The 56,211-nt window shown below is 72.6% G+C and carries 52 protein-coding genes, 1 tRNA gene and 1 riboswitch (1 of these 54 only partly in view); of the genes, 26 read left to right on the top strand and 27 right to left on the bottom strand.

From position 1 onward, the window contains the following. Positions 1–1,129: the 3' portion of a monocarboxylate uptake permease MctP gene (gene mctP, locus OP86_RS10735; RefSeq protein ID WP_030057962.1), read on the top strand. Its footprint begins 482 nt before the window's first position; the window shows 1,129 of its 1,611 coding nt (coding positions 483–1,611); the start codon falls outside the window, past its left edge; it ends in the stop codon at positions 1,127–1,129. 154 nt (positions 1,130–1,283) lie between these two features. Further along, a complete protein-coding gene (locus OP86_RS10730; protein WP_078588398.1) occupies positions 1,284–2,099 on the top strand; it encodes a histidine phosphatase family protein in 816 nt (271 codons plus the stop codon). A 110-nt stretch (positions 2,100–2,209) separates the two neighbouring features. Here OP86_RS10730 and OP86_RS10725 read toward each other — a convergent pair whose 3' ends face one another. Next, positions 2,210–3,166, bottom strand: a complete 957-nt coding sequence (locus OP86_RS10725) for a helix-turn-helix domain-containing protein (protein ID WP_030057960.1) — start codon at positions 3,164–3,166, stop codon at positions 2,210–2,212. A gap of 174 nt (positions 3,167–3,340) precedes the next feature. On the opposite strand from OP86_RS10725, the gene OP86_RS10720 reads away from it, so the two are divergent. After that, positions 3,341–3,835 (top strand): GNAT family N-acetyltransferase, encoded by a 495-nt coding sequence (locus tag OP86_RS10720; RefSeq protein ID WP_030057959.1) that lies wholly within the window; start codon positions 3,341–3,343, stop codon positions 3,833–3,835. Between the two features lie 43 nt (positions 3,836–3,878). Here the strand turns inward: OP86_RS10720 and OP86_RS10715 are convergent, their stop codons facing one another. From OP86_RS10715 to OP86_RS10705, 3 genes are all read right to left on the bottom strand, one after another. Further along, complete coding sequence (locus OP86_RS10715) at positions 3,879–5,564, bottom strand: ArnT family glycosyltransferase (RefSeq protein ID WP_030254832.1); 1,686 nt, start codon at positions 5,562–5,564, stop codon at positions 3,879–3,881. Positions 5,565–5,715: 151 nt separating this feature from the next. Continuing rightward, positions 5,716–7,083 (bottom strand): LamG domain-containing protein, encoded by a 1,368-nt coding sequence (locus OP86_RS10710; RefSeq protein WP_157849712.1) that lies wholly within the window; start codon positions 7,081–7,083, stop codon positions 5,716–5,718. 202 nt (positions 7,084–7,285) lie between these two features. Further along, positions 7,286–8,509, bottom strand: a complete 1,224-nt coding sequence (locus OP86_RS10705; protein WP_030254828.1) for a ricin-type beta-trefoil lectin domain protein — start codon at positions 8,507–8,509, stop codon at positions 7,286–7,288. 436 nt (positions 8,510–8,945) lie between these two features. Between OP86_RS10705 and OP86_RS10700 the strand changes: the two genes are divergently transcribed. From OP86_RS10700 to OP86_RS10675, 6 genes are all read left to right on the top strand, one after another. Next, entirely contained in the window at positions 8,946–10,364 is a 1,419-nt protein-coding gene (locus OP86_RS10700) for a glycosyltransferase family 2 protein (RefSeq protein ID WP_234434757.1), read from the top strand. Positions 10,365–10,369: 5 nt separating this feature from the next. Further along, complete coding sequence (locus tag OP86_RS10695) at positions 10,370–11,485, top strand: glycoside hydrolase family 26 protein (RefSeq protein WP_033331570.1); 1,116 nt, start codon at positions 10,370–10,372, stop codon at positions 11,483–11,485. Then, positions 11,482–13,191: a glycosyltransferase family 39 protein gene (locus OP86_RS10690; protein ID WP_078588380.1), complete on the top strand. Its 1,710-nt coding sequence runs from the start codon at positions 11,482–11,484 to the stop codon at positions 13,189–13,191. Before OP86_RS10695 ends, OP86_RS10690 begins: the two co-directional genes overlap by 4 nt. 49 nt (positions 13,192–13,240) lie before the next feature. Beyond that, positions 13,241–13,396, top strand: a riboswitch (cobalamin riboswitch). Between the two features lie 193 nt (positions 13,397–13,589). Beyond that, positions 13,590–15,995 (top strand): ribonucleoside-diphosphate reductase subunit alpha, encoded by a 2,406-nt coding sequence (locus tag OP86_RS10685; RefSeq protein WP_051829934.1) that lies wholly within the window; start codon positions 13,590–13,592, stop codon positions 15,993–15,995. Next, positions 15,995–17,011 carry a ribonucleotide-diphosphate reductase subunit beta gene (locus OP86_RS10680; protein WP_051829924.1) on the top strand — a complete coding sequence of 339 codons (1,017 nt, stop codon included), beginning with the start codon at positions 15,995–15,997 and terminating at the stop codon, positions 17,009–17,011. The genes OP86_RS10685 and OP86_RS10680 overlap by 1 nt, the downstream gene beginning before the upstream one ends. A gap of 184 nt (positions 17,012–17,195) precedes the next feature. Continuing rightward, complete coding sequence (locus OP86_RS10675; protein ID WP_030057951.1) at positions 17,196–17,570, top strand: hypothetical protein; 375 nt, start codon at positions 17,196–17,198, stop codon at positions 17,568–17,570. Positions 17,571–17,625: 55 nt separating this feature from the next. On the opposite strand, the gene OP86_RS10670 is transcribed toward OP86_RS10675, so the two are convergent. Together OP86_RS10670 and OP86_RS10665 are read right to left on the bottom strand one after the other, a co-directional pair. Continuing rightward, on the bottom strand, positions 17,626–17,847 hold the full coding sequence (locus OP86_RS10670) for a DUF397 domain-containing protein (RefSeq protein ID WP_030057950.1): 222 nt from the start codon (positions 17,845–17,847) through the stop codon (positions 17,626–17,628). Next, the gene (locus tag OP86_RS10665) at positions 17,840–18,709 is read right to left on the bottom strand and encodes a helix-turn-helix domain-containing protein (protein WP_030057949.1); all 870 of its coding nucleotides are present in this window, start codon (positions 18,707–18,709) and stop codon (positions 17,840–17,842) included. The genes OP86_RS10670 and OP86_RS10665 overlap by 8 nt, the downstream gene beginning before the upstream one ends. 226 nt (positions 18,710–18,935) lie before the next feature. Here OP86_RS10665 and OP86_RS10660 point away from each other — a divergent pair, with 226 nt between their 5' ends. The 4 genes from OP86_RS10660 to OP86_RS10645 are packed head-to-tail and all read left to right on the top strand — an operon-like array spanning position 18,936 to position 20,802. Further along, the gene (locus tag OP86_RS10660; RefSeq protein WP_030057948.1) at positions 18,936–19,367 is read left to right on the top strand and encodes an ATP-binding protein; all 432 of its coding nucleotides are present in this window, start codon (positions 18,936–18,938) and stop codon (positions 19,365–19,367) included. Beyond that, on the top strand, positions 19,364–19,636 hold the full coding sequence (locus OP86_RS10655) for a hypothetical protein (protein ID WP_030057947.1): 273 nt from the start codon (positions 19,364–19,366) through the stop codon (positions 19,634–19,636). Before OP86_RS10660 ends, OP86_RS10655 begins: the two co-directional genes overlap by 4 nt. Before the next feature lie 59 nt (positions 19,637–19,695). Continuing rightward, a complete protein-coding gene (locus OP86_RS10650; RefSeq protein WP_030057946.1) occupies positions 19,696–20,217 on the top strand; it encodes a DUF6879 family protein in 522 nt (173 codons plus the stop codon). A 60-nt stretch (positions 20,218–20,277) separates the two neighbouring features. After that, the gene (locus OP86_RS10645; RefSeq protein WP_033331554.1) at positions 20,278–20,802 is read left to right on the top strand and encodes a hypothetical protein; all 525 of its coding nucleotides are present in this window, start codon (positions 20,278–20,280) and stop codon (positions 20,800–20,802) included. 207 nt (positions 20,803–21,009) lie between these two features. Here OP86_RS10645 and OP86_RS37130 read toward each other — a convergent pair whose 3' ends face one another. Together OP86_RS37130 and OP86_RS10635 are read right to left on the bottom strand one after the other, a co-directional pair. Further along, a complete protein-coding gene (locus OP86_RS37130; RefSeq protein WP_030057944.1) occupies positions 21,010–21,216 on the bottom strand; it encodes a hypothetical protein in 207 nt (68 codons plus the stop codon). 22 nt (positions 21,217–21,238) lie between these two features. Continuing rightward, on the bottom strand, positions 21,239–21,427 hold the full coding sequence (locus OP86_RS10635; RefSeq protein ID WP_030057943.1) for an eL43 family ribosomal protein: 189 nt from the start codon (positions 21,425–21,427) through the stop codon (positions 21,239–21,241). Positions 21,428–21,635: 208 nt separating this feature from the next. On the opposite strand from OP86_RS10635, the gene OP86_RS10630 reads away from it, so the two are divergent. Next, complete coding sequence (locus OP86_RS10630) at positions 21,636–22,910, top strand: helix-turn-helix domain-containing protein (RefSeq protein ID WP_030254816.1); 1,275 nt, start codon at positions 21,636–21,638, stop codon at positions 22,908–22,910. A gap of 243 nt (positions 22,911–23,153) precedes the next feature. Continuing rightward, on the top strand, positions 23,154–23,300 hold the full coding sequence (locus OP86_RS36520) for a hypothetical protein (RefSeq protein WP_157849711.1): 147 nt from the start codon (positions 23,154–23,156) through the stop codon (positions 23,298–23,300). Positions 23,301–23,539: 239 nt separating this feature from the next. On the opposite strand, the gene OP86_RS10625 is transcribed toward OP86_RS36520, so the two are convergent. Continuing rightward, entirely contained in the window at positions 23,540–24,478 is a 939-nt protein-coding gene (locus OP86_RS10625; protein ID WP_030057941.1) for a MerR family transcriptional regulator, read from the bottom strand. 401 nt (positions 24,479–24,879) lie between these two features. Here OP86_RS10625 and OP86_RS10620 point away from each other — a divergent pair, with 401 nt between their 5' ends. Next, positions 24,880–25,938: a ferritin-like domain-containing protein gene (locus OP86_RS10620; RefSeq protein WP_033331553.1), complete on the top strand. Its 1,059-nt coding sequence runs from the start codon at positions 24,880–24,882 to the stop codon at positions 25,936–25,938. A gap of 43 nt (positions 25,939–25,981) precedes the next feature. Here the strand turns inward: OP86_RS10620 and OP86_RS10615 are convergent, their stop codons facing one another. The 9 genes from OP86_RS10615 to OP86_RS10575 form a co-directional block, all read right to left on the bottom strand. Further along, positions 25,982–26,446, bottom strand: coding sequence for a flavodoxin family protein (locus OP86_RS10615; protein WP_030057939.1), 465 nt, complete (start codon positions 26,444–26,446; stop codon positions 25,982–25,984). A 144-nt stretch (positions 26,447–26,590) separates the two neighbouring features. Then, positions 26,591–27,244, bottom strand: coding sequence for a peptide deformylase (def, locus tag OP86_RS10610; protein ID WP_030057938.1), 654 nt, complete (start codon positions 27,242–27,244; stop codon positions 26,591–26,593). Between the two features lie 57 nt (positions 27,245–27,301). Beyond that, on the bottom strand, positions 27,302–28,303 hold the full coding sequence (locus OP86_RS10605) for a tetratricopeptide repeat protein (protein ID WP_030254812.1): 1,002 nt from the start codon (positions 28,301–28,303) through the stop codon (positions 27,302–27,304). A gap of 351 nt (positions 28,304–28,654) precedes the next feature. Further along, complete coding sequence (locus tag OP86_RS10600; RefSeq protein ID WP_030254809.1) at positions 28,655–29,968, bottom strand: HD-GYP domain-containing protein; 1,314 nt, start codon at positions 29,966–29,968, stop codon at positions 28,655–28,657. A gap of 116 nt (positions 29,969–30,084) precedes the next feature. Continuing rightward, a complete protein-coding gene (locus OP86_RS10595) occupies positions 30,085–31,518 on the bottom strand; it encodes an HD-GYP domain-containing protein (protein WP_234434746.1) in 1,434 nt (477 codons plus the stop codon). A 370-nt stretch (positions 31,519–31,888) separates the two neighbouring features. Then, the gene (rsrA, locus tag OP86_RS34270) at positions 31,889–32,302 is read right to left on the bottom strand and encodes a mycothiol system anti-sigma-R factor (protein ID WP_063832340.1); all 414 of its coding nucleotides are present in this window, start codon (positions 32,300–32,302) and stop codon (positions 31,889–31,891) included. Continuing rightward, positions 32,299–33,042, bottom strand: a complete 744-nt coding sequence (locus tag OP86_RS10585; RefSeq protein WP_030057931.1) for a sigma-70 family RNA polymerase sigma factor — start codon at positions 33,040–33,042, stop codon at positions 32,299–32,301. Before OP86_RS10585 ends, rsrA begins: the two co-directional genes overlap by 4 nt. A gap of 359 nt (positions 33,043–33,401) precedes the next feature. Then, entirely contained in the window at positions 33,402–34,037 is a 636-nt protein-coding gene (locus OP86_RS10580; RefSeq protein WP_030254805.1) for an alpha/beta hydrolase family protein, read from the bottom strand. Between the two features lie 28 nt (positions 34,038–34,065). After that, a complete protein-coding gene (locus tag OP86_RS10575) occupies positions 34,066–34,818 on the bottom strand; it encodes an SOS response-associated peptidase (protein WP_030254801.1) in 753 nt (250 codons plus the stop codon). Positions 34,819–34,956: 138 nt separating this feature from the next. Here OP86_RS10575 and OP86_RS10570 point away from each other — a divergent pair, with 138 nt between their 5' ends. The 5 genes from OP86_RS10570 (at position 34,957) to hisN (ending at position 39,547) form a co-directional block, all read left to right on the top strand. After that, complete coding sequence (locus tag OP86_RS10570) at positions 34,957–35,682, top strand: M50 family metallopeptidase (protein WP_030057928.1); 726 nt, start codon at positions 34,957–34,959, stop codon at positions 35,680–35,682. A gap of 131 nt (positions 35,683–35,813) precedes the next feature. Continuing rightward, positions 35,814–37,145 (top strand): 3-phosphoshikimate 1-carboxyvinyltransferase, encoded by a 1,332-nt coding sequence (aroA, locus tag OP86_RS10565; protein WP_030057927.1) that lies wholly within the window; start codon positions 35,814–35,816, stop codon positions 37,143–37,145. A 15-nt stretch (positions 37,146–37,160) separates the two neighbouring features. Next, on the top strand, positions 37,161–38,216 hold the full coding sequence (gene rsgA, locus OP86_RS10560; protein WP_030057926.1) for a ribosome small subunit-dependent GTPase A: 1,056 nt from the start codon (positions 37,161–37,163) through the stop codon (positions 38,214–38,216). 129 nt (positions 38,217–38,345) lie between these two features. Then, positions 38,346–38,669 (top strand): DMT family transporter, encoded by a 324-nt coding sequence (locus OP86_RS10555; protein ID WP_030057925.1) that lies wholly within the window; start codon positions 38,346–38,348, stop codon positions 38,667–38,669. 80 nt (positions 38,670–38,749) lie between these two features. Beyond that, positions 38,750–39,547 (top strand): histidinol-phosphatase, encoded by a 798-nt coding sequence (gene hisN, locus OP86_RS10550; protein ID WP_030254797.1) that lies wholly within the window; start codon positions 38,750–38,752, stop codon positions 39,545–39,547. Positions 39,548–39,750: 203 nt separating this feature from the next. Here hisN and OP86_RS10545 read toward each other — a convergent pair whose 3' ends face one another. Continuing rightward, positions 39,751–41,226, bottom strand: coding sequence for a catalase (locus OP86_RS10545; protein ID WP_030254793.1), 1,476 nt, complete (start codon positions 41,224–41,226; stop codon positions 39,751–39,753). 105 nt (positions 41,227–41,331) lie between these two features. Between OP86_RS10545 and OP86_RS10540 the strand changes: the two genes are divergently transcribed. Then, positions 41,332–41,745, top strand: a complete 414-nt coding sequence (locus OP86_RS10540; RefSeq protein ID WP_030057924.1) for a Fur family transcriptional regulator — start codon at positions 41,332–41,334, stop codon at positions 41,743–41,745. A gap of 49 nt (positions 41,746–41,794) precedes the next feature. Here OP86_RS10540 and OP86_RS10535 read toward each other — a convergent pair whose 3' ends face one another. The 3 genes from OP86_RS10535 to OP86_RS10525 all read right to left on the bottom strand — a co-directional run bounded on the left by OP86_RS10535 (position 41,795) and on the right by OP86_RS10525 (position 47,330). Beyond that, positions 41,795–43,768 (bottom strand): tetratricopeptide repeat protein, encoded by a 1,974-nt coding sequence (locus tag OP86_RS10535; RefSeq protein WP_234434745.1) that lies wholly within the window; start codon positions 43,766–43,768, stop codon positions 41,795–41,797. A gap of 367 nt (positions 43,769–44,135) precedes the next feature. Beyond that, positions 44,136–44,209 (bottom strand) — tRNA-Met (locus OP86_RS10530). Positions 44,210–44,324: 115 nt separating this feature from the next. Further along, the gene (locus OP86_RS10525) at positions 44,325–47,330 is read right to left on the bottom strand and encodes a UPF0182 family membrane protein (RefSeq protein WP_030254786.1); all 3,006 of its coding nucleotides are present in this window, start codon (positions 47,328–47,330) and stop codon (positions 44,325–44,327) included. A 236-nt stretch (positions 47,331–47,566) separates the two neighbouring features. Between OP86_RS10525 and OP86_RS10520 the strand changes: the two genes are divergently transcribed. After that, positions 47,567–48,139: a PPA1309 family protein gene (locus tag OP86_RS10520; protein WP_030057923.1), complete on the top strand. Its 573-nt coding sequence runs from the start codon at positions 47,567–47,569 to the stop codon at positions 48,137–48,139. 39 nt (positions 48,140–48,178) lie between these two features. On the opposite strand, the gene OP86_RS10515 is transcribed toward OP86_RS10520, so the two are convergent. The 4 genes from OP86_RS10515 to OP86_RS10500 all read right to left on the bottom strand — a co-directional run bounded on the left by OP86_RS10515 (position 48,179) and on the right by OP86_RS10500 (position 51,500). Further along, complete coding sequence (locus OP86_RS10515; RefSeq protein ID WP_030057922.1) at positions 48,179–49,291, bottom strand: YlbL family protein; 1,113 nt, start codon at positions 49,289–49,291, stop codon at positions 48,179–48,181. 42 nt (positions 49,292–49,333) lie between these two features. Next, the gene (locus OP86_RS10510; protein ID WP_342447780.1) at positions 49,334–49,507 is read right to left on the bottom strand and encodes a hypothetical protein; all 174 of its coding nucleotides are present in this window, start codon (positions 49,505–49,507) and stop codon (positions 49,334–49,336) included. A gap of 265 nt (positions 49,508–49,772) precedes the next feature. Continuing rightward, positions 49,773–50,213 carry a molybdenum cofactor biosynthesis protein MoaE gene (locus tag OP86_RS10505; RefSeq protein WP_234434744.1) on the bottom strand — a complete coding sequence of 147 codons (441 nt, stop codon included), beginning with the start codon at positions 50,211–50,213 and terminating at the stop codon, positions 49,773–49,775. A gap of 138 nt (positions 50,214–50,351) precedes the next feature. Then, positions 50,352–51,500, bottom strand: a complete 1,149-nt coding sequence (locus tag OP86_RS10500) for an NAD-dependent epimerase/dehydratase family protein (protein ID WP_030254783.1) — start codon at positions 51,498–51,500, stop codon at positions 50,352–50,354. A gap of 198 nt (positions 51,501–51,698) precedes the next feature. Here OP86_RS10500 and OP86_RS10495 point away from each other — a divergent pair, with 198 nt between their 5' ends. After that, on the top strand, positions 51,699–53,219 hold the full coding sequence (locus OP86_RS10495) for a zinc-dependent metalloprotease (RefSeq protein ID WP_030254781.1): 1,521 nt from the start codon (positions 51,699–51,701) through the stop codon (positions 53,217–53,219). Further along, the gene (locus tag OP86_RS10490; RefSeq protein ID WP_030057916.1) at positions 53,216–53,803 is read left to right on the top strand and encodes an NUDIX hydrolase; all 588 of its coding nucleotides are present in this window, start codon (positions 53,216–53,218) and stop codon (positions 53,801–53,803) included. The genes OP86_RS10495 and OP86_RS10490 overlap by 4 nt, the downstream gene beginning before the upstream one ends. A 105-nt stretch (positions 53,804–53,908) precedes the next feature. Here OP86_RS10490 and OP86_RS10485 read toward each other — a convergent pair whose 3' ends face one another. Beyond that, positions 53,909–54,568 (bottom strand): M48 metallopeptidase family protein, encoded by a 660-nt coding sequence (locus OP86_RS10485; RefSeq protein WP_078588377.1) that lies wholly within the window; start codon positions 54,566–54,568, stop codon positions 53,909–53,911. A gap of 324 nt (positions 54,569–54,892) precedes the next feature. Between OP86_RS10485 and OP86_RS10480 the strand changes: the two genes are divergently transcribed. After that, on the top strand, positions 54,893–55,981 hold the full coding sequence (locus OP86_RS10480) for a ThiF family adenylyltransferase (protein ID WP_051829923.1): 1,089 nt from the start codon (positions 54,893–54,895) through the stop codon (positions 55,979–55,981). Positions 55,982–56,211: the final 230 nt, after the last annotated feature.

Below are 56,211 nucleotides of genomic sequence, written 5' to 3'. Positions count from 1 at the left end.
CGGGGAGAACGCCAACTGGTTCGTCAAGGACCTGCCGCTGTTCATCGCCTTCGGCGTGCTGGCCGCCTACACCTACTCCTCCGGCCTGCGCGCCCCGGCGCTGATCGCCTTCGTCAAGGACGCCCTGGTCTACATCGTGATCATCGTCGCGGTGATCTACATCCCGATCCGGCTCGGCGGCTTCGGGCACATCTTCGACTCGGCCGCGCAGCACTTCAAGGAGGCCAAGGCCGGATCGCTGACCGTCCCGGACACCAAGAAGTGGACGTACGCGACGCTGGGCCTCGGCTCGGCGATGGCGCTGTTCATGTACCCGCACTCGGTCACCGGCGTGCTGGCCTCCAAGTCCCGCAACACCGTGCGCCGCAACATGGCGATCATGCCCGCGTACTCGCTGATGCTCGGCCTGCTGGCGCTGCTCGGCTTCATGGCGATCGCGGCGGGCGTGGGCAAGGGCGTCAAGGGCTACAACTCCCAGCTGTCGGTGCCGCAGCTGTTCGCGAGCATGTTCCCGGACTGGTTCACCGGCGTGGCCTTCGCCGCGATCGGCATCGGCGCGCTGGTGCCGGCCGCGATCATGTCGATCGCGGCGGCCAACCTCTTCACCCGCAACGTCTACAAGGAGTGGTTCAAGCCCGCCGCCACCCCCGCCGACGAGACCCGCGTCGCCAAGGCGGTCTCGCTGCTGGTGAAGGTCGGCGCGCTGGTCTTCGTGCTCGGCATGGACAAGCAGGCCGCGATCAACCTCCAGCTGCTGGGCGGCCTGTGGATCCTGCAGACCTTCGTGGCGATCGTCGGCGGCCTGTTCACCCGCTGGTTCCACCACTGGGCGCTGTTCGCCGGCTGGGCGGCCGGCATGATCTACGGCACCTGGAAGGCGTACGGGATCGCCAGCCCCGCCACCAAGCACTTCGGCGGCAACGCGGCCGAGATCCCCGGCATCGGCGAGATCGGCTACATCGGTCTGACCGCCTTCACGCTGAACCTGCTCGTCGCGGTGGCGCTCACCCTGGTGCTGCGGGCGGTCAAGGCGCCCGACGGCCCGGACGAGACCAAGCCCTCCGACTACAGCGCCGACGCCGGCGACGACGAGCTGAAGAACGCGCCGGAGCCCGTAGCGGCGCACTGATTCGCGCCGTACGCGCCCTGTGATCGTGCCGCCTTCTCCGTGAACACTGGAGGAGGCGGCGCGATCATATGTATGAACAGGCGTGCACGCCGGGCACCACCAGACCGGACCGGCAACCGGCCGGAACCTGATCGACCACGGGGAGCTCGCGGCCATGGCAGAACTCGGCACCACCCTCAACGGCCAACACCAGTCCACCCAGAGCCAGCACCAGCAGCACCAGAGCCAGCACCACCACGTCAGCGCCCACCGCCCGGCGGCGGCCACCCGGCTGCCCTCCCTGCTGATCGCGACCCGGCACGGCGAGTCCACCGCCAACGTCGAGTTCCAGCTGGCCGAGGCCACCGGCGCGCTCAGCGTCCCGATCAGCTGCCGCGACGCCGACATCCCGCTGTCGCTGCACGGCCGGCAGCAGGCCCAGGCGCTCGGCCGCTGGTGGGCCGAGCTGCCCAGCGCCGACCGCCCGCGCAGCGTCTGGTGCTCGCCGTACGTGCGCACCGCCGAGACCGCCAGAGTCGCGCTCGCCCAGGCCGCCGGGCTCGGCGCCGTCCCCGTCTCGCTGCCCGTCCGCTACGACGAGCGGCTGCGCGACCGCGAGCTCGGCATCCTGGAGATGCTGCCCAAGGCCGCGATCGAGGCCAAGCACCCGGAGGAGGCGGCCCGGCGGCGCAAGATGGGCGAGCTCTACTACCGCCCGCCCGGCGGCGAGTCCTGGACCGACGTCGCGCTGCGGGTGCGCAGCCTGCTGCGGGACGTCTGCGAGGAGGAGGCCGGCCGGCCCGTCCTGCTGGTCGCGCACGACTGCACGGTGCTGATGCTCCGCTACGCGCTGGACCGGCTCAGCGAGGAGCAGCTCACCGCGCTCGGGCCGGTGCACAACTGCTCCACCAGCCTCTGGCGGGCCCAGGAGGGGCGGCTGCGCCCGGACGGCTGGAACGGCGTCGAGCACCTGGCCTTCGACCAGGACTGACGTCCGACGACCGGTCAGCTCAGGCCCCGGTCGGCTCAGGCTCCGGTCAGTTCAGGCTCCGGTCAGTTCAGGCTCCGGTCAGTTCAGGCTCCGGTCAGCTCAGGCCCCGGTCAGCTCAGGCCCGGGTCGGCGAAGCAGCGCCGGTAGGCCAGCGGCGTGGTGCCCAGCCGGCGGCCGAAGTGGTGCCGCAGGGCGGCCGCGTTGCCGAAGCCGCAGCGGGCGGCGATCGCGTCCACCGACTCGGTGGTGGACTCCAGCAGCCGCTGGGCGAGCAGCACCCGCTGCCCGGTCAGCCAGCGGTGCGGGGTGGTGCCGGTCTCCTGCTGGAAGCGGCGGGCGAAGGTGCGCGGCGACATCAGCGCCCGGGCGGCCAGCTGCTCGACGGTGGCCTCCTCGTCCAGGTGGTGGCGCATCCAGTCGAGCAGCGGGGCCAGCGAGTCGCCGTCGCCCTCGGGCAGCGGCCGGTTCACGAACTGGGCCTGCCCGCCCTCCCGGTGCGGTGCCACCACCATCCGGCGGGCGATCTCCCGGGCCACCTCGGCGCCCTGGACCTTGCGCACCAGGTGCAGGCAGGCATCGATGCCGGCCGCCGTCCCGGCCGAGGTGATCACCGGGTCGTCGTCCACGTACAGCACGTCCTGCTCGACCGTGGTCAGCGGGAAGCGCGCGGCCAGCTCCGCGGTGTGCCGCCAGTGGGTCGCCGCGCGGCGGCCGTCCAGCAGCCCGGCGGCGCCCAGGACGAAGGCGCCGCTGCAGATGGACAGCACCCGGCCGCCGGCCGCCACCACCCCGCGCAGCGCCTCCAGCAGCGGCTCGGGGTAGTCGCGGCGGATCGCCGCCGCGGTGACCACCGCGAGGTCCGCCCCGGCCAGCCGCTCGGGGCCGTACGGGACGTCGACGGCGAAGCCGGCGTGGGTGGCGTGCGGGCCCGGACGGGCGCCGGCGATCGCGAAGTCGTAGCCGGGCAGGCCGTCGGCGGTGCGGTCGAGGCCGAAGACCTCGCAGGCCACCCCCAGTTCGAAGGGGTGGATCTCCTCCAGCACCACCGCGACCACGTTCGCCAGCATGCCGTCGTTCCGAAGCATGCCGTCCAGGATGCCCGCTCCGTCCGCTCCGGCGGAAGAAGCCGGGTGGCAGGATTTCGATGCCATCGGTCGTTCCTGCCACTCGTGGGTGCCGTCCCGCCCGGCCCGTTCGACCCCGGATCTTTCCGCCCCACCCGACTCCGGCACACTGGCCGCATGGACTACCTCATCCGCCAGGCCCTTCCGGAGGACCTCGAAGACGCCGGCCGCATCACCGTCGAGGCCTTCGTCGGCGGCGGCTTCACCTCGCCCGGCAGCAGCTACGTCGAGCACCTGCGCGATGCCGGGCGCCGGGCCCGGGAGGCCGAACTCCTCGTCGCGGTCGATCCGGCCGAGGGGCGGGTCCTCGGCTGCGTGACCTTCGCGGTCGGCGGCACCGAGTGGGCGGACATCGCGACCCCGCGCGAGGGCGAGATCCGCATGCTCGCCACCGCCGAGGCCGCCCGCGGCCGGGGCGTCGGCGAGGCGCTGGTGCGCGCCTCGCTCGCCCGCAGCCGCGAACTCGGCCTGGACGGCATGGCGTTCTCCACCCGCCCGCAGATGACCGCCGCCCACCGGGTCTACGAGCGGGTCGGCTTCCGGCGCACCCCCGAGCGGGACTGGGCCCCGTACCCGGGGATGGACCTGATGGTCTACACGCTGGCGTTCTGAAGGGCCCTGCCGTTCCGCCCGGCCCCTGCGTTCCGAAGGCCCGTCACGGCTTCTTGTCGTACCCGGGCGCCACGTAGACGGTGTACCGGCCGTGCTCCCCGCTCTTCACCACGGTGGCCACCCGGTACCCGGCCGCCTTCAGCGTCGGCTGGATCGCCTTGTCGGTGGCCGCGGTCTGGGTGAAGTCCAGCACCACGACCTTCCACTCGTGCGCCTGGATCCCGGCCTGGATCGCGGGCACGCCGTTCTGCATCTGGCCGGTGCCCGGGTCGCGGCGGAAGACCGCCACCAGGTCGTGCCACTGCTGCCAGTTGCTCTGCTTGCGCAGGTAGTACGCGGGCACGTTGTAGTTCTCGACCAGGTACCGGTCATCGCCCTTGACCACGTACGGCTCCAGCGCGGCGACGAACTCCTCCGAGTTCGACCACTCGCCGTACATCTCCCGGCCCTGCGCCGCGCCCACCCAGGCCAGCGGCCCGACCACCAGGGCCGCGGCCGCCACCCCGGCCACCAGGTGCAGGCGCCCCCTCAGCCACAGCACCGCCCGGGCCAGCACCAGGCCCACCACCACGCAGGAGAACCAGGCGCCGAAGTCGACGTGCTTCTGCAGCGACAGCCAGGTGTGGATGCGGACCTGGTTCACCGGCGCCAGCAGACCGGCCGCCAGCAGCAGCAGCGCCAGCCAGAACTCGGGCCACGCCGCACCGCCGCGCCGGCGCGCCCGCACCAGCTGCGCCACCACCCCGATCAGCGCCACCACCAGCAGCGGGCCGACCCAGCGGGCGGCCTCCGAGGCCACGTACGAGTACGAGTCGTGGCCCGGGGCGCGCTTGAGCGTGGTGTGGTTGAAGCCGTTGACGTAGCGCTCGCCGGCCGCCAGCGCCGCCGCGCCGACCGCCACCACGAAGGTGAGCAGGACCAGCAGCCCGCGCCGCCAGGCCTCCCAGGAGCGCAGCGAGCCCCGCGGCCCGGACAGCACCGCGATGCCCGCGACCACCGGCACCCACAGCAGCGCGGCGTACTTGGTGGCGCCGGCCAGGGCCAGCAGCAGACCGGAGGCGACCAGGCTCGGGTACCCGCCGCCGGTCGTCAGCCGCACCGCGAAGTACCCGGCCCAGGCGAGGATCGCCAGCGCCATCGCGTCGTAGGTGGCCAGGCCGCCCAGGAACTGGGTGGGGCCGAGCGCCACGAAGGCCGCCGCCGCGCAGAACGCCGCCAGCGAGCCGTGCAGCCGCCGGGTCGCCAGGTGGACGGCCACGGTGGCGGAGAGCATGAACGCCAGGCTCAGCGCCCGGGCGCCGTTCAGCCCGCCGACGAAGTCCGCGACGGCCACCACGACCGGGTAGATCAGCGGGGAGCCGGAGAAGAAGGTCTCGTACGTCGACACCGGGGTGCCGTGCCGCAGGTGCGCGATCTCCTGGTAGCCGGCGTAGATGTACGTGCCCTCGTCGATGAAGGCGGTGTTGCTGAGGATCAGGTGGTACGAGAGCGCGCCCTGCACCAGCAGTACGACCAGCAGCGGCAGCCAGTCCGCGCGCAGCGCCGGCCGGGCCGGGTGCGGCACCCGCGGCGGCCCGGGCCGGCGGCGGCGCCGGTCGGCCTGGTAGGGCTGCGCGGGCACCGCGGCCGTGCGGTCGCGTTCGCCGACGCCCACCCCGCCCCGCCGGGCCCCGCCCAGGACGGGCTTACGGGTGGACTCGGGCCGGATCCAGCGGCCGTCCGCGCTCATCAGTACTGCTCCTCATCTGGGACTTCGCGTCCGGACGCGCCCGGGCGGACGCGCGCTCCTGGGCGCGCTTCGGCCGCCGCCCCACACTGCCGGGGGCGGCGGCCGGAGGTTCGGGAGGGCCGGTCCCGGCCCTCGCCTGGCTCGGCCGGGCTCAGCCGCTGAGCCAGGCCGCCGTCGGCGGGACGGACGGCGGCGAGCTCGGGCCCGCCACGATCTTGACGATGTCGGCCTCGGGCAGCACCTGGGTCCAGACCTGGATGTCGGCGACCGCGCCGTGCCAGGGGTCGGCCCACTGCGAGTTGGAGCTCAGCCGCCCCACCTGCAGGGAGTTGGTGCCGCTCGGCTGCACCCCGGCCGACTTCGCCGAGGACTGCGGGGCGCCGTTGACGTACAGGGTGAGCTGGCCCGACGGGTCGTCGTACACGCCGGTCAGCAGCACCCACTGGTTGACCGTCGCATCGCCCTTGGACCAGGCGATCGCCGAACCGCCGCCCGGCACCTGGACCTTGAAGTACCACTGGTCGTGCCCGTTGTTGTTGGCCCGGCCCAGCGACCACGAGTAGTACTGGCCGTCGCCCTGGCTGACCGCGCTGCGGTTGCCGTTGGGCAGGTCGACCAGCACCCGCGCGGAGACGGTGAAGCTCTTGTTCACGTCGAGCAGCGAGGTGGAGGTCGAGGCGAAGGAGTCCTGGCCGCTGGGCAGCTTGAGGACCTGCCCGGAGAACCCGGCCATCGTCCCCGGCTTGGCGTCGGCGCCCAGGTTGAGCGCCGCCGCGCCGGTCTTGGCCGGCAGGGTGCCGACGGTCGGCGGGCTGTCGATGCCCTTGACGGGCGGGGCGCTCGACGACGTCGACGGGCCGGTCGAGACGGGGGCCGTCGGGCTCACCGTGCCGCCGCTCTGGGTCGTCTTCTTGTCGTCCTTGGAGTGCTGGAAGAACCAGAAGCCACCGCCGGCCGCGGCCAGCAGGACCACGGCGGCCGCCGCGCCGATCAGCTTGTTCCGGCGGCCGCGCTTGGCGGCCTTCTCGTTCTGCTCGGCCAGCGCCTCCCAGTCCGGCGTACCGGCCGGAGCAGCCGGGCCGGTCGGGCCGGCCGGCGGCGGGAAGCCGCCCTGCTGCGGCCAGGCCGGCGCGGGCTGCGCGGGCTGGGCCGGCGGCGGGAAGGCCTGCGGGCCGGCCGGCGGCTGCTGGACGGGCTGCGGCACGGGCTGGGGATGGACGGGCTGCGGCACGGGCGGCGGCTGGACGGCCTGCGGCTGCGGCTGCGGCTGCGGGGCCACCGGCCCCGGCTGCACCGGCCCGGGCACCGGCGGCACCGGCTGCGGCGCCGGATACGGCGTCACCTGCTGGGGCTGCGCAGGCACACCGGGCGGCGGCCCGTAGCCGGAGGCGGGGCCGAAGGCTCCGCTCGGGGACTGGGGTGGCACACCGGTGGCCGGAGCGGGCCCCCCGGCCGGTGCCTGCTGCGGTGGCGTGGCGGGCTGGCCCGGCTCGCCACTCGGTACCGGTCGATCGCTCATGGCCGGAATGCTAGGGCATCCGCCCCGGCACGCCCATGGGGGGTGCGCGGACGAAACGTCACCGCTGCCGCCGCCTCCGCCGCGCGGCGCCGCGTCACGCCGCCCGTCGCACAGCTCGTCACACGAACCGTCCCGCGAGCCGTCCCACGAACCGTCGCACGGACCGTCACACGAACCGTCCCGCGAGCCGTCGCACGAACCGTCACGCGACCCCGTTGTACGGCAGCCTCCAGCGCTGCGACACCGCGTCCGCGCACGACCGCAGGGCCACCGCCGTACCGTCCGCGAGGGCGCCGCCCGCGGTGCCCAGGCACAGCCCCGAGTCCTGGTGCCGCAGCCGCTGCCCGGCGACCGGCGTCCAGCGCTGCGCGGAGCCGCCGGTGCACTCGGCCAGCGTGACCGCGCTGCGGTCGGCGGTCGGCGCCAGGCAGGCCGCGCCGCCGCGCAGCGAGCCGTCGTTGCCGACCGTCCAGCCGGTGGAGACGCCCGGGTCGCCGCAGGAGCCGACGGTCACCGGGGTGCCCGCGAGCCCGCCGCCGCCGTGCCGCAAGCAGATCCCGGGCGCGCCCGCCGGGACCTCGCCGGCCGGCAAGCCGATCCGGTTGTGGAAGGCGAAGGACTCGCTGCGCAGGCCGGTGCCGCCGCTCCACACCTCGAAGCCCGCCTGCACCCGGCACAGGTAGGAGCCCTTGGGGACGTAGCCGCGCGCCATCGCGTCGGCGGTGAACAGCCGCAGGTTCAGGCCGCGGGTGGTGTGGGTCGGCGCCGTGCGGACGTAGCTGATCACGCTGTGCGGGCCGGTGATCGGCGCCTGGTAGACGTCGTAGTCGGCGTCCCCGAACTGCTGGGCGCCCGCCACCTTGTCACCGGCCGGGCGCACGCTGTCGGTGGCGTCCAGCCAGACCATCAGTTCGGCGCTGTCGCCCGGCAGGCAGTTGTCCGGGCTGGAGCCGTACCAGAGGTCGAAGGAGAGGTTGAAGGAGCCGCTCACCCGGCCGTTGGCGTCCCAGTCGGCGGTCGCGTCGCCGAGCGCGCTGACCGGCACGGGCAGTCCGCTCGCGCCCGGGGCGGTGGAGACGTTGGGGTAGGCGCCCGGGGCGAGCGGGTTCTTCGGGACGAAGTCGCGGATCCGGGACACCGTGAACCCGGTGTCCCCGACCTGGTCCACGCAGACCGTGCCCGCGGTGTTCCACGGGTTCGGTTCGAGGACCTTCGAGCCACCGTCCATGGCCAGCTTGGGGAACGGCTCCTGCAGCGTCGAACACAGGCCCGGCGCGGCGGCCGTCGTCGCCGTGGCGGCCGGCGGCTGCTCGACCGCCCCGACCTCGCCGCTGCAGCCGGCCAGCATCGCGGCGACCAGACCGAACGCGGCCACCGCCCGCAGACCCCGCGCCGCGCGCCCGGCCGCACCGTCCTCGATGATCATCACTCTTCCCCGAACCGTCTCACCTGCTGGGCGGACACCGTACACAAGTGCTCCACCCGCACCCCCGTTCACATCACGATCGGAGCTCGAAATCGGTTCCGGACGGCCCTCGGACGAGGGGGGGAGGGAACTCGAAGTGATCGGTCCCGTACGATCCTGGCGTCCCCCCCGCTGCCCGGCCGACAACGGCCACCGAGCGGGGATGGTTCAGACTCAACACGGCTTCGGGGGAGTAGAGCACGTGACTGTCACCGAGAGCACGCGACTCGCGGGCAGCGGTCAACCGCCCGTCTCACGACGCCGCAGCCGGCGCGACCCGGCCGCCCGCAACCAGTGGGGCCTGCTCCCCCAGCCGCCGGACAACACCGAGAAGTACCTGTACGCACGCACCAACCTGTGGGTGCTGACCTGCTTCTCCGTCATCAGCTTCGCCTGCATGGTGGCCAGCGAGATCGGGCTGCTGAGCGCGACGCCGTGGTTCTTCGTGTTCATCCCGCCGCTCGCCTTCACCATCGGCTACTACCTGATCTCCCGGTGGGTGCACGGCTTCAACCAGACCTTCGACCTCGCCGCGCACCGCGCCCTCGTCAAGTCCTGGCAGCCGGAGCACTATCCGACCGTCGACATCTTCCTGCCCGTCGCCGGCGAGCCGATCGAGGTGCTGCACAACACCTGGACGCACGTCGCCCGGCTGCGCGACCAGTACCCGGGCGAGGTCACCCCGTACGTCCTCGACGACAGCAACAGCCCGCAACTCGCCCAGATGGCCGTCGACTTCGAGTTCGTCTACGGCACCCGCGACAAGCTCGGCTGGTTCAAGAAGGCCGGCAACCTGCAGTTCGGCTTCCGCAACTCCGACAGCGACTACATCCTCATCCTGGACGCCGACTTCGCGCCCCGGCCGGACCTGCTGAACGAGATGGTCCCCTACCTGGAGGCCGACCCGCGCCTCGGCATCGTCCAGTCCCCGCAGTTCTTCCGCATCCTGGACTCGCAGAACTGGATCGAGCGCGGCGCCGGCGCCGTCCAGGAGCTGTTCTACCGGACGGTCCAGGTCTCCCGGCAGCGCAACGACGGCGCCATCTGCGTCGGCAGCTGCGCGATATACCGGCGCGCCGCGCTGGAGGAGAACGGCGGCACCACGCTGATCGGCCACTCCGAGGACGTGCACACCGGCTTCGACCTGCGCCGCCTCGGCTGGGACCTGCAGTACATACCCGTCGCGCTGGCCACCGGCGTCTGCCCCGACAACGTCGGCGGCTTCTTCAACCAGCAGTACCGCTGGTGCACCGGCTCGATGAGCCTGCTCGGCAGCAAGAAGTTCTGGCAGACCAAACTGCGGCCGGTCACGCGCGCCTGCTACCTGTCCGGGTTCTTCTACTACATCCACACGGCGCTGTTCACCGTCGTCTCGCCGCTCATCCCGATCGTCCTGCTGCTCGCCCGGCCCGACCTGATCCGCTGGCAGAACACCGCACTCGTCCTGCCCGGACTGCTCTACGCGACGGTCGTCTTCCCGCTCTGGCACCGCAACCCCTACCGGCTGGAGGCCTGGGCCGCCCGCATGATGTACGGCTGGGCGCACGTCTTCGCCATCTGGGACATCGTGCGCCGCAACCGGATGGCCTGGCAGCCGACCGGCTCCAGCGGCGCCAAGAAGAACAAGACCCGCCGGTTCTGGCTCGGGGTCATCGTCTGGGGCGGCGGCACGGCCCTGCTCTGGGTACTGCTGAGCATCTGGCGGATGCTCACCATGGGCCCGCTGAACTTCGCCCTCGTCCTCGCCTCCGGCCTCTTCTACGCGACCATCGTGGGCCGGGTCCTCGTCCAGCCGCGCCCCACGGAAGCAGCGTGATCGCCATGACCGCCCACCCCCGACGGGCCGGCCGGCTCCGTCGCCGGCTGGCGCTCCCCCTGCTGACCGCCGGACTGCTGCTCACCACCGCCTGCGGCCCCGAGGACCCGGGCTTCGCGATGCAGGAGGGCCTCGCCGCACCGGCCCCGGCCACCGCGGCCGCCACCCCGGGCGCCGCGGCCCCATCTGCGGGCACCGCGACCCCTTCTGCGGGTGCACCCGCCCCGTCCACGGCCGCCAAGCCCAAGGCCCTGCCGGCCGGCGTCCCGTACGACGTCACGCCGCTGCTCCAGCCGAAGAACAAGTACCTCGGCGCCGCCCTGCCCGGCGTGCCCGCCACCATGGACGCGCTGCCCGCCTACACCGGCACGGTCGGCAAGCAGCCCAACGTCCTGGAGTTCTACGCCCACTGGAAGGGCGGCTTCGACACCGCCGGCGTGCGCCGGATCCACGAGGCCGGCGCACTGCCCTTCATGGCCTGGGAGCCGCACGACCCCTCGCTCGCCGCGATCGCGGCCGGCGACACCGACGACTACGTGCGCGGCGTCGCCAAGGCCGTCGCCAAGCTCAACCTGCCGATCGCCATCAGCATCGCGCACGAGATGAACGGCGACTGGTACCCGTGGGGCCGCCAGGCTGCCAGCCCCCAGGACTTCGTCGCCGCCTGGCGCCACGTCCACGACCTCTTCGACCAGGCCGGCGCGACCAACGTGATCTGGGTCTGGAGCCCCAACATCACCGTCCCCGCGCCCAACACCCGCCTGGCGCCGTACTACCCCGGCGACACCTACGTCGACTGGGCCGGCATGACCGGCTACTTCACCAACGACGGCCCCAAGACCTTCGAGGCCCTGTACGGGCCGACCATGGCCGAGATCCGCACCTTCTGCAAGAAGCCCTTCTTCATCAGCGAGACCGCCGCCGAGCAGGGCAGACACCAACAGGCCTTCGTCGACCAGCTGTTCTCCGGGATGGAGGCGCACGACGACATCGTCGGCTTCATCTGGTTCAACATGATCAAGCGGGCGGACTGGCGGGTCGAGACCGTTCCGGACACCCTCGCCGCCTTCAAGCAGCGGGTGTCCGCCCCCCGCTACGGCTTCGACCTCCGGAACCCATGATGAACAGCGACCTCTCCCCGAAGAACCCCGCCGGCACCCCGAAGAACCCCGCCGGCCCGGCACCGGAACCGGACGTCCCGGCACCCCGCACGGCGGCCGAGGACCCGAAATCGGCCACGGACCCGGCCACGCCCGCACCCGTACCCGTCGACAACCCCGACCGCGTCGAGCTGGCCCCGTACACCATCCCCCAGGTCCCCGCGATCGGCTGGGACCCGGGCACCAGCCCCCGCCGCCGCTGGATCGCCCGCGGCCTGCTCGGCGCCGTCCTGGCCGTCCAGGCCGCACTCTCGCTGCGCCTGCTCGCCGCCGCGCACCCCGACGAGGCCGCCGCCATGGTCGCCGGCCGCCAGCAGCTCGCCCACCTGCTGCACGGCACCCCGGTCACCACCGACCTGGTGGACCGGATCAACGGCTCGCCCTGGCTCTACCCGCCGCTGGCCGGCGCGGCCGCCGACGCCAACGGCATCTGGGGCACCCGGCTGCTCAGCCTCGGCTTCGCGCTGCTCACCACGGTGCTGGTGTACTCGCTGACCCGGCGGCTGTTCAACGAGCGGGTCGCGATCTGCGCGATAGCCGTCTACGCCGTGCTGCAGTCCACCGTCGTGGTCGGCTTCTACGCCGCCCCCGAGGCCCTGGCCGTGCTGCTGGTCGCGCTCGCCGCCTGGGCCGTCGTGTTCACCTCCCGGCGACATCCGGCCCTCGTCCTGACGGCCGCCCCGGCCCTCGCGCTGGCCTGCGCCGTCGCGTACTCCGCCGCCCTCGCCGTCCCCGCGCTGGTCGCCCTCGCGCTGGCCACCGCCCGCCCGGGCGGCAGGCCCGGCCCGGCCGCCCTGCGCGCCCTGCTGCTGGCCGCCGGCACCGTCGTCCTGCTGCTGCCGTACGGCACCCTCGGCGAGGTCGCCGGGTGGTCGCCCTCGCACGGCAACGCCCCCGGCTCGGCCGGCGCCATCCTGCTCTCCACCCTCCAGTGGGGCGGCCTGTTCACGGTCCTCGCGGTGGCCGGCACCATCGCCTACGCCCGCCGCGAGCAGATGACCGAGCACGACGCCCCCGAGAAGGACGCCGCCCCGACCTCCCGGGCCCGGCGCGCCCTGCTCGGCACCGCGCTGACCGCCACCGCCCTGCTCGTCCCGGCCGCCCACCTGTGGACCGGCACCTCCGGCGCGCTGTTCCGCCACCTCGGCTACGGCATGCTGCTCGCCGCCCCGCTCGCCGGGGTCGGCCTGACCCGGCTGGTCGGCGCCCACTTCCGCCACCCCCAGCTCGGCATCCTGGTCTGGGTCGCACTGCTCGCCCTCGGCCTGGAGCAGTCCGCCCTGCGCTACCAGAACGGGCCCGACTCCGGCCGCCTGCTGGCCGTCCTGCGGGTCCACACGGAGCCGCAGGGCCACTACCTCACCGAGGTCGACGGACTCGCCGAGTACTACCTCGGCGCGGTCAGCAAGCCCGAGCAGTGGGTCTCGGCCCGCGCCGGGACGGACTACCGCGACGGCGCCGGCGTGCAGCACCACGGCGACGACGGCAGCACCGCCGCGATCCGCGACGGCTGGTTCACGATGGTCGTCCTCGACAGCACCGCGCCGCGGGCCACCGACCGGGCCCTGAGCGACGCCCTGGCGGGCAGCGGGCACTACCGGCTGGTCGCCCAGTTCACCTCGCCGACCGGCGATTCGAGCACGTACAAGGTCTATCTCAAGCACTGACCGGCCACCGGGCCCGCCCGCACGGCCGACACGACAGGCACAACATATGGTGCCGCCACAGTCCGGCGGCACTACATGTATGCTCAATCCTGCTGTCGACGCAGGGGAACCCGGTGCGAATCCGGGACTGCCCCGCAGCGGTGAGCGGGCGGGCCAAGCAGCCGTACCCGCGAGTCCGAGTACCTGCCGTCAGCGTGCGCCACGGCCCTCCCGCAAGAGGCCGCGCCAGCACCAGCAGTACCCCTCCGGGCCTCGCGGGCGGGCCGGGGAGTAACCGTCGCGCGACGCCGTTTTGCGTTCGTGCCGTGCTCCCCTGCCCCGATCGGCCCGGTGGCCCCGATCACCGCCGCCGATCGCCGCCAGGAGAGAGCGCCTTGACCACCGCTGCCTCAGCCACCCTGCCCGCCCAGGGCTCCGGTACCGCCTTCACCGACCCGACGGTCACCGACCCCGGCGGCGCCCTGCTGCGGCTGCTCACCGACCGCAGCGCCGACCTCCCCGAGGTCGACCCCGGCCACGTCGCCGCTGCCGCGCTGCGCGGCCGCCACGCCGGCTCGGACTTCGCCGAGCTGCGCGGGCTGGCCGTGGACGCCGCCGCGTCGATGATCGCCGAGGACCCCCAGTACTCGAAGCTGGCCGCCCGCCTGCTCGCCCTGGAGATCGTCGACGAGGCGAACAGCCAGGGCTCCACGTCCTTCTCCGCCTCGATCGCCGTCGGCCACACCGAGGGCCTGATCGGCGACACCACCGCGGAGTTCGTCGCCAAGCACGCCGCCGCCCTGGACGCGCTGATCGACACCGCGGGCGACGACCGCTTCGAGTACTTCGGCCTGCGCACCGTGCAGTCCCGCTACCTGCTGCGCCACCCGATCACCCGCAAGGTGATCGAGACCCCGCAGCACTTCCTGCTCCGCGTCGCCTGTGGCCTGGCGGTCGGCGACAACGAGCAGTCCGTGCGCGAGGTGGCCGAGCTGTACGGCCTGATGAGCCGCCTGGAGTACCTGACCTCCTCGCCGACGCTCTTCAACTCCGGCACCCGGCACCCGCAGATGTCGAGCTGCTACCTGCTCGACTCCCCGCTGGACAACCTGGACTCGATCTACAACCGCTACGCGCAGATCGCCCGCCTGTCCAAGCACGCCGGCGGCATCGGCCTGTCCTACTCGCGCATCCGCTCGCGCGGCAGCCTGATCCGCGGCACCAACGGCAAGTCCAACGGCATCGTGCCGTTCCTGCGCACCCTCGACTCCTCCGTCGCCGCCGTCAACCAGGGCGGCCGCCGCAAGGGCGCCGCCTGCGTCTACCTGGAGACCTGGCACGCCGACATCGAGGAGTTCCTGGAGCTCCGCGACAACACCGGCGAAGAGGCCCGCCGCACCCACAACCTCAACCTGGCGCACTGGATCCCGGACGAGTTCATGCGCCGGGTCAACGCCAACGAGGACTGGTCGCTGTTCTCCCCGGCCGACGTGCCCGAGCTGGTCGACCTGTGGGGCGCCGACTTCGACGAGGCCTACCGCAAGGCCGAGCTGGCCGGCAAGGCCGTCCGCACGATCCCCGCGCAGACCCTGTACGCCCGCATGATGCGCACCCTGGCGCAGACCGGCAACGGCTGGATGACCTTCAAGGACGCCTCCAACCGCGCCGCCAACCAGACCGCGCTGCCGGGCCGCACGGTGCACTCCTCCAACCTGTGCACCGAGATCCTGGAGGTCACGGACGACTCCGAGACCGCCGTCTGCAACCTCGGCTCCGTCAACCTCGGCGCGCACGTGGCTCTCGACGCCCGCGCCGATGACCTGATCAACGCCATGGACTGGGAGCGCCTCGACGCCACCGTCCGCACCGCCGTCACCTTCCTCGACCGCGTGGTGGACATCAACTTCTACCCGACCACCGAGGCCGGCACCTCCAACTCCCGCTGGCGCCCGGTCGGCCTCGGCGTGATGGGCCTTCAGGACGTCTTCTTCAAGCTGCGGATCGACTTCGACTCAGCAGACGCCGCCCGCCTCTCCACGCTGATCGCCGAGCGCATCATGCTCACCGCCTACGAGCGCTCCGCCGACCTGGCCGAGCAGCTCGGCCGCCACGAGGCGTACGGCGAGACCCGCGCCGCCCGCGGCGAACTGCACATCGACCACTTCCCGACGGCCGCCCCGCAGTGGGCCGACCGCTGGACGGCGCTGCGCGCCCGCATCGCCGAGACCGGCCTGCGCAACTCGCTGCTGCTCGCGATCGCCCCGACCGCGACCATCGCCTCCATCGCCGGCGTGTACGAGTGCATCGAGCCGCAGGTGTCCAACCTGTTCAAGCGCGAGACGCTGAGCGGCGAGTTCCTGCAGGTCAACCCGTACCTGGTGCGCGAGCTCAAGGAGCTCGGCGTCTGGGACCAGCAGACCCGCGACTCGCTGCGCGACGCCAACGGCTCGGTCCAGGACCTGAACTGGCTGCCCGCCGAGGTCCGCTCGCTGTACCGCACCGCCTGGGAGCTGCCGCAGCGCGCCCTGATCGACCTGGCCGCGGCGCGCATGCCGTACCTCGACCAGAGCCAGTCGCTGAACCTCTTCATGGCGGCGCCGACCATCGGCAAGCTCAGCTCGATGTACGCCTACGCGTGGAAGGTCGGTCTCAAGACCACCTACTACCTGCGCTCCCGCCCGGCCACCCGCATCGCCCAGGCCGCCCCCGGCGCCGCCCGCGCCGCCGCGCCCGTGCCGGTCAACACCCCGACCCTCACCCCGGAGCAGGAAGCCGCCCTCGCCTGCTCCCTGGAGAACCCCGAGTCCTGCGAGGCCTGCCAGTAATGTCCGACGACCGCGAGAAGATGCTGCTCGACCCCGGGTTCGAGCTGACCCTGCGCCCGATGCGCTACCCGTCGTTCTACGACCGGTACCGGGATGCGATCAAGAACACCTGGACGGTCGAGGAGGTGGACCTGCACTCCGACGTCGCCGACCTCGCCAAGCTGAGCGAGGGCGAGCGGCACATGATCGGCCGGCTGGTCGCCTTCTTCGCGACCGGTGACTCGATCGTCGCGAACAACGTCGTGCTGAGCCTCTACAAGCACATCAACTCCCCGGAGGCGCGGCTGTACCTGTCGCGCCAGCTGTTCGAGGAGGCCGTGCACGTCCAGTTCTACCTGACGCTGCTCGACACCTACCTTCCGGACCCGGAGGACCGCAACGCGGCCTTCGCCGCGGTGGAGAACATCCCCTCCATCCACCAGAAGGCCCAGTTCTGCTTCAAGTACATGAACGCGGTCGACCACATCGACTCGCTGCAGAGCAAGGAGGACAGGCGGGCGTTCCTGCTCAACCTGATCTGCTTCGCGGCGTGCGTGGAGGGTCTGTTCTTCTACGGCGCGTTCGCGTACGTGTACTGGTTCCGGTCGCGTGGCCTGCTGCACGGCCTGGCCACCGGTACCAACTGGGTGTTCCGCGACGAGTCCATGCACATGGACTTCGCGTTCTCCGTGGTGGACACCGTCCGCGAGGAGGAGCCCGACCTCTTCGACGACGAGATGGCCAAGCAGGTCACGGAGATGCTGGAGGAGGCCGTCGAGGCCGAGCTCCAGTTCGCCCAGGACCTGTGCGGCGAGGGCCTGCCCGGCATGAACACGGCGTCGATGCGGGAGTACCTGCAGGCTGTCGCCGACCAGCGCCTGGCGCGTCTGGGCCTGCCGATCCGGTACGGCTCGGCCAACCCGTTCGGCTTCATGGAGCTGCAGAACGTGCAGGAGCTGACCAACTTCTTCGAGCGCCGGGTGTCGGCGTACCAGGTCGCGGTCGAGGGCTCGGTGTCCTTCGACGACGAGTTCTAAAGCACCCTCGTTCAGCAAACAGCGGAGCTGCCGTCATGGCAGCTCCGCTGTTTGATACCCGGTGTTCAGGAGTAGCCCAGGCATGTCCAAGCTCCAACAGCGTGTGATCGACGGCCCCTTCGGACCGATACAGATCAGTCATGACCGCTGGCCGTCCGTTGTCGCACGCGTGCACGGAACGGGGATGCCCACCGTCACGGTCGTGCCCGACCGCGACCATGGCGCGATCAACATGGGCGGGCACAACATCCCGACCAGCCGGACCCGCAACCGTACTCGGACGGCTGTCGTGGGCGACCGCACCTACGAGCTGAGGCCCAAAGGCCTACGCCGGGCGGAGTTGTGGCGCAACAGCACCCTCATCGCCCACGCCCGCGGCAGCTTCCGGTCCTATGCCCCCGGCCACACCATCCCCGGCCTCGACGCCCGGATCACCTGGTCCCAAGGCATCGACCCGACGGACGTCGCGATCGGCCAGGCCATGATTCTCGGCTTCGGCGCCGGCGCCCCGGGCGCCGTCCTGCGGACCATCTTCTTCTGGGTCGACAACCTCACCTGATAGAGCGGTGGTGCCCCGCCCGGCCACAGCCCGCGCGGGGCACCACGGTTGGGGCTCAGAGGCCCGGAAACTCCCCACCTTTGACCCCGGTGACGAACGAAGCCCAAGCATCAGCCGGGAAGATCAGCACAGGACCGTCCGGGTCCTTGGAGTCACGCACCGGCACGACACCGATCACGCCGACCGCCATCTCCACACAGTTGCTTTGCGCACCCGAGAACGATGACTTTCGCCAGACGAGGTCAGCAACAGCCGCACCCTCGGGGATGCTACTCATCACTGTATTTTCCTTTCGCGATGCGCTCGATGAGCGCGACTGATTCCTTTCGAGGCAGAGACTCGGCCAGCGCCCGCCGGAACAGGTTGGAGTACTTGAAGACCTCTCCCGGTTCCTCGATGTAGAGCGTGCTGAGGAGGCTGTCCACGTACACGACGTCTGTCTCGGTGCTCTCGGGGAAGCTCAGGATGACGAGCGGGCCAAACAGTGCGGCATGAACATCCGATTCCTCCGGCAACACCTGGATGTTGATGTTGGGCTGATCTGCCACGGTCACCAGGTAGTCGAGTTGCTCACGCATCACCGCTCGCCCACCGATCTGGTGCTTCAGCACGGACTCCGACAACACAACCCAGAGCCGGAGCGGAGACTCTCGCTTCAGCACTGATCGCCGTTCCAGCCGAACCTTCGTCAGCTGCTCAACCTGCTCGACGCTGGCATCCTCTATCTGCGCTCGAACGACAGCCCGGGTGTAGTCCTCCGTCTGCAACAGGCCCGGGACGAGGAAGGTCTCCACGCTGTAGGCATCCGAGGCATCAGCCTCCAACGAGATGTAGTCGGCATAGAGCGGCGACAGCGCGTCCGAATACCTGTCCCACCAGCCGCGCAGACGCCCATCTCGCGCCAGATCCTCCAACCGGCTACGTGCTGCCTGGTCTGTCACACCGTAGAGGTCAAGTAGCAGCCGGAGATCCACGAGCCTGATACCGGACTGCGCAGCCTCGATCCGACTGATCTTGCTCTCAGCGCAGTCCAGTTGCCTGGCGGACTGAGCCATCGTCATCCGCGCAGCAGCCCGCAACTCTTTGAGGGTTCGAGCCAGTCGTCGCTGTCGAACCGTCGGATTCCTGTTCACGGGCACGCGTTGACCTCCCAGCGATATGTGCGTTGCCAGTCTGCCGCCCTCCGCCCACGACAACAATCTTTGATCATTTCCAAAGTCGAGACTTGCACTCCAGAAGGCGCGAGAGGCATGCTACTCAACGTAGTCCGCCACTCGACACAAAGTGATCATGGCGGGCTTTCACCGGGCATCCTCATGCCCTCTTCAGCCGCTCTCACCTGCACATCCCAGAGGTGATCCCGCCATGCCTGAAACCGTCTCCCCCTCCCCCAGCGAGCAGACCTGCTGGCTGCCCCGGCACCACAAGTCCCCCCGAGCCGCCCGCCGGGAGCTCCGCGACTTCCTCCTCCCCCACCCCACCGGCAAACTCCTCCTCCCGACCGGCGAGTTGCTGGTCAGCGAGCTGGTCACCAACGCGATCCAGCACGCCCGGACCCCGCGTGACCGCCTGATCTTCGTCCGCTTCCAGCTCTCCCCGGACGCCACCCTCCGTATCGAGGTGCACGACGCCGACAGCGAGAAGCCCACCCTGCGTGACGCCCCCACCTCCGCCGAGACCGGCCGAGGCCTGCTCCTCGTCCACGAGTTGGCCCACAGCTGGGGGTGCGACCCGCGCGCCGGCGGCATCGGCAAGCTCGTCTGGTGCCACGTCTCCCCCGAGGCGGCCGCCGCGTGAGCATCGTCCAGGCCGAGATCACCGGCATCATGGAGCCGACGCTCTTCCCGAGCCTCGACCACGCCTTGCCCGTCCTCTGGGAGCGCGTCCGCGACCTCCCCGTCCGCGAGGCCCACCGGGACTTCATCCGGATCTGCATCGGCCCGGGCGGCGGCGAGGGCGTCGCCCGCTGCCTCTCCCAGGGCGACAGCTGGAGCTTCACCCTCTACGTCGGCGACATGACCGACTGGACCGCCCACCCGATCACCATCACCACCGGCCACCCCTGAACTCCCCTGCCCCTGCCCGGCATTCACGCCGGGCAGGGGCGGCCTGCTGAGGATTTCCCGTGACCATCTCCCGCGAGGCCTTCGGCACCCTCTTCGACGGCTTCCAGCAGGACGCCTTCCGCCTGGAGACGCTGGACGACTACGGCGCCTCCGCCACCGTCGATGCCTACCGGGCATTCCTGGCCGGGGAGCCCAAGCCCGCCCACCACAACGCCGCCTGGCGGGCGAGGGTCCAGCGGCACACCGCCGCCGGCCACCGGATCTACCGAGTCCACATCCTCGCCCGCCCCCTCACCCCGTACCTCCGGTTCGAGTTGGGCTGGGGGTACCGGACGAACACCACCGCTGGCGAAGAGTTCTTCATCCTCGACATCACGGAGAAGCCGAACCCTCTCGAAGAGATCCCCGACTTCTGGATGTTCGACGAGTCGACAGCCGTTTCGATGACCTACGACGACACCGGAGCGTTCCTCGGGGCACACCAACAACCCGAAATAGAGCAGTTCATCCACCACCGAGACACGGCCCTGCACCATGCCGAGCCCTTCACGGACTGGTGGGAGCGGTACGGCAGCACGTGAACGGCGGGATCGGCATCGAATCCGTTTCCGACTGCCCGCGGCACGTGGCAGCATGCGCCCATGTCGACGAGCGAAGCCCCCGAACCAGCAACCGAGGCCGTACGGGAACTGCGGGAGATCGCCCACTCCTGGGTCGACGGCCGGCATGCCGACCCGGAGCTCCTGATCGAAGCCGCATTGCGCGCCCTGACCGCCGGCGTCTACTCACCGTCGCTCCTGCACCTCGCCGCCTTGAGCCGCCTCGAACACGAGCAGGCCCCGGAGCTGTTCGACCAGGTGATGGAGGAGCTCGGTTTCGGCTTCCACCCGCCCGAAGGCTATTGGGAGGGCCGGCTGGCGCTCGCCCGCTGGTGGGCCACCGAGATCGTCGGCGGGTGGCTCGACCCGTTCGAGGGCGCCTCGCTGATCCTCTTCGAGGTCGCGGAGGCGTACGGGCGGTGTGAGGAGTTGGCCCCCCTCATCGACGCGATGGTGGGGCCCTGGGAGCGCGGCGGGCAGCAGTGGTCCCCGCACGAGATCACCGCAGACCTGACGCAGGCCGCCCAGGAGCTCGTGGTCCGCATCCCACCGCCTGTCCGCCCCTGACACCACGCAGGAAGTGCACAGCGAGACTCTGCCCATCATCGAGGCGCGAGCAGGACCCGGCACTCTGGTCCGCCGTGTCTCCCACAGCCCCGAACGCATCACCGACCACGACCGGGCTGCCACGTGCCCAAAGGTGCCCGCCCCCGCCCGGGCTACCGGGCGGGGGCGGTTCGACGTTCCTGATGTGCGATCGCCCCGCCGGGCCGGTCACCCGAAGGGGAGAACGGCGGTGCTGCGCTGGGACAAGACGCGCGAGTAGTCGACGGCTTCGCCAGTCAGAGCACGGTAGTTGAGCACCGGGTCACCTGCTCTGACCAGGGCGGTCGCGCAGCCCACGCACCACGGTCGGGGCGGGTGCACGTCCAGGTCCTCGATGACCGCCTCAGCAGTGCGGCACTCCGCGCAGATCGGCATGCTGTCGGCTCTCCTCGCTGTCTCAGGCCCAGGTGGAGCCGCACGAGGTGCAGCCCCAACGGCCGTCCATCGTCTGGTACGTGGCGCTCGACCCGCAGACCGGGCACACACCGGCCGCGGCGTCCCGGTCGCTGTCCCGCAGGCTACCGGGCGACGGGCTGGTGTGGTGGTGGATCGTGATGGCGGGCTGATCGAGCAGGGTCGCACTCATGGCGCACTCCTCCGAGTGAGGATCGGTACTGGGATGCGCCCGGCCGGGGCTCCATCAGACAACCCCGTCCAGCCCTGAGCGTGGAAGCCCATGAGGCACCCCCGCACGCCCTGTGCGTGCCCTGCATACCCCGTGCGCGCCCTGCCTGCGCTCGCTACTCGACCAGTACGTTGGCCACTCCGTGTAGTCGAAGGGCAGCACTGTGTCGATGAATCCACGCGACCTCGGGACGATCATCAGGGCGGCCCGATGCGCCCAGCGGATGACTCAGGCCCAACTGGGCCGCACCTGCGGCTACTCGGCGTCCGCGATCAGTCGGGTCGAAGCCGGGACGCTCCGCCCTGGAGAGCAGTCGCTCTTACTGATGGCTCGCGCTCTCGGCCTTCCCCTTGGTGCCGTCGGAGTCGGCCGAACGGCTACCCTGGCGCCAGATGTGACCCTGGATCAGGAGGACGCGATGCGCCGTAGGCAGCTGCTCCTGGCAGGCATGGCGGCGGCCGGAGCCTCGGTGCTTCCGCCGTCGGCTTCCACTGCCGCTCAGCCGGACACGGCGGCCCAGATTGTCGGGGCCTTGTACGACCCCGAGGCTGGTGCAGCCACCTCACTACGGCAACTTCAGATCGTCCTCACCGAGGCCCGCACGCAGTTCACCGCGGCCCGGTACCAAGACCTTGGCGAAGCCCTGCCCGGTCTGCTGGGTGCAGCACAAGCGACGCGCGACGTCCTCACCGGCCAGTCTCGGGAGGAAGCTCACGCTTGTGTCGCCAGAGCGTGGGTCCTGGCGACGGAGCTGGCACTGAAACAGCACTCGGATGTCGCCTGGCCGGCTGCAGACCGCGCCCTGTCGGCAGCCCGCGCAAGCGGCGACGCAGTTGTCGAGGGCGAGGCGGCGCGGGTGCTGGCGATCACCATGCGACGCGCCGGGCGACCGGCCGCCGGCGTCGAGCTCCTGCGACGCACCGCCGACTCGCTCGCGCAGAATGGGGACAGCGTGTCTTGCGCCGTGGGGGCGACGCTCCTGATGACGGCCGCGTACACGGCCGCGTGCAGCCAGCAACGCGGCGATGCCCTCGACCTCATGGCTGGCGCGGCGGACTCCGTCGCCCGCCTCGCCAGAACCAGGCCGCAGTCCAGCGGGCAGCTGTTCACGGTCGACGCCACCGCAGCACAAACGGACTTGTACTGGATCGGGGTGCACACGGCGCTGGGTACACCCGACGAGGGCGTCCAGTACGCGGCCCGAATCGTCCCGAGCCGACTGCCCACGGCTGAACGTCAGGCCAGGTACGGCACGGACTGCGCCCGCATGTGGCACCACCTCGGGGATCACCGGCGTACGTTGGCCTCGCTGCGGTTCACTGAGCAGGTGGCCCCGGAGGAAGTTCGTCGGCCGGCTCTACGAGCGCTGACTGCCGATCTGCTCTACGCGCCAGTGACGGTAGTCGGTGTGCGCGAGTTCGCCAGCCGCACAGGCGTGTCATAAGCGGGCTCTGCGATGTCCGGCATCGGCGGCTCCGCCTGAAGTAGTAGCGCCACACCCCTACCTCCCTCAAGCTCCCGCCCCGCCCCCGACGACGACAGCCTGGTGACGGTCACCGCAGGCTGCCAGCACGCCCCGGCCAAGGACGGGCCCATCAAGCCCATGCCGAAGCCCGAACACCCGTGCCACAAACCGAAGGCAGCGTAAGCGACGTACTCTGCGGAGCACACGACAGGAGGTGCTCTGATGGAAGAGTGGGTCGATCCTCAATACGCAGAGCTGGTGGCGTACTACCGGCAGCAGCAGGAGACGCCGACGGGCCCTGCGTACGGCTTGCCCGTCGATGACGTGCCGGTCCGCGGCTTGGTGATCGAGCCGATGCCGAAGCAGTAGCCCCGCGCCGCCCATCCCCCGGGCCCCCGCCCCCGCCCGAACTACCGGGCGGGGGCGCTTCGACGTTCCTGATGTGCGATCGCCCCGCCGGGCCGGTCACCCAAACGGGAGAACGGCGGTGCTGCGCTGGGACAGGACGCGCCCATAGTCGACGGCTTCGCCAGTCGGAGGCCGCGCCCCCGGTGGCCCTCGCGGCTTGATCGAAGCCGCGAGGGCTGGGCCGGCGGCCGGACGTAGAACTACTGCCCGGTGTGGGCGCGCAGGGCTTGCGTGAACCACATGAACACCGGTGCCAGGCTGGGCGGGGCGGGCCATCCGTTGATGACGGCCAGCAGGTGCCAGTAGCGTTCCGCGCGGGGGTCGCCGGCGATCTCCAGGCGTGTCAGCAGCCAGTGGCGCAGGTCCGCGTTGTCGGCGCGGCTGAAGGTCTGCGCGTAGCGGGCGGTCAGGGCGTCGACAATGGGTGCGGCCTCGGCCGAGGCCGGAGCGATTCCCGCGTCGAGCGCGCGGCCGACGCTGTCGCGGACGGTCTCGGTGAGGTCGTGGTGCAGGCCGGTGACGTCGCCGCGGGCGCGTTCGGCTGCCTGGTACTCGGCCATGCGGCGCACGGCCGCACGGAAGTCGGGGTTCTGGGTGAGCTCGGCGAGTTCCACCCAGGCGTCGACTTGTTCGGGTTCGGGGTCGTCCGGCAGTTCGGGCATGGCCGCGCGCATCATGTCCACGAAGTCGGCGTTGGCGTCGAGCCCGCCGAAGGCGTCGTCGATGAAGTCGGTGATCACGCGTCGGCGTTCGTCGTCGGAGAGCTTGGCGAGCTTGTGCATGAGGTCCATTTCCTCGGGGGTGGAGCCCCGCTTGGCCACCGCGCGCAAGACGGCACGCCGCAGTCTGAGGGTGCGGATCTGCACCTCCAAGGCGTCGGCGTGTGCGGCGGCGACCTCGGGCACCGAGACCTCCCGGTCCAGAACCTGCCGGATGACGGCAAGGTCGAGCCCCAGGTCACGCAAGGTGCGCACCAGGTCCAGGCGTGCGAGCGCGCCGATGTCGTAGAGCCGGTAGCCGGCCGGGCTGCGGTCCGTCGGCGGCACGATCCCGGTGTCGGAGTAGAACCGGATGGTCTTGACCGTGAGCCCGGTCCGCCGGGCCAGGTCACCGATCGTGAGGAGCGTGTCGCCGTCCATGTCTGCACTCTCTCGTCTCCCCCTACGGGAGACTCAAGCCCGATCGCTCGCACGTGCCCGCCACCGTGCCCGTGCTGGTCATCCGAGCAGGAGCCCGGGGCGCAGGAAGTCGACCCCGCCGACTTCCTGCGCCCCGCTCTCACGGGATGCGGCCCAACTGTCAAGGCGGACGCGGAAATACAGCCCCTTCGTGTGAACGTATGCCAGTGCGGCGGCGGCTGCGGGTGAGGTGCATCAGCGCTGACCCCCCGCCCCGCCCGGCTCCTACGCCGGGCGGGGCGGCCACCCCGCCCACACGCCGCCCGTCCGGATGAACTCCCGGGCCACACCGGCACCGCGCGCATACATACGACAGGCCCCCCGCTACGGTCCGGCGCACAGCCGAACGAAAGGGGCCCAGCGTGACGACCGGAATCCTGGACTACGAGAGCGACGCGATCGTCCAGCTCATGAACATCGCCGAGGAGGACTGGACCGAACAGGAGCTCAAGGACGCGCTCCAGCGGGCGATCATGCTGGAGCTCTCCACCATCCCGCCGTACGCCACCGCCCTCTGGTCGATCATCGACCCGAACAAGAACGAGCCCGTCGCCCACACCATCCGCGAGATCGTCTTCGACGAGATGTCGCACTTCGGCCTGGTCTGCAACATGCTCACCAGCATCGGCGGCACGGTCGTCCTCACCGACCCGCTCACCGTCCCCAAGTACCCGGGCGAGCTGCCGGGTGGCGTCAACCCGGGGCTGGAGGTGTTCCTCAGCGGGCTGACCCGCGAGTCGGCCACCCTCTTCTCCTGCATCGAGAAGCCCGAGAACCCGCTCGCGTTCGCCGCCGACGGCAACACGATCGGCGCCTTCTACCAGCGCATCGCCAATGTCTTCCCGAACTTCGCGCACCTGCTGACCGGGCACAACCAGGTGACCTTCCCGCTGGGGTCGATCGGCCACGGAGCCGGAAACGACATCGTCGCGATGAACACCATCGACGACGTCCTGAAGGCGATCAACATCATCCAGACCCAGGGCGAGGGCACCACGGTCTCCCCGGACAACCCCTTCCCGGGCCCCCAGGACGAACTCGCCCACTACTACGCCTTCAAGGAGATCGCCGTCGGCAAGAAGCTGGTGAAGAACCCCGCGACGGGCAGGTTCGAGTTCACCGGCCCCGACGTCCCGCTCCCGCCGACCTCACCGGTCGCCCGCGTGCCCGCCGGCGGCTGGGCCAACGACCCCGCCAACGCACCCGACCCGGACACCGCCTCCGCGCTGCATGACTTCAACACCAGCTACAGCGACATGCTGAAGGCCCTCCACGACGCCTGGGGCGGCGCCCCGAACCGGCTGTTCGACGCGACGAGCGACATGAGCGATCTGGGCGTCGCGGCACGGAAGTTGAGCGCCATCAAGCTCCCCGCCGACCCCCACTCCACCTACGGCCCGGAGTGGCTCTTCATCCCGTAGCAAGCCCGATGGCCGGTGCGGGGCTCCCCGCACCGGCCCTGTCTCACCTCCCGCCGGCCCGCAGCCCCTCGGCGAAGGCGCCCGCCGCCGCCAGGTCGCCGCCGTCGGGCCGCGCCTTGTTGATGCCGCCGACGAGCCGGAACGGGAGCCAGGTGTCGAAGCCCCGGCAGGCGAAGGTGTCGACCACCTCGAAGCCCTTCTGTTCGAGGAGCCGCACGAGGGGACGGCTGAACGGCCGCACCCGCAGCTCCGGCAGCCCGCTGGTGGCGAACACGAACGCCCTGCCGCACTGCTGCCCCGGCACCGACCGGACGAACTCGCGCAGCCGAGGGTGGAACCGCCCCGAGAAGATCCCGGAGCCGAATCCCACGAGGTCGTAGCCGGAGAGCCCGGCCGGATCGACCTCCTCGGGCTCGACCACCGGGGCCGACAGCCCCCGGCCCATGACGTCGGCGATCCTCCTCGTGTTGCCGTGGGACACGGAGGCGCAGACGATGACGGCCTTCATGACGGTTCTCCTTCCGCTCGCGGTCACACCCGATGGGTAGACCGGACGCCCCGGGAGAACGTGACATCACTTGTCGTGCCCGCAAATACCCGAAGGCCGGTGCGGACAGGTCCGCACCGGCCTTCATCAACTACCGCCCCGCCGTTACGCGTTCGGTACGGTCGCGTACTTCGCCGTGCCCTCGGCCATCTGCTTCAGGGCGTCCTTGCGGTCGCGCTTCGACAGCTTGTCGATGTAGAGGGTGCCGTACAGGTGGTCCGTCTCGTGCTGCAGGCAGCGGGCGAAGAAGCCGGTGCCCTCGACGCGGATCGGCTTGCCGTCCTTGTCGACGCCGGTGACCGCGGCGTAGTCGGGGCGCGGCAGCTCGGCGTACGCGGTGGGGACGGACAGGCAGCCCTCGTTGCCGTCGTCCAGCACCCGCCGGCGGTCCGCCGGGTACTCCTCCAGCTGCGGGTTGATGACGTGGCCGATGTGGCGCACGCCCTCGTCATCCGGGCAGTCGTAGACGAAGACCTTGAGGTCGACGCCGATCTGGTTGGCGGCGAGGCCCACGCCCTCGGCGGCGTACATCGACTGGAACATGTCGTCGATCAGCGCGGAGAGCTCACCGTCGAAGGCGGTGACGTCCTTGACCTCGCGGTGCAGGACGGGGTTGCCGACGACGGTGATCGGACGGGCGGTGCCCTTGGTGAGGTCGGGCTCCTCGCCGATCACCTTCACGGGGGTCTCGGGCGCCGCCCCCTCCACGTCGTGCTCGTGCTCGTGCGAGTGGTCGTGCTGCTCGGACTGCTCCGCCATGTCTTCGTCTTCCGCTTCCATAGGTCTACGCGTACCTCACCAGGGTACTCAGCGGGTTCAGCAGACCTCTTCGAGATCCCGGTACGCCCGGGTTCCGGGGGCGGCGGCGACCCAGCGGTCCAGCAGGGTGCGCACCAGGTGGGCCGGGGCGGCGATGCCGCATTCCCGCTCGACCAGCCAGGACATCCCGGCGGCGCCGCCCTGGCTGAGGTGGCTGAGGTGGCCGGGGTGGGCGGGGTCGCCGTCGTCGTGCGGGTCGTGGTGGGCGACGATGCCGTCGTCGGAGGCCATCCGGCTCTCCGAGCAGGCGCGGCAGAGCAGCCGCACCGAGGAGGTCCAGTCCTCGGCCGCGTAGCCGGCGTCGGCGACGAGCCGTTCCAGCGCGTCCCGGTCCCCTGCCGTGGCGGCCTGCAGCAGCACCACGTACGTGGGGACGGGCGAGGGCGCCCACAGCTCGATCTCGTCGAAGACGGGGTAGGCGACGCCGTCGGTGACGCGTTCGCCGTGCGGGGCGCCGTCGTGCAGGACGACCTCGCCCCAGCGGCGGCCGGAGGAGGGCAGCGGGATGGAGAGGACCTCGATCCGGGCCGGGTCCAGCCGTCTGCCCCAGACCACCTCGGATTCGCCGTCCGGGGAGAGCCGCACCGGGGTGGTGCCGAGGTCGAGGCTGACGGGGCCGTCGGGCTGTCCGCCGGGGCCGCCGGGGCCGCCGGGCAGCTTCAGTCCGTACGCCTGCCAGGCCCGGCGGGCGAGCGGCCAGTCCTGCAGGGCGGTGGCGGTGATGCCGAGGTTCCACCAGTCGGGGGCGCCGTGCTCGCGGTCGAGCAGGGCGACGGCGCGCAGGCCGGCCGAGCGGGCCTGTTCCCAGTCGCGGCGGAACTTGTGCAGCAGGGCGAGGTTGAACCAGGAGTCGGAGAGCCACGGCTCCAGGTCGGCGGCCATCACCAGCAGCGCGCCGGCGTCCTCGTAGCGGCCGTCGCCGATCAGCGTGAAGGCCCGGTCGGTCGTCTGCCGCCAGGTGGCGGACGGCCGGTGCCGTGCCCGGTGGAAGATCCTCACGTTCGTCCCTGCCGTCGTCGTCCGCTCAAGTCCCGTGCCACCGTGCCCGTACCGCCTCGGAGGGGTACGAAGCCCGGTGCCCCGGGTCGGTGTTCCACGCTACGACCGCATCCAACCACGCCCGCCCCCGCCCGCGCTCCCCACCGCCGAGGTTGGGGCCCGCCCCTCCCCAGCCTGCCCGTCCGATGGCGCCCTCTCAACCCCTGGCGTCGCGGAGCCGGGTTCCGGCCCCGCCCGAGGGCCACACGGGCACCGCGCGGCACCGCCCGGGGGCCCTGGGCCGCGGCCGCCCGGCCCGCCCGAAGGCCCGCAACCTCGCCCGGCAGGCCCCGCCGCCGAGCCCCCGCGAGCTCAGCCCCGGGCCTGTCCGCCGACCCTGGCCAGGGCGTCCACCACTCGTGCGTCGTAGACCCGGCCGCGGCCCAGCCGCAGCACCTCCAGCGCCTGCAGCCGCCCCACGGCCTCGCCGACGCCCCGGCCGCGGGCGGCCGTGAGCAGGTCGTCGTGGGCGTTGGCGACCCGGATGATCCGGGCCGCGAGCGGCACCGGGCCGTCGCCGCCGACCGGCCCGGGGAAGGGGTCGGCCAGCCGGGCGACCTGCTCGGCGACCTGCCGGGGCACCCCGGTGCGGCTGATCACCTCGCTGCCGAGGCGGGCGATCCGCTGCTGCTCGGCGCAGGGCAACAGCGCGGTGGCGCCGTCCGGGACGGGTTCGACCAGGGACAGCTGGCCGACGTCGTGCATCAGCGCGGCGTACTCCAGCAGGGCGAGCTCGCGGGTGCCCAGGCCCAGCTCGCGCCCGAGCGCGCACGCCGTGTCCGCGACCCGGCGCGCGTGCCCGTGCGGGGTGTAGCCGGCCACCTCGGTGGCGCGGGCGAGGCTGGCGATGGTCTGCCCGGTGGTGGCCCGCACCGCGGCGGCCCGCCGGAAGGACACCTGGGCGAGCAGCAGCGGGGTGCAGAACAGCGGCAGCGCCCACAGCCCGACCTCGCCGGCCGCGAGGCTGACCAGCATCCCGGTGGCGACGATCGCCGAGCCGATGCCGAACAGCGAGCGCAGTTCGTCCTCCAGCGCCGCCGGGAACCGCGGCCCGCCGTCCGGGTCTGGAGGGCCGGCGTCCGGGCGGCCGGCCCAGTCGCACCGCAGCAGCGCCGCCAGGGTCGCGTCGCAGAGCGCGGCCAGTGCGGCGACGGCGGTCAGGAACGCCCCGTAGGCCGGGCCTTCGGGTGAGAACCGGTCGACCAGGCCGCCGTTGTAGAGCGGCTGGAAGACGGCGGCGGCGAAGCCGACGGCGAGCAGCCGGCGGGCGGCGCTGCCCCGGCGGGCGGGGTCGGCCCAGGGCGGGCGGCGGTGCGGGCGGTCGGGGCGGTGCGGCAGGGCGAGGCCGGGCAGCCAGGCCAGCAGCAGTCCGGCCCCGGTGACCGCGACCACCTGGAGCGTGCCGTGCGCGGTCGGCACGCCGCGCAGCGGCCCGAGCAGGGCGTACGCCAGCGCGCCGGCCGCGCCGATGGGGGCCTGCTCGCGATCCCCCGGAAGGGTGATCCGGACGCATTCGCCGAGCGCGATCAGCGCGGTGAACGCCAGCGCGACCCTGGGCTCGGCGACCCCGCGCAGCGCGACCGTGCCCAGCGCGAGCACCAGCAGCGCGGCCGCCCCCACGTGCACCGTCCGGGCGGTGCGCCCGCACGCCGCACGGCCGTGCCCCGCACGGTCGGGGGCCGCACGCCCCCGGCCGGCACGCCCCCGGTCGGCTCGCCCGCGGCCGGTGCGCCGGTGCGCCGTCACGACGGCCCGGCCGCGGGGGTGCTCCCGCCTCGGGCGGGCACCCGGCCTGGCGCCGCCCGGGCCGGCTCGGGCACGCCGAGCGGAATGTCCGGGACGGCCTGGATGCAGTCCTCCGAGTGCACCACCGGCGGCCAGTCGTGCACGGCCAGCGCGTCGATCAGGGCCCGGACCATCGCCGGGTCGAACTGGCTGCCCGAGCAGCGCTCCAGCTCGGCCACGGCCTCGGCGACCGGGCGGCCGCGCCGGTAGGAGCGGGTGGAGGTCATCGAGTCGAAGGCGTCGGCGACGGAGATGATCCGGGCGAACTCGGGGATCTGCGCGCCGGCCAGCCCGCTCGGGTAGCCGCGGCCGTCCATCCGCTCGTGGTGGTGCAGGATCCCGGCGTGCGCGTCGCCGAGGAAGTCGATCCCGCGCACCAGCTCGTACCCGTACACCGGGTGGATCTCCACGGCCCGGCGCTCTGCCTCGGTGAGGGGACCGTTTCTGCGCAGGAGCTCGGTGGCCACGCCGAGCTTGCCGACGTCGTGCAGGATCCCCGCGAAGCGCAGGGTGCGCAGCCGTTCGGCCTCCATGCCGAGCTGAGTGGCGATCAGCACCGAGGCCCGGCCGACCCGTTCGCTGTGCCCGCGGGTGTACGCGTCCTTGATCTCCACGGCCTGCACCAGCGACTGCACGGTGGCCTGGTGGGCGTCCCGCTCGCGCTGCCCCTGGGCGAACACCCAGGCGGAGATGGACAGCGGCAGCAGCGCCAGCAGCGCCGCGAACGCGCCGTACGGGCCCTGCCAGAGCACCGCGACCATCAGCCCGCCGGCCGCGTGCACCAGCACCGGCAGCCCGCACACCGCGCAGGCCCCGCGCAGCAGCACCCCGGCGCGGCGGTCCTCGCTGAGCACCAGCATGAACCCCACCACGACCCCGTTGACCAGGCAGAACGCGGCGACGGCGGCGAAGCCTGGCAGTAGCGCGGCCGGGAAGCGGGAGCCCAGCAGCAGTTGCGGGCCGTGCAGCAGGTGGAAGGCGACCGAGGAGGCGAAGGCGCACAGCGCGAGCTGGGCGCCGTTGAACAGCTGGCGCCGGCGGCAGCCGGGCCCGTTCGGGCCGCCGAGCACCGCGGCGGGGACGGTGACCAGTGCGGCGGCGGCCGGGGGGAGCATCAGCACTCCGGCGAACAGCACCGGAAAGAAGGCGTTCACCCCGGGCCGGGCGGGCGTCCGATCGGGCAGTGCCGGGCGGCGCAGCAGCCGGCGCACCAGTACCAGGCAGGGCGTCGGCAGGCCCTGGGCCAGCGACTCCCAGCAGCCGTGCAGGAAGGCCAGCAGCCCGACCTTGGGCCAGTCCACCGGCCCGCCGAGCCAGTGCGGCACCCCGGGGGTGAGGGCGGCGGGCAGCAGCGGGAGCAGGCAGCACAGCGCGGCCACCGGTACGACCACCAGGTAGCGCGCCGCCCCCGGCGGCAGGGTCGCGCCTCCACTGTCGGTAGCGATCTCGACCTCCCCGCCGTCCGGACCCCGTGTTGCCTCAGCACGCCGGGCGGACCGGCGGTGAGTGTCCGTCAGGAGGATAGGCCGCCGTCCGGGCGCGGGGACGCATGATGGCGCAATGGCGCAGTTGGCGCACCGCCAACTCACTCGAACGAGTGAGGGGCGCATGCGAGCAGAACGGGAGCGGCCCCGGGGGCGCACGCCCCCGGGGCCGCTTGGCTCCTTCAACCGGCCGGCCGACAAGCGGCCGCCCGACACCTGACCGGCTGACACGTGACCGCCCGCCACGTGACTGGCCGACACGTGACCGGTCGGCAGGTCACTCCGCCGGGGCGCCGGCCTCGACCGGCGCGCCGGGGCGCCCGGCCGGCTGCTCCGCCGCCCCGCCCTTCGCCGGCTTCGGCGCCGGCCGGGCGGATTCGGCGTGCAGCTCGACGGTGGTCTCCACCGCGACCACCACCGGATCGCCCGAACGCTGCCCGGACCGGATCGAGTCGATCCTGGCCAGCACCTTGCTGCGCAGGTCGGCCGGGGTGTCGTCGCACCCGCAGGAGCGCTTGATCAGCGCCTTGATCGCCTGCTCCAGCCCGTACTGCTTCAGGCAGGGCGAGCACTCCTCGAAGTGCACGCGCAGCTTGGCGCAGTCGCCCTCGGCCATCTCGTTGTCGAGGAATTCATAGAGGTGGTCGAGGACCTCGCCACACTCGGTGTCGTGCGGATCGCCGCAGCTCATGAGCCCGAGCCCTTCGCTTCCTGCCCTGCCCCGCTGCCGGCCGGGACGAGCCCGCGCTCACGGGCGTAATCCTCCAGCATGCCGCGCAGTTGACGGCGGCCACGGTGCAGTCGGGACATCACCGTACCGATGGGAGTACCCATGATGTCCGCGATCTCCTTGTACGCAAAGCCTTCTACGTCCGCGAGATAGACGGCGATCCGGAATTCCTCCGGGATGGCCTGGAGCGCGTCCTTCACATCGCTGTCGGGGAGGTGGTCGAGCGCCTGGGTCTCGGCCGAACGCAGTCCGGTCGACATGTGCGACTCGGCCCTGGCCAGCTGCCAGTCCTCGATCTCCTCCGCCGCGGTGCGCTGGGGCTCCCGCTGCTTCTTGCGGTACGAGTTGATGAACGTGTTGGTGAGGATGCGGTACAGCCAGGCCTTGAGGTTCGTGCCCTCACGGAACTGGTGGAAGGACGCGTACGCCTTGGCGAACGCCTCCTGGAGCAGGTCCTCCGCATCGGCCGGGTTGCGCGTCATACGCAGCGCGGCCGAGTACATCGGATCCAGGTAGCCCAGGGCGTCACGCTCGAAGCGCTCCCGCCGGGCCTCCTCGCTCTCCTCCGACGACACCCGGTAGGTGTCCTCACCGATCGCCTCGGCCAGCTCCTCACCGGTGAGCGCCTCGCCCGCAGGCCGGACCTCGTCCGGGCCATGGCCCGACTCGGCCTCGTGCTCGGTCCCGACGACCGGACCCACCTCCTCGGCATACCGGGCACGGCCCACGGCGGGCCGCCCAGAAATGGAGGATATCGGGCTGACGGGCTTCTCGCCCGCGTCGAACCACTCGGGCCAGGAGGGGGCGAACGCCGTGGCGGCCTCGCGCTCCTCAGGCCGCTCCGGGCACGCGATCGAACCCATCTGCCCTGCCTCTCACCGGTGACTCGTACTGACGGACACGACAACCACTCCGGCCCCGCCCGCATTCCCGCCCCCGGGCACCCTTCACTCGCACGAGTGAGCGAGCCGCAACACCCCGCTCACCGCACCCGTTCACGGCACCGGCTCACCGCACCCGCTCACCGCACCCGTTCACGGCACCGGCTCACCGCACCCGCTCACAGCAGCCGCAGCACCCAGTCCCCCACCGCCGCGCAGATCAGGTCCAGCACCTCGTCCTGCCCCATCGGCGCCCGCTTGGGCACCTCGAAGCCGTGGCTGCCGTACGGCACCGCCACCAGCTCGTGCCCCGCCGGCAGCTCCGGGAACTCCCCGGGCCCGCCGAACGGGTCCGCCACGCTCTGCACCACCAGCGTCGGCAGCCCCGAGTCCAGCACCTCCTGCGCCCGGCTCTTCTCCGGCTTGCCCGGCGGGTGCAGCGGGAACGCCAGCGCCACCACCCCCACCGCCCCGGTGTCCGCCCCCGTCCGGCAGGCCACCCGCGCCCCGGCGCTGCGCCCGCCCACCACCAGCGGCAGCCCCTGCCCGGCCAGGTGCTCGGCGACCGGCCGCCAGCCGAGGTCCAGCGTCTTCGGCGCCGGGCCCAGCTTCTTCCCCGCCACCCGCCAGGGCTGTTCGACCAGCGCCACGGTGATCCCGCGCGCCGGCAGGCTCGCGGCCAGCGCCACCAGGTCCCGGGACTCGATCCCGCCGCCGGCGCCGTGCCCCAGCGCCAGGACGGCCTTCGGCGCGGCCGCCCGGTGGTGGGTGATCCTGGCCTCCCCGGCCTCGGTGGGGACGATTTCGGTGGTCATCTCCGCTACTCCAATCCTGCACAGCACGTCAGAACAGGGTGGTCTCGTACTCGGCCTCGGCCCACGGTTCCTTGAGCTCCGGGCCGTTGTTGCGGATGCTGCCGACCGCCGGCGACACCGGGGTGGCCAGCAGCGCGCCGGGCGGCGGCGGTATCAGCAGCCGGCGCAGCTCGTCCGGGTCGGTCAGCCGGGGGTCCAGCCACTCGTCCCAGGACTCCGGGTCGAGGAACAGCGGCATCCGCTCGTGGATCGGCGCCAGCGCCTCCTCGGCGTCCGTGGTGACGATCGTGAAGGTCACCAGCCACGCCTCCAGGTGCCCGGGCGGCACCGCCCGGTTGCGCCAGAACTCGTACAGCCCGGCCAGCGCCAGCGGGGTGCCGTCCGCCCGGGAGACGAAGAACGGCTTCTTGCGCGCCTTGCCCCGCTCGCCCGGCACCGTCTGCCACTCGTAGTAGCCGTCCACCGGCAGGACGCACCGGCGCGCGGCGAAGGCCTGCCGGTACGAGGGCTTCTCGTGCACCGTGTCCGACCGGGCGTTGATCATCTTCACGGCCGTCTCGGCGGAGTTCGACCACTGCGGCACCAGCCCCCAGCGCAGCACCCGCAGCTGCCGCACCGCCCGGGGCTGCTCCCTGCCCATCCGCTCCAGCACCACGAAGGCGCTGTTGGTCGGCGCGACGTTCCAGTTCGGGTCCAGGGTCTCCTCGGGATCCCACTGCTCGACGTCGAACAGCTCGACGATGGACTCGGGCTTGCTGCTGGCTGCGAACCGACCGCACATGCGGGCCAGCTTGCCATGGCGCCCGTCCTCATCACTTGTTCACGCCAGGACCAGAACCGCCCGCTCCCGCCCGCCCGTCCCCGCATGGGAGGCTGCCCCGAACGGCCCAACGCAGCGAACGGAGGCGGGGAAGACCGCATGAGCACCGACGATCAGACCCTGAGCGCCCTGTGGGGCGAGGTCACCGGCACCCAGCCCGCCCCGCCCGGCTGGCTGGTGCTGGCCACCGGAGCCGCCGCCCTGCTCACCGTCCTCGCCCGCCCGCTGTGGCACGTCGCCCGCAACGCCGTCACCATCGCCCACGAGGGCGGCCACGGCCTGATCGCCCTGGTCACCGGCCGCAAGCTGGCCGGCATCCGGCTGCACTCCGACACCTCCGGACTCACCCTCTCCTACGGCCGCCCCACCGGCCCCGGCATGGTCCTCACCGCCGCCGCCGGCTACACCGCCCCCGCCCTGCTCGGCCTCGGCTGCGCCGCCCTGCTCGCCGCCGACCGGATCACCCTGCTGCTGTGGCTGGCGATCGTCCTGCTGCTCGCCCTGCTCCTGCGCATCCGCAACGCCTTCGGCCTCTTCACCGTCCTGGTCGCCGGCGGCGCCTTCTTCCTGGTCTCCTGGTTCGGCAGCGCCCAGGTCCAGGCCGGCTTCGCCTACCTCGGCTGCTGGTTCCTGCTGTTCGGCGCCGTCCGGCCCGTCCTGGAGCTCCAGCACCAGCGCCGCATCGGCTGGGCCCGCGACTCCGACGCCGACCAGCTCGCCCGGCTCACCCACGTCCCCGCCCTCGCCTGGGTCACCGTCTTCCTGCTCACCGCCCTCGCCTGCCTCGCCCTCGGCGCCGACTGGCTGCTCCAGCCCCTGCACTGAGCACCGCCCGCCCCGCACCGGCCCGCCCACGACCCCGGCACCGAACCGCCGCAACCCCCGCACCGAACCGCCCCGGGCCCGCCGCCCAACCGGCGCAGGAACGGTTCTGGTACGGCCCCTAGACTTGCCACATGACCGAGACCCTGTGGCCCGCCCCCGTCGCGACCAGCCCCGTCGACGCCACCGTCACCATCCCCGGCTCCAAGTCGGTCACCAACCGGGCCCTGGTGCTGGCGGCACTGGCCGAGAAGCCCGGCTGGGTGCGCCGCCCGCTGCGCAGCCGCGACTCCCAGCTGATGGCCGACGGCCTGCGCGCCCTCGGGGTCACCATCGAGGAGAAGGTCAACAACGACGCCGGCGGCACCGGCGGCGGCGAGGCCTGGCGGGTCATCCCCGCCCCCGCGCTGCTCGGCCCCGCCTCGGTCGACGTCGGCAACGCCGGCACGGTCATGCGCTTCCTGCCCCCGCTCGCCGTCCTCGCCGACGGCCCGGTGCACTTCGACGGCGACCCGCGCTGCTACGAGCGCCCCCAGCACGGCGTGATCAACGCCCTGCGCGCGCTCGGCGCCCGCATCGACGACGGCGGCCGCGGCGCCTTCCCGCTCACCGTCCACGGCACCGGCTCGCTCGACGGCGGCCCGGTGGAGCTGGACGCCTCCTCCTCGTCCCAGTTCGTCTCCGCGCTGCTGCTCTCCGGCGCCCGCTACAACCACGGCATCGAGGTCCGGCACGTGGGCGGCCCGGTGCCGTCGCTGCCGCACATCCGGATGACCGTCGAGATGCTGCGCCTGGCCGGGGCCCAGGTCGACGCCCCCGAGGACGGCGGCGAGAAGGACGTCTGGCGGGTCACCCCCGGCGCCCTGATCGGCCGCGACCTGGTGGTCGAGCCGGACCTGTCCAACGCCGCGCCGTTCTTCGCGGCCGCCCTGGTCACCGGCGGCCGCGTCACCGTCCGGGACTGGCCCAAGCACACCTCCCAGCCCGGCGACCAGCTGCGCGAGATCTACACCCGGATGGGCGGCGCCTGCGAGTTCACCGACGAGGGCCTGCAGTTCACCGGCACCGGCCGGATCCACGGCATCGAGGCCGACCTGCACGACGTCGGCGAGCTCACCCCGGTGATCGCGGCCGTCGCCGCGCTCGCCGACTCCGAGTCCCACCTGTACGGCATCGCCCACCTGCGCCTGCACGAGACCGACCGGCTCGCCGCGCTCGCCAAGGAGATCAACGACCTCGGCGGCGACGTCACCGAGACCGAGGACGGCCTGCGGATCCGCCCGCGCCCGCTGCACGGGGGCGTCTTCCACACCTACGAGGACCACCGCCTGGCCACCGCCGCCGCGGTGCTCGGCCTGGCCGTGCCCGGCGTCGAGGTGGAGAACGTCGCCACCACCGCCAAGACCCTGCCGGACTTCCCCGCGATGTGGGCCGAGTTGCTCGGCGAAGCGGCGGCGGACGCCTGAGCGGAGACTGAAGCCATGCGCCGCTACGGCAAGGACGCCGACGAGGACGACATCCGCAACCGCCCCGCCCGCCGGGGTTCCCGGCCGCGGACCAGGATCCGGCCCAAACACGAGGACGCCGCCGAGGCGATGGTGCTGACCGTCGACCGCGGCCGGCTGACCTGCCTGGTCGACCCGGGCACCAAGCAGGAGCGCCAGGTCGTCGCCATGAAGGCCCGCGAGCTGGGCCGCAAGGGCGTCGTCGTCGGCGACGTCGTCAACATCGTCGGCGACCTCTCCGGGGACGCCGACACCCTCGCCCGGATCGTCCGGGTCGAGGAGCGCGGCTCGGTGCTGCGGCGCACCGCGGACGACGACGACCCGTACGAGCGGATCGTCGTCGCCAACGCCCAGCAGCTGGCCATCGTCACCGCCCTGGCCGACCCCGAGCCGCGCCCCCGCCTGATCGACCGCTGCCTGGTGGCCGCCTACGACGCGGGCATGGAGCCGCTGCTGGTGCTCACCAAGTCCGACCTCGCGCCGGCCGCCTCGCTGCTGGAGTCGTACGCGCCGCTCGGCATCGACTACGTGGTCACCCGCCGCGACGAGCTGGAGACCGCCGGCGCCGAGGCCGTCCGCGAGCACCTGCGCGGGCTCTCGACGGTGTTCATCGGCCACTCCGGCGTCGGAAAGACGACCCTGGTCAACGCCCTCGTCCCGGACCGCCAGCGGCAGACCGGCCACGTCAACGCGGTCACCGGCCGCGGCCGGCACACCACCGTCTCCGCGCTCGCGCTGCGGCTGCCCCCGCCGCCCGGCGCCAAGCCGGGCTCCAAGAAGGCGCTGAACCCCGGCTGGGTCATCGACACCCCGGGCTTCCGCTCCTTCGGCCTCTCGCACATCGACCCGTCCCGGGTCATCCACGCCTTCCCCGACCTGGAGCCCGGCACCGTCGACTGCCCGCGCGCGTGCAGCCACGACGAGCCGGACTGCGCGCTGGACGCCTGGGTCGCCGACGGCCACGCCGAGGCCGCCCGGCTCTACTCGCTGCGCCGCCTGCTGGCCAGCAAGGAGGCCCGCGAGGGCGACTGAGCCCGGTCCGCCGCGCCGTTGCCCGGGGTCCGCGGCCCGTTCGAGGTGTCGGACCGCGCCCGCCTGGCGATCATAGGAAAGTCGGGCCACAGCGCGGCCCGACCCGTCGATCGACAGGGAGGGCACGCGATGGCATGGGCCCTGGTGGTCCTGGCCGGCCTGCTGGAGACCGGCTTCGCGATCAACCTCAAGCTCAGCGAGGGCTTCACCAAGCTCTGGCCCACCGTCAGCTTCTGCGTGTTCGCCCTCGGCAGCTTCGGCCTGCTCACCCTCTCCCTGAAGAGCCTGCCGGTCGGCCCCGCCTACGCGGTGTGGACCGGCATCGGCGCGGCCGGCACCGCCAGCTACGGCATGCTCTTCCTGGACGAGACCACCTCGGTGCTCAAGCTGGTCTCGATCTCCCTGGTGATCGCCGGCGTCATCGGCCTCCAGCTCAGCGGCACCGCCCACTAGCGAGGACCCGGCGGAACGGCCCCGTCCCGCTCCGCGAGCCCGGCTGTGCCGATTCGGGCGGGCTCGCTAGGGTTTCGGACATGGCCGACTACCACGACGATCTCCGACTCGCCCATGTCCTCGCCGACTCGGCCGACTCGGTCACCCTGGAGCGCTTCCGCGCCCTCGACCTCAAGATCGAGACCAAGCCCGACCTCACCCCGGTGAGCGACGCCGACAAGGCCGCCGAGGAGCTCGTGCGCAGCGTGCTCCAGCGCGCCCGCCCGCGCGACGCGGTCCTCGGCGAGGAGTTCGGCCTGCAGGGCTCCGGCCCGCGCCGCTGGGTGATCGACCCGATCGACGGCACCAAGAACTACATCCGCGGCGTCCCGGTCTGGGCCACCCTGATCGCCCTGCTGGAGGACGGCCCGGACGGCGTCGAGCGCCCGGTGGTCGGCATCGTCTCCGCCCCCGCGCTGCAGCGCCGCTGGTGGGCGGCCAAGGGCCTCGGCGCCTTCGCCGGCCGCAGCCTGGCCAAGGCCTCCCGGATCCACGTCTCCGGCGTCTCCCGGATCGAGGACGCCTCCTTCTCCTACTCCTCGCTCAGCGGCTGGGAGGAGCGCGGCCGCCTCGACCCGTTCCTGGACCTCACCCGCGCCTGCTGGCGCACCCGCGCCTACGGCGACTTCTGGTCCTACATGATGGTCGCCGAGGGCGCCGTCGACATCGCCGCCGAGCCCGAGCTGTCGCTGTGGGACATGGCGGCCAACGCCGTCATCGTCGAGGAGGCCGGCGGCCGCTTCACCGGCCTGGACGGCGTCCCCGGCCCGGGCGGCGCCGACGCCGTCGCCTCCAACGGCCTGCTGCACGAGGAAGCGCTGCGCCGCCTGTCGGTCTGACCGGCGAGCGGGCGAGTCCCCGCCCCGAGCCGAAGGGACGCGCCGGTGCCGAAAGCGAGAAGCGACCAGCGAGGCACGAGCGCCGGAGCGCCGACCGTCGGCACCGGGCCCGAGCGCCCCGGAGGCGAGCGGGCGAGTAACAGTGCGGGCCCTGTGACCAGTGGGAGCTGGTCACAGGGCCCGCCGCTTCGTCGGGTCCGGTGCTACTGCTTGCGCAGCTCCCGGACCGCCTCCTCCAGCCGCTGCCCGTAGTCGGCGTCGGCCTTGCGGAAGTTGTCGATCGCCCGCTCGACGATGTCCTCGCGGTCGGCCGAGACCTTGGCGATGAAGCCGGCCAGGTTGGCGATCAGCCGCTGCTTCTCGTCCTCCGCGTACAGCCGGTAGAGGTTGCCCGCCTGCACGAAGTCGTCGTCCTCGGCATGCGAGGGCGCGACGTGGTTGCCGGTGCTGCCGTCGACGGCGGTGGCGGCCCACAGCGGGCGGCCGGTCTGCACCGGGCCGCCGAAGCTGTTCGGCTCGTAGTTCTTCTGCCGCCCGTGCCGCCCGTCGTACAGGTGGCCGTCGCGGCCGTTGGTGCGGGCCTCGGTGGCGTGCGGGCGGTTCACCGGCAGGTGGTCGGCGTTGATGCCGACCCGGTAGCGGTGGGCGTCGGCGTACGCGAACAGCCGGCCCTGGAGCATCTTGTCCGGGGACGGGCCGATGCCGGGCACGAAGTGGGCGGGGGAGAAGACCGACTGCTCGACCTCGGCGAAGACGTTGTCGGGGTTGCGGTTGAGCTCCAGCCGGCCGATCTCGATCGGCGGGTAGTCGGCGTGCGGCCAGACCTTGGTCAGGTCGAAGGGGTTGAAGCGGTAGGTCGCCGCGTCGGCGGCCGGCATGACCTGGACCTGCACGGTCCAGCTGGGGAACTCGCCGCGCTCGATCGACTCGCGCAGGTCGCGCTGGTGGCTGTCCGGGTCCTCGCCGGCGAGGGTGTTGGCCTCGGCCTGGGTGAGGTTGCGGATGCCCTGGTCGGTCTTGAAGTGGTACTTGACCCAGAAGTGCTCGCCGGCCTCGTTCTGCCACTGGAAGGTGTGCGAGCCGTAGCCGTTCAGGTGCCGGTACGAGGCGGGGATGCCGCGGTCGCCGAACAGCCAGGTGACCTGGTGGGTGGCTTCGGGCGACAGGCCCCAGAAGTCCCAGACGTTGTCGGCCTCCTGCGAGCCGGTGTACGGGTCGCGCTTCTGGGTGTGGATGAAGTCCGGGAACTTGACGGCGTCCTTGATGAAGAACACCGGGGTGTTGTTGCCGACGAGGTCGTAGTTGCCCTCCTCGGTGTAGAACTTCAGCGCGAAGCCGCGCGGGTCGCGCACCGCGTCGGCCGCGCCGAGGTTGCCCGCGACGGTGGAGAAGCGCAGGAAGACCTCGGTCTGCTTGCCGATCTCGGACAGGAAGGCCGCCCGGGTCCAGGGCGTCACGTCGGCGGTCACCGTGAAGGTGCCGTACGCCCCGGCGCCGCGGGCGTGCACCACGCGCTCCGGGATCCGCTCGCGGTTGAAGCGTGCGAGCTTCTCGAACAGCAGCTGGTCCTGGATCAGGGCCGGGCCGCCGATGCCCGCGGTCTCGGTGTTCTGGTTGTCGGCGACGGGGGCACCCGCCTCCGTGGTCAGGGTCGGGCGCAGCTCGTCCTGCGTGGTCATTACGGGTGCCTCCACGGGTATCCGGTCGTGATGACACGATCCTAACTTGGACTTTGTCCAAGTCAACACTGGAACCAATCCGAGACCTGACTTACCCTGAATCCCATGAGCGACCTGCTGGAGAGACTGCGCGGACGCGGCTGGCGGCTGACCTCGCAGCGCCGGGTCGTGGCCGAGGTCCTGGACGGCGACCACGTGCACCTCACCGCCGACGAGGTGCACGCCCGTGCGGCGGCCCGGCTGCCCGAGATCAGCCGCGCCACCGTCTACAACACGCTCGGCGAACTGGTCGCCCTCGGCGAGGTCCTGGAGGTCGCCACCGACGGCCGCGCCCGGCGCTACGACCCCAACGCGCACCGCGCCCACCAGCACCTGGTCTGCTCGGGCTGCGGCGCGATCCGCGACGTCCACCCGCACGGCGACCCGCTCGCCGCGCTGCCCGCCGCCGAGCGCCTGGGCTTCACCGTCACCGCCGCCGAGGTCACCTACCGCGGCCTGTGCCCCGACTGCCGCCCGTAGCAGGGCGGTCGGGCGCAACCACCGTCGAGCCCCGCCGCCACCCGCCCGGCTACGCGCTCAGCTCCGCGTGCAGCGCACCCAGCAGCCGCCCGGCCCGCTCCGCGACCTCGGCCGGCCCGTAGTCGATCGCCCGCCGGCACCAGTTCTCCGCCTGCACCGGCTCGCCCCGGCGCAGCGCCAGCAGCGCGAGCCGCAGCGCGGCCCGCCCGTGCCCGGCGTCGGCGGCCCGGGTGTACCAGAGCATCGCCTCGGCCTCACTGTCCTGGCGGGCCAGCAGCAGCCCCAGGTTGAACGCGGCGCTGCGGCTGCCCGCCTCGGCGGCCCGCCGGTACCAGCTCTCGGCGATCTCCAGCGCCCCGCGCTCGGCCGCCCGTACGCCCATCCGCACCTGGGCCCGCCGGTGCCCGGCGTCGGCGGCCAGGGCGTACCAGTGCTCGGCCTCGGCGTCCGCGTCCCCGCGCCGGTCCAGCAGCGAGGCCAGCCGGAACGCCCCCTCCGCCGAGCCGCCGGCCGCCGCCTGCCGGTAGCGGTCCAGCGCCCCGGCCAGGTTGCCGCGCTGCTCCTGGGCGACGGCCAGCTGCAGCGCCGCCTCGCCGTGCCCCTCGGCGGCGGCCCGCGCGTACCACTCCTGGGCCTGCCGCTGCTCGCCGCGCCCGGCGTGCAGCACGCCGAGGTTGAAGGCGCCGTCCACGCTGCCGGCCTCGGCCGCCTTGGAGAACCACGGCTCCGCGCCGGACTCGTCGCCGCGCTGCAGCAGCACCACGGCCAGCGCGTTGCAGGCCTCCCGGTGCCCGGCGTACGCGGCCCGGCGGTACCACTGCTCGGCCTGCTGCTCGCGGCCGGCGCCGGCGCAGAGCAGGCCGAGGTTGAAGGCGCCGTTCTGGTCGCCCGCGTCCAGCGCCGCGCGGTACCAGTGCTCGGCCTCCTTGGCCTCGCCGCGGCTCGCGTGCAGGGCGCCGAGCGCGTTGGCGGCGTTGCCGTCCCCGGCCTCGGCGGCCTCCTGCCACCACTCGGCGGCGGCCGCCACGTCCCCGGAGTCGCGCAGCAGGAAGCCCAGCGCGCAGGCCGCGCGCGGCTCCCCGTTCTGCGCGGCCTGCCGGTACCAGCGGGCCGCCTCCTCCAGCAGCGGCTGGTCGGTGCGGGCGCGCTCCTCCAGCAGCACGCCCAGGCGCAGTGCGGCGCGGGCGTGGCTGCGGGCGGCGGCGGTGCGGTACCAGGCCTCGGCGGTCTCCTTGTCCCCGGCGGCCTCGCGCATCCGGGCCAGCCGGTAGGCGGCCTCGCGGTGCCCGGCGTCCGCGGAGACCTTGAACCAGCGCTCGGCCCGCACGTCCCGGCGGTGCTCCATCAGGTCGCCCAGCGCGTAGGCGCCCAGCGGGTGCCCGTGGTCGGCGGCGAAGTGCAGCCAGTACTCGGCGGCCTCCTCCTCGCCCTGGTCGCGCAGTTGCAGCCCGAGCGCGTGCGCGGCCGGTGCGCTGCCCGCGACGGCGGCCTGGCGCCACCACTGGGCGGCCTCGCCCCGGTGGCCCTGCTGGTGCAGCAGCACGCCGAGGTTGTTGGCGGCGGCGCGCACCCCGGCGGCCGCGGCGGCGCGCAGGTACGGCTCGGCGTCCTCCAGGTCGCCGCGGCGCAGCAGCAGAGTGCCCAGCCGGCCGGCGGCGTCCGGGTCCCCGGCGTCGGCGGCCTGCCGGTGCCGGGCCTCCAGCGCGGCGGACTCCCGGGCGGCGAGCGCGGTCTCGAAGCTGGTCGGGTCCAGGCCGGCCGGGTCGAGCGCGGCGCCGGGGGCCGGCTCCCCGTCGGGCTGCTCCCCGTAGGCGCCGACGGCGGCGGCGAACTGACGGGTGGACACGTGGACCAGGCTGTCCGGGCCGCAGCCCGGGGCGGGCCGCTCGGACAGGCCGCTGGTGCGCTGGGCGGGCAGGGTTCCGGGACGGTTCTCGGGGCTCTCGGCGCTCTCCGCCCAGGCGTCGGTGTCCGCCTCGACGGCCGCCGAGGGCTTTGCGCCTGACTTGCCGATCAGCCTCATGCCGACTCCCGCTCCCCCAGAGTGTCGCGGCATCGTGCCCCGGCGTGCGGCCGGGGGGACTCCCAGGAGAGGCGCCGGACCCGACGGCCGGTCAGCAGCCGTGCACCGTCCCCCATGTGTCCCATCGTCGCATCACCCGCTACCCGCGTACACCTGCCCCGGCCGAATTCGGGCGGGGCTGACCCGAAGCCGACGAAATTGCTTCGGCGCTTTGTCGATTTCCCGACACTTCAACCTCACAAACCCCGCTGCCGTCCTCCTTGGCGACGGTCGATAGTACCGGAGCGGTTCCCACCGCTTCCGAGCGAAAACACCCCGGGAAACACCAGAGGCCCGGAGGAAGGATCCTCCGGGCCTCTGGCCTTTGTAGCGGGGACAGGATTTGAACCTGCGACCTCTGGGTTATGAGCCCAGCGAGCTACCGAGCTGCTCCACCCCGCGTCGGTGGTTGAACCATAGCACGGACGCGGGGTGGAACGGAAAACGGTTACCGCAGCTCAGCGGGCCCCGGCTGTGGGCCCCGGCTGCGGGCTGCAGCCGGGGCCCACGGCCTGGGCTACGGCTGGGGGCTCGGCGATCCGGTGCCCGCGGCCCCCGGGGCGGGGGTGCCGCCCGAGGTCGGAGCCGGGGCCGGGCTGCCGCCGCGGGCCGCCTCGGCCGCCTTCAGCGCGTCGCCGAGCGCCTTCTGGGCGTTGCCGTAGGCCACCCAGTCGCCGTTCTTGAACGCGGTCTGGCTGTCGCCGTACGCCTTCGCCGCGTCCGACAGCGCCTTCTGCAGCTCGGGCGAGATCGTCCCGCCCGGTGCCGGCGTGGCCGGTGCGGTGGGCGCGGGCGTCGCCGGGGCCGTCGGGGAGGTCGGCGTCGCCGGGGAGGTCGGGGCCGTCCCGCTGCCCGGGTTGGACGGTGCGACCGGCGTGGCCGGCGGGGCCTGCCCGGCGAACAGCTTCTTCAGCGCGTCCTCCAGGGTGTTCTCGAACGCCACGTTGTCGTCCCCGTACACCGCCAGGACCTTCTGCAGCGTCGGGTACTTGGCGCCGCGTCCGCGCACGTACACCGGCTCGACGTTGAGCAGCCCGCCGCCGACCGGCAGGGTCAGCAGGTTGCCGTACTCCAGCTCGGTGTCGCCGCCGCTCTTCAGCGCGAAGATCTGGTTGGCCACCTCCTGGCGGGAGTTGAACTTCGACTGCACCAGGCCCGGGCCGGGCGCTCCGGTCTCGCCCGTCATCTTCAGGATGCGGATCTTCCCGTAGTCGTCGCCCGGGTCCGCGTTGACCGCCATGAAGGCCGCCAGGTTGGGCCGCTGGTTGGGCACGAAGGTGCTGGTCAGCGAGAAGCTCGCGGCGGCGGCGTCCGGCATGCGCAGCGTCACGTAGTACGGCGGCTGGACCTGCTTGGTGTCACTGGTCGGGTCCACCGGGACCTGCCAGATGTCGCTGCCGTTGAAGAAGGAGTTGGAGTCCGTCACGTGGTACTGCCCGAGCAGGTCGCGCTGCACCTTGAACATGTCCTGCGGGTAGCGCAGGTGCGGCAGCAGCGACTGCGGGATGTCCGCCTTCGGCTCGACGGTGCCGGGGAAGGCCTTCATCCAGGTCTTCAGGACCGGGTCCTTCTCGTCCCACTGGTAGAGCTTCACCTCGCCGGTGTAGGCGTCCACCGTGGCCTTGACCGAGTTGCGGATGTAGTTGACCTGGTTGGCGACGGTCAGCAGCTCACCGCGCTGGTTGGTCAGCGAGTCCTTGGTCGCGGCGCCCAGCGTCGTCTTCGACGAGAACGGGAAGCCGTCCGAGGTGGTGTAGCCGTCCACGACCCACACGACGTGGCCGCTCTGCACCACCGGGTACGGGTCGGCGTCGATCGACAGCCACGGCGCGACCTTCTCCACCCGCTCCTTCGGCGTCCGGTTGTAGATCACCTTGGCGCCGTCGGTGATCGCCCCCGCGTAGAGGATCTGCGGCTCGGCGAAGCGCACCGCGTACGCGGCCCGGGTGAGCGGGTTGTCCAGCGACACACCGCTCGCGCCGCCGTACGTGTACTCCACGTTCTGGCCGGTCTTGGTGTCGGTGTAGTCGATCTCCTTGTTCGAGCCGCCGACGATCGAGTACGTCGTCGTCTTCTCGCCGTAGTAGATCCGCTGCTCGTAGTCGCCCAGCGCGCCGGTGGCCGGCAGACCGGACTCGGTGAACACCGGCCCGCCCTTGTCGTCGACCTGGTTGCCCTTGGCGACGGCCGCGCCGTAGCCGTGGGTGTACTTGAAGTGGTCGTTGATCCAGTTGCGCTGCACGCCGTTGAGGTCGAGCTCGCGCAGGCCGATCACGGTGTCCTGCTTGTCCGCGCCCTTGCCGTAGCGGTCCACGTCCAGCGTGCTCGGGAAGGCGTAGTAGTTGCGCTGCTGCTCCAGCGACTGGAACGTCTGCGAGACGATGTTCGGGTCCAGCAGCCGGACGTCCGCGATGGTCTGCGCGTCCGGCTTGAGCGCGTCACCGGTGGTCGAGCCCTGCGGGGTGTACGGCGTGGTCTGGGAGTCGGCGATGCCGTACGCCTGCCGCGTCGCGTCGATGTTCTTCTGGATGTACGGCGTCTCCTTGGCCTGCTCGTTCGGCTTGACCTGGAACTGCTGCACGATCGCCGGGTACAGGCCGCCGATCAGCACCGCCGACAGCACCATCAGCCCCAGCCCGATCAGGGCCGGCGCCCAGGTGCGGCGGACCGGGGTCAGGAAGAACAGCACCGCGCAGATGATCGCGACGAAGAACAGGATGGTCTTGGCCGGCAGGAACGCGTTGGCGTCCACGTAGCGCAGGCCCGTCCAGCCCGAGACACCCTTGTACGAGCCGGTCTTGACCGCCAGCGCGTACCGGTCCAGCCAGTACGCGACGGCCTTCAGCAGCACGAACACGCCCAGCAGCACCGCCAGGTGCCCCTGCGCGCCCGCACTCGCCCGCCGGCCCGGGCCCTGCAGCCGCAGCCCGCCGTACAGGTAGTGCACCAGCGCCGAGGTCAGCAGGGAGACGATCACCGCGCTGAACGCGAAGCCCAGCACGAACTCGTAGAACGGCAGGTCGAAGGCGTAGAAGGAGACGTCCATGCCGAACTGGGCGTCCTTCTCGCCGAAGGACGTGGAGTTCGTCCACATCAGCCAGGTCCGCCACTGGCCGGACGCCGCGGCGCCCGCCACCAGGCCGATCACCAGCGAGACGCCGATCAGCGCCCAGCGCTTGAACGGCGCCAGGCCGGCCCGGTAGCGGTCCAGGCTCTGCTGCTCCACCGACATCGCCGACAGCGGCGGCCGCAGCCGGTGCGCCAGCCAGATGTTGAAGCCGACGATCACCGCCATCAGCAGGCCGAACACCGCGAACAGCCCGATCTTGGTCCACAGCTGGGTGGTGAACACCGAGGAGTAGTGGACGGACCTGAACCACAGCCAGTCCGTCCAGAAGCCCGCGAACATGACGAACAGCAGGAACAGCACCGCGAGCACGCCCAGGGTCAGCAGGGCCACCCGCGCCCGCCGCGAGGGCGGGCCCACCCTTCGCCGGAAACCCGGCCCTGAGCGTTCCGGCATCTGGAATACCACGGTGGCACCTCAGCTGTGTCGTCTGGGATCGATCGGTCGTCAGAGCAACTTAACCAGGCTTTGGCCGAGTTCCCGCCGTTAGCAGACGGTTACTGTGACTCGCCCGCTCGCTGTGATTCGCCCGCTCGCCTCCGGGCGCTCCGACCCGGTGCCGGGGCCCGGGCGACCCGTCCCCGGCCGTCGCCCCGGCGGGCGCGCCCCGCCCGGCGTGTGAGGATTGAGGCATGTCCGACGCGTCTGCATTCACCAACTCCCCCGACGACGTCTCCAAGCTCCCGGCCGCGTCCCCGCTCACCCGGGCCGCGCTGGAGATCGACGAGTACGCCGCCACCCTCGGCTGGGACCTCCCGGCCCGACTGTTCGCCCTGGTGGACAGCGCCGCCCTGCGCAAGGCCGACCCCCGGATCGCCAAGCAGCTCGGCCTCGCCGACGGCGACGAGCCCGGCCTCACCCCGGTCGAGCAGGACGAGCTGCCGGCCGGGATGGAGCTCGACAAGTTCCTCGGCACCATCGCCTGGCCCGACGCGGTGGCCGGCTGCGCCCTGGTCGTCGAGCGCCTGATGCTGCCCCCGGGCGCCGAGCAGTCCCGCCCGCGCGGCGCCTCCGACGCCCAGCTCGCCGAGTGGGTGGCCAACCACCCCAAGCGCGAGGAGGTGCGGATCACCGCCGCGGTGCTGCGCGACGGCCGCAAGGAGATCGCCCTGCGGCTGCGCTCCAAGGACGTCGCCCGCGAGGTGCTGACCGGCCCGGACCTGGTGCCCGGCCTGACCGAGGCCCTGCTGGCGACCTTCTCCTAGGACGCCGCGCAGAACGCCGCCCGGTACGCCCCCCGAGGACTACTTGGCGCAGGACGGCAGCGCGGAGGTCTGCCCGGAGCGGACCTGCTCCAGCGACTTCAGCGCGCCGTCCAGGGTGTCCGTCTTGATCAGGGTCAGCCCGGACGGGATGCTCTTGGTGGCCTCGGCGCAGTTCGAGGACGGGGTGAAGAAGTACTCGGCCCCGGCGTCCCGGGCGGCGATCAGCTTCATCGATATCCCGCCGATCGGGCCGACCTTGCCGTCGTCGTCGATGGTGCCGGTGCCCGCGACGAACTTCCCGCCGGTGAGGTCTCCGCCCGGGGTCAGCTTGTCGATGATGCCGAGCGAGAACATCAGGCCGGCGCTCGGGCCGCCGACGTCCTGCAGGCCGATGTCGATCTGGAACGGGTAGGTGTGCCGGATCCCGGTGCCGATGCCGATCACCGCGAGCTCGGCCCGCTCGGCCGGGGCCTTCGGGTCGAGGTCCTTGGCCCGTACGGTCGGGACGGTGACGTCCGTCCTCGCCCCCGGCGCCGCGGCGGCGTTGCCGGCCGCGTCCTTGACCCGCGGCACGACGGTGAAGACCACCGACTCGCCCGGCTTGTGCTTGGTGACGGCGGCGACGACCTGCTCGACCGAGCCGACCGGCGCGCCGTCGACGGCGACGATCTGGTCGCCCGCGTGCAGCCGGCCCTCGGCCGGGGCGCCCGCGGTGACCGACTTGACGATCAGCTCGCTGCCGACCGGGATGCCCAGCTGCTTGAGCGCCGCGGTGCGGGCGCTGTCCTCGGAGGAGGCGAACTCCTCCGCGTTCTGCTTCTTGGCGTCGGCGTCCGACTGCCCCTTCGGGTACACGTTGTCGTGCGGCACCACCAGCACGTCGTCGCGCAGCCAGCCGACCACCGCGTTGACCAGGCTGGGCTCGTACTTGGCCCCGGTGACCTGCACGGTCGTCATGTTGAGGTGCCCGCTGGTCGGGTACGAGTCATGCCCCGCGATGCTGATCACCGACTTGCCGCCCTGGTTGCCGAGCGTGTTGTACGTCGGCCCCGGGCTCATCTCCGTGTACGGCACCTTCATCAGCACCGAGACGCAGAGCAGCGCTATGAGCAGCAGGGTGGCAGCGAGCATCGTCGCGGAGCGGCGTGGCATGCCTCGACAGTACGGGACGCGGGTGACGCGACGCCCGCCGGGCTACCGGCCGACGCCCTCGCCGGGGGCCGTGCTCCCTGCCGTGGTGCGTTCCATGGCGGCCATGAAGCGCCGGTGCTCGGCGAGCGAGGCCGGATCCCCCGTGGCCCGCGGGGCCCGTTGGGCCCAGACCGCCCAGAGCGCGGCGAGTAGGACGGCGACAACCGGAATGATCAACCAGGCGAGCGCACCCATATCAGTACTCCCAGCTCGTCGTGTCTATGAGCAGACTAACCACTCCGGCGGACAACGCAGCCGGCGCCATCCGGGTTACGGGACGGCCGATCGGCTCACTTCCAGGGAGTATTCGGGGCGCTGTTCCGGACCCGTTCGAGTGAGGCCCCGGCGCGCCTGATCCGACAGACGCGCGGGACGTGCCCGCGGTTCCGGCGTTCCCGCTGGTCCCGCCGTCCCACCGGTCCCGCCGGTCCCGGGGAGCGTCTCAGCAGCCGCCGGCACCGACCCACTCCTCCTCGCCGTCGGCGAAGACCTGGTGCTTCCAGATCGGCACCTCGTGCTTGAGGTCGTCGATCAGCCGGCGGGCGGCCGCGAAGGCCTCACCGCGGTGGGCGCAGGAGACGGCGACGATCACGGCCTTGTCGGTGATCTCCAGCCGGCCGATCCGGTGGACCGCCGCGAGCGCCCGGACCGGGAAGTCCGCGACGACCTTCTCGGCGATCCGGCGCATCTCCTGCTCGGCGCTCGGGTGGCAGCTGTACTCCAGTGCGGCGACCGACTTGCCGCCGTCGTGGTCACGGACCGTCCCGACGAAGACGGTGGTGCCGCCGGCCGCGTCGTCACCGACCGCCTCGTACACCTCGTCCAGCGAGAGCGGGGTGTCGCGGACGGCGAGCAGCCGGATGGGGTCGTGGTTCTCGGACATGACCCCATGATTCCTCATCCGGGCCGGGACGGGGCAAGGGTCTTCCGCATCACGATCTCGAAATTTCGCATCGTGAGAATCGCGAGACACGCGAGACACGCAAGGACCGGCGGCCCCGATCGGGCGACCGGCGCCCGCTCAGAACCGGCGCCGCTTGCGGGCCCGGCGCACCAGCGCCGCCGTACCGACCAGCGCCACCGTCGCCCCGGCCGCCCCCAGGCTGGTCGCGGCCTCCTTGCCGCCCAGCCGGCGCCCCGCCACCGCGTGCTTGCCCGACACCTGCGCCAGCAGCTCGGCCAGCACCTGCTCGTTGGTGTGCGCCGGCCGCCAGCCCGCCTCGTGCAGCCGGCTGCCGGACACCACCCACGGGTACATCGTGTACGCCAGGTCCCCCGCCGGGGCCGGGGTCAGCCCCAGCCGGTGCAGCCGGGCCGCCGTCCCGAGCGCCAGCGCGGCCGGCAGCTCCATCCGCCGGATCCCCGACAGCCGCTCCACGTCCTCCTGCTCCAGCCAGCCGTCGCAGCCGACCGTCACCTCGCCCTCGACCAGGCCCAACGCCGCGTACTCCAGCGCCGCCGCCAGGTCGTCCACGTGGCAGAACTGCCAGCACGGGCGCGAGCCGGCCACCACCAGCAGTCGGGGCGCCTCGAAGTGCCGGGTCAGCACGGTGTCCACGCCCGGGCCCACCACGACCGCCGGGCGCAGCACCGTCACCTGCAGCCCGGGGTGGGCGCGCGGCGCCCGGCGGGCCAGCCGCTCGATCTCCAGCAGGTCCCCGACCAGCGAGGCCTCCTCGGTCGCCCGCAGCTCGGAGTCCTCCGCCAGCGGCACCTCGTTGTCGGCCAGCGCGCCGTAGACCATCGCCGAGGTGCACAGCACCACCCGGTGCACCCCGGCGGCCGCGGCCGCGGTCAGCACCGTCTGCGCACCGCGCACGTTGTAGGCGCTGCGGGCCCGCGGGTCGGACTCCATGCCGAAGTCCATCGCCAGGTGCACCACCACGTCGACCCCGGCCAGCCGCTCGGCCACCGCCGGATCCCGTACGTCCAGCACCCGCCACTGCACGCCCGGCACGTCGCCGCGCCGGTCGTCCACCGCCAGGACCTTGCGCACGTGCGGGGAGGCCACCAGCCGCGCCGCGACCCGCTCCCCCAGCACGCCTGCGGCACCCGTCACCGCCACGGTCAGCGGCCGTCCGCCGTAGGCTGGAGGCGGCGACGCCGTGGTGTCCGACGCGTCCTCTCCTCCGGTCAGCCCAGAGCGAACGTCCGAAGGCGGGGAACTCACCGGCCATCCTCCACGGTTAGCTTATGTGCGTACGGACGTGTGTCACGTACGTCCATCCTGCCCGAGGCGAAGGCCCGGCGGTGCACCCGGCGCGGGCCAGCCGCGCGGGAGCCGCCCCCGAGTCCCCCACTCCGCCGCCGCCCCGGGCGCAGACTTTTCCGCCACACCCGTATGACGGCCGACCGGATCGAGGACCCCGTGAGCGACCTTCCCTTCGGATTCGGCGTTCCGCCCGAGGAGCCCGAGGACGGCAAGGCCAAGCCCGACGACGCGCAGCAGAAGAAGGACCAGGACCAGTCCGGCGCCGGCAACGGCCCGCAGCCGTTCGGCTTCGGGGCCGGCAACCCCTTCGGCGCGATCTTCGGCATGCCGGGCGCCCCCGGCGGCGCCGGGGCCGACAACCCCTTCGCCGCGATGTTCGGCGGCATGAACCCCGGCGACCTCGGCGCCGCGTTCCAGCAGCTCGGGCAGATGCTCTCGTTCGAGGGCGGCCCGGTGAACTGGGACCTCGCCACCAACATCGCCCGCCAGAGCGTGGTCGCCGAGCCCGCCGAGGGCAAGAGCAAGGACCGCTCGGTCAGCGCCGCGGAGCGCTCCGCCGTCGCCGAGGCCGTCCGCCTGGCCGACCTCTGGCTCGACGGCGCCACCGAGTTCCCCTCCGGCGCCGGCACCGCCGTCGCCTGGAGCCGCGCCGAGTGGATCGAGGCCACCCTCCCGGTCTGGAAGGACCTGGTCGACCCGGTCGCCGAGCGGGTCGGCAACGCCATGGGCGGCGTCCTGCCCGAGGAGATGCAGGCCATGGCCGGCCCGCTGATGGGCATGATGCGCTCCATGGGCGGCGCCATGTTCGGCACCCAGATCGGCCAGGCGCTCGGCGCACTCGCCGGCGAGGTGGTCGGCTCCGCCGACATCGGCCTGCCGCTCGCCCCGGCCGGCAAGGCCGCGCTGCTGCCGCAGAACGTCGCCGAGTTCGGCGAGGGCCTGAGCGTGCCCGCCGACGAGGTCCGCCTCTACCTCGCCCTGCGCGAGGCCGCCCACCAGCGCCTCTTCGCCCACGTGCCGTGGCTGCGCGCCCACCTGCTGGGCGCCGTCGAGGCCTACGCGCGCGGCATCAAGGTCGACACCTCCCGCATGGAGGAGCTCGTCGGCCAGCTCGACCCGACCAACCCCGAGGCCCTCCAGGACGCCCTGGCCGGCGGCCTGCTGCAGCCCGAGGACACCCCGGAGCAGAAGGCCGCGCTCGCCCGCCTGGAGACCGCGCTCGCGCTGGTCGAGGGCTGGGTCGACGCCGTCGTGCACGCCGCCGCCGAACCGCACCTGCCGCAGGCCGGCGCGCTGCGCGAGACCGTCCGCCGCCGCCGCGCGGCCGGCGGGCCCGCCGAGCAGACCTTTGCGACCCTGGTCGGCCTGGAACTGCGCCCGCGCCGCCTGCGCGACGCCTCCCGGCTGTGGGCGCTGCTCGCCGACGCCCGCGGCGTCGAGGGCCGCGACGCGCTCTGGGAGCACCCGGACATGCTGCCCACCGCCGCCGACCTGGACGACCCGGACGCCTTCGTGCACCGCGGCTCCGGGGACGAGCTGGAGGGCGGCATCGACTTCGACGCCATCGACAAGCTGCTCGGCGAGGCCGCGGCCGGCAAGCCCGACCTCACCAAGGGCGACGAGAAGCCGAAGACCGACGACACCGACACCGACGGGAAGAGCGAGCCCACCGCATGACGGACACCGGGACGTCCGCGTCCACCCTGCACGCGGACGCCGTCCGCACCCTGTCCGCCTGGCGGCCCGCCGACGAGGACCAGGAGCAGCTGCGGCTCGACTACCTGGAGCACCTGGCCGCGCAGCCGGAGGGCCTGTACCGGTCCTGCCTGCCCGCGCACATCACCGCGAGCGCGGCGGTCGTCGACCCGGCGGCCGGGCGGGTGCTGCTCACCCTGCACCCCAAGGTCGGCATGTGGCTGCAGATGGGCGGGCACTGCGAGCCCGACGACCGCGACCTCGCCTCGGCCGCGCTGCGCGAGGCCGTCGAGGAGTCCGGCATCCCCGACCTGGTCCTGCTGGAGTCGGACGGCGCCCCCGTACCGGTCAAGCTGGACCGCCACCAGGTCCGCTGCACCGGCAAGGACCGGCCGGAGAACACCCACCTGGACGTCCAGTACATCGCGCTGGCCCCGGCCGGCGCGCAGGCGCTGATCAGCGAGGAGTCGCTGGACCTGCGCTGGTTCGACTACGACCGGCTGCCGGAGCTCACCGACCACTCGGTGCGCGACCTGGTGGCCCGGGCACGGCAGCTGACCGGCTGAGGTGCGGCACGAGAAGGGGGCGCGGGCCGATACGGCCCGCGCCCCCTTCTGTCGTGTGGTTCCACCGCCGGTTCCGCCGCCGCCCTCCGGCGTTCCCGGCAGACCTCAGCCGCAGGAGGCCGCCGGATCCGGCCCGGAGTCCGCGTGCCGGGCGCCGGGGATGTGCGGCAGCCGGGCGGCGGAGACCACGCCCTCCAGGTAGCCGCGGGCCCGCTCGGTACGGGGGTAGGCCTCCAGCAGGGCCCAGAACGCCGGGCCGTGGTCCGGCACCAGCAGGTGCGCCAGCTCGTGCAGCAGCACGTAGTCCAGCACGTACTCCGGCATGCCCTGGAGCCGGTGGGAGAGGCGGATCGTGCCCTCGCTCGGCGTGCAGGAGCCCCAGCGCGAGTTCTGGTTGGTGACCCAGCGGACCTGGCTGGGGTGGGCGCGGTCGTCCAGGTACGCGGCCGACAGCTCGCGGGCCCGCGCCATCAGGGCCTCGTCCCCGGGGATCCGCCGGGACTCCTGGGCGGCGAGCTTCTCCAGCATCTGCGCGACCCAGCGCTGCTCCTCGGCGTGCGACATCCGGGCCGGGATCAGCACGACGGTGCGGTCACCCTCGCGGTAGGCGGAGACGGTGCGACTGCGGCGGGCGCTGCGCCGCACCTCGACCCGGCTGCGGTCGTGCGGCTCCGGGGGGACGACCCCCGCGGGCGGGTGCTGCGGCGACGCCGGCCTCGACTGCTGGTTCTGGTCCCGGCGCCCGCGCGTGCTCGGCGCCGCCATCTGTGACCCGGATGCTGCACGGGCACGCCGACGCGACGCCGGTGGATGGGAGTCCCGCTCGGCTGCCATGGCACACGACGTTACCCGGTACCACGGACAGAAGTCCGCTGCCGTGGCCGGAATCTTTCATGGAGTGATCGGGAACGAAAAGTCGACGAAGGGTGTCCGGAAATCGACGACGGGGAGGATGGCCAGTTATCCACAGGAGACTCGAACCGATCATGTGATCATGCGCATGGGCCTGTGGATAACTTTGCGCACGCCGTCGGCCCGATGGGGCATGCTGCGGTCAGCCGTCCGGAAACGATCGGAAGGGAGATCGCCGTGCGCCTCGCGTTGAAGCCCGCCCTGTCCCGCAGCTGGCGGGACAAAGAGACCCTGCAGTTCGGCACCGTCACCCGCTTCGCGGGGGTGCTCGGCAACGCCGACAAGACCCTGTGCGACTTCCTGGGGCTCGTCGACGGAACACGTGACAGGCCCGCGCTCCTGGAGGCCGGCGAGCGCGTCGGGCTCGGCCGCGAACCGGCCGACACCCTGCTGACCGAACTGGAGGAGATCGGGCTGCTGGACGACGCGGAAGCGGCCGACAGGGCGCTGGCCCGCTTCCCCCAACCACACCGGGAACTGCTCGGGCCCGACCTCGCCTCGCTCTCGCTGGTCCACTCCGGCCCGGGCGCCGGCCCGGCGGTCCTGGCCCGCCGGGCCGGCGCCCGGATCGAGGTCCGCGGCGCGGGCCGGGTCGGCGTCGCCGTGGCCGCGGTGCTCGCCGCGGGCGGAACGGGCACCGTCACGGTCGCCGACGCAGGCCGGGTGAAGCCCGGCGACTGCTCCCCCGCCGGGCTGCCACCCGGTGACGTCGGACGGCTGCGCTCGACGGCCGCACGGGAGGCGGTGCAGCGCGCCACGGGCCGCCCGGCGGTGCCGGCGCAGCGCCGGAAGCCCGGTGATCCCCCGCCGGACTTCGTGGTCCTCGCACCCCGGGACGGCAGCGCGGCGTTCGCCGGCGGGACGTACGAGGCACGGCTACTGCTCCGGGCCGGGGTACCGCACCTGTACGTGGGCGTGGTCGAGGAGTTCGGCGTCGTCGGGCCGCTGGTGATCCCCGGGATGTCGGCGTGCGGGCACTGCCTGGTGCTGCGGCGGGAGGACGAGGACGCGGCCTGGCCGCGCGTCCTGGCCCAACTGGCGCACGGAGGCACCGGGCAAGCGCGCACACCGGCCTGCGACACGGCCCTGGCGACGGCGGTCGCCGGGCTGGCCGCGCTGCAGGCGCAGGTGTACCTGGACGGCGGTCGGCCGCCGAGCGTGGACGGATGGTGCGAGGTGTCGGCGAGCGACGGGATGCCCCGGCGGCTGCGGCTGCGCGGGCACCCGGACTGCGGGTGCCTGTGGCAGCCGCTGCCGCCGGGGTGAGGAGGAGCATGACGGGACCGAAGACCACGGCGTGACGGGAGCGGGCCCGGCGGCTGCAAGGCTCAACAGCCGCCCTGCCCGGCACCGAAGCAACACGGGAGGCCTCCTGGCCAGGAGAGCCCATGGCCAGGAGAGCCCATGGCCAGGAGAGCCCATGGCCAGGAGAGCCCATGGCCAGGAGAGCCCATGGCCAGGAGGGCCCATGGCCCGCGCCCTGCCTGGGGCAGGGC

It is taken from the genome of Streptomyces novaecaesareae (assembly GCF_000716875.1).
GTDB classification, from domain to species: domain Bacteria; phylum Actinomycetota; class Actinomycetes; order Streptomycetales; family Streptomycetaceae; genus Kitasatospora; species Kitasatospora novaecaesareae.
This window is presented reverse-complemented; position numbering and strand designations above follow the sequence as displayed.

Coding starts and splice junctions, on each gene's coding strand:
- OP86_RS10730 (WP_078588398.1), top strand. CDS start 1,284: ATGGCAGAACTCGGCACCACCCTCAACGGCCAACACCAGTCCACCCAG.
- OP86_RS10725 (WP_030057960.1), bottom strand. CDS start 3,166: ATGCTGGCGAACGTGGTCGCGGTGGTGCTGGAGGAGATCCACCCCTTC.
- OP86_RS10720 (WP_030057959.1), top strand. CDS start 3,341: ATGGACTACCTCATCCGCCAGGCCCTTCCGGAGGACCTCGAAGACGCC.
- OP86_RS10715 (WP_030254832.1), bottom strand. CDS start 5,564: ATGAGCGCGGACGGCCGCTGGATCCGGCCCGAGTCCACCCGTAAGCCC.
- OP86_RS10710 (WP_157849712.1), bottom strand. CDS start 7,083: ATGAGCGATCGACCGGTACCGAGTGGCGAGCCGGGCCAGCCCGCCACG.
- OP86_RS10705 (WP_030254828.1), bottom strand. CDS start 8,509: ATGATCATCGAGGACGGTGCGGCCGGGCGCGCGGCGCGGGGTCTGCGG.
- OP86_RS10700 (WP_234434757.1), top strand. CDS start 8,946: ATGGTGGCCAGCGAGATCGGGCTGCTGAGCGCGACGCCGTGGTTCTTC.
- OP86_RS10695 (WP_033331570.1), top strand. CDS start 10,370: ATGACCGCCCACCCCCGACGGGCCGGCCGGCTCCGTCGCCGGCTGGCG.
- OP86_RS10690 (WP_078588380.1), top strand. CDS start 11,482: ATGATGAACAGCGACCTCTCCCCGAAGAACCCCGCCGGCACCCCGAAG.
- OP86_RS10680 (WP_051829924.1), top strand. CDS start 15,995: ATGTCCGACGACCGCGAGAAGATGCTGCTCGACCCCGGGTTCGAGCTG.
- OP86_RS10675 (WP_030057951.1), top strand. CDS start 17,196: ATGCCCACCGTCACGGTCGTGCCCGACCGCGACCATGGCGCGATCAAC.
- OP86_RS10670 (WP_030057950.1), bottom strand. CDS start 17,847: ATGAGTAGCATCCCCGAGGGTGCGGCTGTTGCTGACCTCGTCTGGCGA.
- OP86_RS10660 (WP_030057948.1), top strand. CDS start 18,936: ATGCCTGAAACCGTCTCCCCCTCCCCCAGCGAGCAGACCTGCTGGCTG.
- OP86_RS10645 (WP_033331554.1), top strand. CDS start 20,278: ATGTCGACGAGCGAAGCCCCCGAACCAGCAACCGAGGCCGTACGGGAA.
- OP86_RS37130 (WP_030057944.1), bottom strand. CDS start 21,216: ATGCCGATCTGCGCGGAGTGCCGCACTGCTGAGGCGGTCATCGAGGAC.
- OP86_RS10635 (WP_030057943.1), bottom strand. CDS start 21,427: ATGAGTGCGACCCTGCTCGATCAGCCCGCCATCACGATCCACCACCAC.
- OP86_RS10630 (WP_030254816.1), top strand. CDS start 21,636: ATGAATCCACGCGACCTCGGGACGATCATCAGGGCGGCCCGATGCGCC.
- OP86_RS36520 (WP_157849711.1), top strand. CDS start 23,154: ATGGAAGAGTGGGTCGATCCTCAATACGCAGAGCTGGTGGCGTACTAC.
- OP86_RS10625 (WP_030057941.1), bottom strand. CDS start 24,478: ATGGACGGCGACACGCTCCTCACGATCGGTGACCTGGCCCGGCGGACC.
- OP86_RS10615 (WP_030057939.1), bottom strand. CDS start 26,446: ATGAAGGCCGTCATCGTCTGCGCCTCCGTGTCCCACGGCAACACGAGG.
- def (WP_030057938.1), bottom strand. CDS start 27,244: ATGGCGGAGCAGTCCGAGCAGCACGACCACTCGCACGAGCACGAGCAC.
- rsrA (WP_063832340.1), bottom strand. CDS start 32,302: ATGAGCTGCGGCGATCCGCACGACACCGAGTGTGGCGAGGTCCTCGAC.
- OP86_RS10580 (WP_030254805.1), bottom strand. CDS start 34,037: ATGACCACCGAAATCGTCCCCACCGAGGCCGGGGAGGCCAGGATCACC.
- OP86_RS10575 (WP_030254801.1), bottom strand. CDS start 34,818: ATGTGCGGTCGGTTCGCAGCCAGCAGCAAGCCCGAGTCCATCGTCGAG.
- OP86_RS10570 (WP_030057928.1), top strand. CDS start 34,957: ATGAGCACCGACGATCAGACCCTGAGCGCCCTGTGGGGCGAGGTCACC.
- aroA (WP_030057927.1), top strand. CDS start 35,814: ATGACCGAGACCCTGTGGCCCGCCCCCGTCGCGACCAGCCCCGTCGAC.
- rsgA (WP_030057926.1), top strand. CDS start 37,161: ATGCGCCGCTACGGCAAGGACGCCGACGAGGACGACATCCGCAACCGC.
- OP86_RS10555 (WP_030057925.1), top strand. CDS start 38,346: ATGGCATGGGCCCTGGTGGTCCTGGCCGGCCTGCTGGAGACCGGCTTC.
- hisN (WP_030254797.1), top strand. CDS start 38,750: ATGGCCGACTACCACGACGATCTCCGACTCGCCCATGTCCTCGCCGAC.
- OP86_RS10545 (WP_030254793.1), bottom strand. CDS start 41,226: ATGACCACGCAGGACGAGCTGCGCCCGACCCTGACCACGGAGGCGGGT.
- OP86_RS10540 (WP_030057924.1), top strand. CDS start 41,332: ATGAGCGACCTGCTGGAGAGACTGCGCGGACGCGGCTGGCGGCTGACC.
- OP86_RS10535 (WP_234434745.1), bottom strand. CDS start 43,768: ATGAGGCTGATCGGCAAGTCAGGCGCAAAGCCCTCGGCGGCCGTCGAG.
- OP86_RS10525 (WP_030254786.1), bottom strand. CDS start 47,330: ATGCCGGAACGCTCAGGGCCGGGTTTCCGGCGAAGGGTGGGCCCGCCC.
- OP86_RS10520 (WP_030057923.1), top strand. CDS start 47,567: ATGTCCGACGCGTCTGCATTCACCAACTCCCCCGACGACGTCTCCAAG.
- OP86_RS10515 (WP_030057922.1), bottom strand. CDS start 49,291: ATGCCACGCCGCTCCGCGACGATGCTCGCTGCCACCCTGCTGCTCATA.
- OP86_RS10505 (WP_234434744.1), bottom strand. CDS start 50,213: ATGTCCGAGAACCACGACCCCATCCGGCTGCTCGCCGTCCGCGACACC.
- OP86_RS10490 (WP_030057916.1), top strand. CDS start 53,216: ATGACGGACACCGGGACGTCCGCGTCCACCCTGCACGCGGACGCCGTC.
- OP86_RS10485 (WP_078588377.1), bottom strand. CDS start 54,568: ATGGCGGCGCCGAGCACGCGCGGGCGCCGGGACCAGAACCAGCAGTCG.